Source organism: Rhizobium sp. BK602 (genome assembly GCF_014195095.1).
Classification (GTDB): domain Bacteria; phylum Pseudomonadota; class Alphaproteobacteria; order Rhizobiales; family Rhizobiaceae; genus Rhizobium.
The window spans coordinates 445,730-497,709 of the sequence record NZ_JACIBC010000002.1; the positions used below are offsets into that span (position 1 = coordinate 445,730).

Genomic DNA, 51,980 nt, shown 5'->3' on the forward strand with positions numbered 1-51,980 from the left:
CGGCGTCACCATGGCCGAGCAGGGCGTTTCACAACTGGTTTCCGTCGATTTGCAGACGGCGGAGCGGTTGCGCGAGATTGCGTAAGGAACCCTTTTCGAGTGGCCTCCTTTCCGGGTGGAAAGAGAGAAAACCGTTCCCATATGCCAAGAAATTGCAGCTTCGGCTGCCGTGCGCTTATAAAGCGTGATAGTCTTGTTTTCGATCGACAATACGTGGCGCTGAACCGCCCGGAAGGGAAGCATGTCTGGATCTGATGGCAGTATTTTCGATATTCTCGGGATACTTGCCGTATTGTTTCTTGTCGCGGCCAATGGCTTTTTCGTTGCCGCGGAGTTTTCTCTCGTCTCCGTACGGCGCAGCCGCGTGACCGAGCTCGTCGCCGAAGGGCGGATGAACTCCAAGGCGCTGCAAAAGGCCGTCGACAATCTCGACGCCAATCTCGCCGCCACGCAGCTCGGCATCACCATCTCCTCGCTCGCGCTTGGCTGGGTCGGCGAACCGGCGCTCGCCCATCTGCTGGAGCCGCTTCTCGATTTCCTCCCCGGTGCCTGGGCGGCGGCCGGATCGCATGCCGTCGCCGTGGTGATCTCCTTCATCATCATCACCGCCCTGCATATCGTGCTCGGTGAGCTCGCGCCGAAGAGCCTGGCCTTGCAGCGCAGCGAAGGCACGGCCTTGGGCGTCGTGCGGCCGCTCGGCCTTTTCCTCTTCCTGCTTCGTCCGGCGATCACCGTGCTGAACGGACTTGGAAACCTGGTGTTGCGGCTTTTCGGCCTGCGGCCGGGCACGGGCGAGGGTTCGCTGCATTCTCCGGCGGAGATCAAGCTTCTGGTCGCCGAAAGTCAGGAAGCCGGCCTTCTGGAGCAGGCGCAGCAGGAGCTTGTCGAGCGTGTCTTCAACATCGGCGATCGCGATGTCTCCGACATCATGACGCCGCGGCTGGAGGTCGACTGGATCGATGCCGACGACACGCCGGAGGAAATGCAGAAAACCATCCGCGAAAGTCGCTTCGAGCAGCTCCTGGTCGGCCGCGGCTCGATCGACGAGCCGATCGGCATGATCCTGAAAAAGGATCTGCTCGACCAGCTTTTGAACGGCAAGCCGCTCGATCCGATGGCGGTCATCCGCCAGCCTTTGGTCGTTCACGAAGCGACGGCCGTCTTCAAGGTGCTGGAAAGCTTCAAGCGCGCGCCGGTTCGCCTCGCCATGGTCATCGACGAATATGGCAGCCTGGAAGGCATCGTCACCCAGACGGACCTGTTGGAAGCCATCGCCGGTGACCTGCCCGACATGGACAATGAGGGGCCGGATGTGGTCGAGCGCGCCGACGGCTCGCTGTTGATGGAAGGCATGATGCCGGCCTACGACGCCTTCCAGCGGCTGGGCCTGCGCGAGACCTCCGACGACAGCAGCTTCCACACCCTTGCCGGTTTCGCGCTCTATCAGCTCGGTCATCTTCCGGAAGTCGGCGAAAGCTTCACCTATGGCGGCTGGCACTTCGAAATCATCGATCTCGACGGCATGCGCATCGACAAGATCTTGGCGAAGCGGGAGGCGGGGGCGTAAGATTCTGTTCCTTATTCGTTCGTGAGCCGAACCTCTCTGCCGCCGTGGAATATGCGCATAATGGTCACGGTATTCCCTTTGATGCGGAAAGCGATGGTCGCCCTGTGGCGATATCCTACCGTGCGCAAGCCTGGGCTGATGTCATCGTGACGCATGCCACGCTCCGGAAACGTCTCGAACGCCGCGCAATGATCAATCAAGCGCTCGACATAGTCCCGCGCCGTTCGATCGCCGGCTTCCTGAAGCAGATAATCATAGAGTTCGGCCAAATCGGCCCGCGCATCGGCATCGAATATGATCTCATATTTCATGAAAGCTAGATTTTCTGCCCGCTTCGCAAGTTCATATGGGCTTGTAGCTGCTTGCGGGTCTCTTCGGCGGACAGGCCGCGACTAGGATTGGCGTCATGCGCCTCGATCGTCGGGACGACCTCTTGGCGCAACCATCTTTCCATTGCCGCATCACGAGCGGCCAGAGCGCGCAGGCCATCGCGAATAACTTCGCTTTCGCTCGCGTACTCGCCAGACGAAACCTTATTTTTCACCATCTGAGCCATTTCCAGCGGAAGCGTGATGCTGAGGGCTTGGGTCGTTCTCATGGACGTCTCCTTTGTCACCTTTGATAACACGAAATAGGATTTAATCCTATCGCATCCTTGTGAGCGTATGGTTTATTCAACCTACGTCTCATATTTATTGTGCAACGCAACATTTTGCCGTATTTGTCGATTTTCATTTCCGTCTCAATGAATTAAGTTCAACTTCAGGAGTTGGACGGGGGAAAATGACGAAGTGGGTCTATACATTCGGCGATGGGAAGGCCGAAGGACGCGCCAGGGACTTTGAGCGTCTCGGGGGCAAGGGTGCCAATCTCGCGGAGATGTGCAGCCTTGGCCTGCCTGTTCCGCCCGGCCTGACGGTTGTCAGCGAAGCCTGCACTTTCTATTACAAGAACGGCAGGACTATTCCCGAAGAGCTGAAGCCGCAGATCATGCAGGGGCTGGCGCAGATGGAGGTGATCACCGGACGCAAATTCGGCGATACCGTGCGGCCGCTGCTCGTCTCCGTGCGCTCCGGCGGGCGCGCTTCCATGCCCGGCATGATGGATACCGTTCTGAACCTCGGGCTCAATGACGCCACGGTGCAGGCGCTCGGCCACGATGCCGGCGATGCCCGCTTTGCCTGGGACAGCTATCGCCGCTTCATCCAGATGTATGCCGATGTCGTCATGGGTCTCGACAACGAGGTCTTCGAGGAAATCCTGCAGGATGAGAAGGCCCGCTTCGGCCATGAGTTCGATACCGATCTCTCCGCTGTCGAATGGCAAGAGGTGGTCTCGCTCTACAAGACGGTCATCGAGGACGAGTTGGGCGAGGCTTTTCCGCAGGAGCCGGAAGTGCAGCTTTGGGGCGCGGTCGGCGCCGTCTTTTCGAGCTGGATGAACCCGCGCGCCGTCACCTACCGGCATCTGCACAATATTCCGGAAGCCTGGGGGACGGCGGTCAATATCCAGGCCATGGTCTTCGGCAATCTCGGCAATTCCTCGGCCACCGGCGTCGCCTTCACCCGCAATCCCTCGACCGGCGAGAAGGAGCTTTACGGCGAATTCCTCGTCAATGCGCAGGGCGAGGATGTCGTCGCCGGCATCCGCACGCCGCAGAGCATCACCGAGGCCGCCCGCATCGCCTCCGGCTATGACCGTCCGTCGATGGAAAAGCTGATGCCGGAAGCCTTCGCCGAATTCCGCCGCATCTGTTCCGAGCTCGAAACGCACTACCGCGACATGCAGGATCTGGAATTCACCATCGAGCGCGGCAAGCTCTGGATGCTGCAGACCCGCGCCGGCAAGCGCACCACCAAGGCGGCGATGAAGATCGCCGTCGACATGGTCGACGAAGGTGTCATCACCGAAGACGAGGCGGTGTCGCGTATCGAGCCGACGACGCTCGATCAACTCCTGCACCCGACCATCGATCCGCGCGTGCATCGCGAGGTCATCGGCTCCGGCCTGCCGGCGTCACCGGGGGCGGCGACCGGCGAGATCGTCTTCACCGCGGAGGAGGCGATCATGGCCGAGGAGGAGGGCCGCAAGGTCATCCTCGTGCGCATCGAGACGAGCCCGGAAGACATTCACGGCATGCATGCCGCCGAGGGCATACTCACCACGCGCGGCGGCATGACCAGCCATGCGGCGGTCGTCGCCCGCGGCATGGGCATCCCCTGCGTCGTCGGCGCCGGCACCATGCGCATCGACATGCGCAACGAAAAGCTGATCGGTATCGGCGTCACCCTGAAGAAGGGCGACGTCATCACCATCGACGGCTCGACTGGCCAGGTGCTGAAGGGCGAGGTGCAGATGATCCAGCCGGAACTCTCCGGCGATTTCGGCCGCATCATGGCCTGGGCCGACCGCTCGCGGCGCATGACGGTGCGCACCAATGCCGATACGCCGGCGGACGCCCGCGCCGCCCGCGCCTTTGGTGCGGAAGGGATCGGCCTTTGCCGCACCGAGCATATGTTTTTCGAGGGCGACCGCATCCATGTGATGCGCGAGATGATCCTGGCGGAAGGCGAGGAGGGGCGCCGCGCCGCGCTCGCCAAGCTGCTGCCGATGCAACGCCTCGATTTCACCGGCCTGTTCACCATCATGCATGGCCTGCCGGTCACCATCCGTCTGCTTGACCCGCCGCTGCACGAATTCCTGCCGAAGACGGACGAGGAGATCGCCGAGGTCGCCGGCATCATGGATATGGAGCCGGCGAGCCTGCGCCAGCGCGTCGACGCGCTGCACGAGTTCAACCCCATGCTCGGCCATCGCGGCTGTCGCTTGGCGATTTCCTATCCGGAAATCGTCGAGATGCAGGCCCGCGCCATCTTCGAGGCGGCGGTCGCCGCTGCCAAGGAGACGGGCGCGGCCGTCGTGCCGGAGATCATGGTGCCGCTGGTCGGCCTGCGCTCCGAGCTGGATTACGTCAAGGCGTGCATCGAAGACGTGGCCCGCGCGGTGATGACCGAAGCCGGAATGAAGATCGACTATCTCGTCGGCACCATGATCGAGCTGCCGCGCGCCGCCCTGCGTGCCCATATCATCGCCGAGGCGGCCGAATTCTTCTCTTTCGGCACCAACGACCTGACGCAAACCACCTTCGGCATGTCGCGCGACGATGCCGCCGCCTTCATCCCGACCTATCAGCGCAAGGGCATCATCGAGCACGATCCCTTCATTTCGCTGGATTTCGATGGCGTGGGAGAGCTGATCCGCATCGCCACCGAGCGTGGCCGCCGCACCCGCAACGACATGAAGCTCGGCATCTGCGGCGAGCATGGCGGCGATCCCGCCTCGATCCATTTCTGCGAGGAAATCGGGCTGGATTATGTGTCCTGTTCGCCGTTCCGCGTGCCGATCGCAAGGCTTGCGGCGGCACAGGCGGCGATCAGGGGCAAGACCTGAGATTGGGCGCTGTCGGCGGCGATTTCGGTGTCACCAATAGCCGCGACGATGATAATAGCGCGGCCCGATGACATAGGGCGGTCCCCAGAAGAAGTCGTCATTGCTTTCCATGAAGGCGCGCTGGTCGGCGCGCCGGCTCAAGTCCTGATTCATCAGGCAATTGCCGAAATTCTGCGTGCCGCGCTTGAAGCCGTAGGAGCTGCATTTCGCCTCGTCCGCCGCCCGGATCTGCTCCGCCGTCTGGCAGGCGGAGAGCGTGATCGCGATGGCGAGGAGCGAAGCAACGGGAACGATACGCATGGCTCGATATCCGGATTAGAGCAATTCCAGGAAAAACGCGTCGCGACTTTCCGCCCGGAATTGCGTCAAAACAATAGGATGGAGAGCTTCAATGATTCCGTGAAGCGCTGATGCTCTCCAGATGTGCAGTCGAAATCATAGCGCCGCTCGGCAAGGCGCGAAAGCTCCGCCGCGCGACAGGACGGGGGATAATCAGGCGGCGTCGGGCAGCTTTTCCGGCAGGCGCCGCAGCAGATCGACGAAGGCATCGGTGAAGCTCAGCAGATGCTCGGTTTCCTCATCCGGCTGCAACAGGCGAATTTCCGCGCCGTCGCCGTCAAGTGCCGCGAAGATGATGCGGATATCCTCACCGCCTCGCGGAACCCACAGAACGGCTAGCCGCCGGCAATCGGGGATCAACCCGGCAGCCGGAAGATCGAACAGGAATTCACCGCCGACCGCCTTGGCTGCGGTTCGCACGGCCTCGCAAAATCCCACTTCGCCACCGGAAAAGCCGTCGAGCGACAGCTCCAGCTCAAGCAGTTCGAGCGGCAGGACAGGCTCTATGGCATCGCCGGCCGCATTGGCCGCTACAGGCGACGGCTTGGCGGCGATGTCTGGCGATTGCGTCGTTCCCATCTCCTCAAGTCCTTTCATGGCCACGGTAAAACACGAAAATCATGGCCTTTTTTCGGAATTTAAGCAAGTACTCACACTTTTCTGCTAGGCGCCGCCGGATCGGCAGGCAGTGGAACCTTGTTCAGTCGTGCCGCGACATCCGATTTATTTTCGCCGTTTCTTGCTCTAAACATGAAATCGATCTTCGGGATTCGGTTGGTCCGGCTTCCGATCCGACGCGCCGACGAGCCCTTGATGACCATCCGCTTCGACCGTCCCGTTTCGCATGCCGCACGCGCCGCGCGCCTGATCGCTTCCTTTGCGCTGGTGCTGTGCGGAGTGATCTTGATCGGCCATCGGTTCGGGCCGCTGGAAACTCCCTATTTCATTCTGCTGCTGCTGATTTCGGCCGGTTTCGCCGCGCTGGCGGTGCTGCTGGCGGTCGTTGGCCTGACGCAGCTCTGGCGCTTTGCCGCCCTTGGCGGCGTTTCGGCCGTGAAGGCGCTGATCTATGCTGCCCTGCCGCTCGCCATCGTCGGCATCGGCGTGGAGCGTTACTGGACGCGGCCGGCGATCTACGACGTCTCTACCGACCTCGTCGATGCGCCGGAATGGCTGGCGCAATCCGAGGCGAGACAACTCTGGCTGCCGGCACGGCGGCTGGTCACGCCCGGCGACCGCGAGGCGCAATATGTCGCTTATCCCGCGCTGACCAGCCGGCGCTATGAAGGCGCTTCCGACCGGGTGCTGGAGGCGGTGCGCAAGGTTGCAAGAGACAGTCACATCACCATCGTCAAGGCGGAAGGCACCGACGTGATCGATCCGAACGGCGATCCGAAGCCGCGGCGGCGCACCGTGCGCCAGAAGCCGAGCCCGACGGCGGATGACAGCGCCGTCACCGACATGCCCGACGTCATTCCGGTGCCGACGCCGCGCCCGCGGCCCTATCGCGACGGCGTGGCCGATCTCATCCGCCAGAATACCGATGTCATTCTGCAGGGCGAAACGCGCACGCGCATCTTCGGCCTGCCCTTCGACATATTGATCCGCCTGCGTGAGGAGGCGGAGACCACGCTGGTCGATGTCCGCGTCGCCTCGCGCTATGGCCAGGACGATCTCGGCATCAGCGCCAATATCACTGAGAACTATTTGAAGGCGCTGGATGCCGAACTGCTGGGCATTGCGGGCAGCTGAGATTATTCAGGCGGGCCGGTAGGCGCCGAGCAGGGCGGGCGGCCCGTCCGTCCGCACCGCGCCCTTTTCCACCAGATCCTCCAGATGCGCCAGCACCGACAGGGCAGCCGCACCATGCAGGCGCGGATCGGTGTCGCGGTAGATGACCTTCACCATGTCGGGGATCAGCCGGTCGCCGGCCTTGACGCGCTCCAGTATGGCGCGCTCGCGCATGCGCCGATGCATCCGGATCCCGCGCATGAAGGAGGCCGGCTCCGTCACCGGCCCGCCATGGCCGGGCAGGAACAGCCGGTCATCGCGGGCAAGCAGTCGGTCGATCGAGGCCATGTAGTCGGCCATGGAGCCATCGGGCGGCGCGACGATGGTCGTCGCCCAGGCCATGACATGATCGGCCGAAAAGACGATGCCGCTGCCCTCGAGCGCGAAACAGGCGTGATTGGCCGTGTGGCCGGGCGTCAGAAGCGCGGTCAGCTGCCAACCGTCTCCCGAGACGCTTTCGCCGTCGCCGAGCACGATGTCCGGCCGAAAATCCGTATCCGAGCTTTCGGAAAAGGGATTGATTTCGCCGGCATGCAGCGGCCGCGAGGCCCGATGCGGCCCTTCGCCGACCGTCAGTGCCCCCGTTGCCTCCTTCAGCCGCCTGGCGAGCGGCGAGTGGTCGCGATGGGTATGGCTGACGAAGATATGCGTCAGCTCGCGCCCCTTGAGCGCCGCCATCAGCGCCGCGAAATGCGCCTCGTTCTCCGGGCCGGGATCGATGACCGCCACCGAGGAGGTGCCGACGATATAGCTGTTGGTGCCATGAAAGGTGAAGGGGCTGGGATTGTTGACCGTCATCCGCTGAATACCCGGCGCCACCGCTACGGCGCTGCCATAGGCCGGCACGAAGGCAAGGTCGAATTCGGGAACGCTCATGATCGCCTGAACTATCGTTTGTATTCGATTTCTATGAAGGACATCGGCTCGGCCCCGGCATTGACGACATTATGCTCGACGCCGGCATCGCGCCGGTAGGCCGCGCCGGCCGCGAGATCGACCCGCCGGCTTCCATCCGCCTCCTCGATCAGGAACTGGCAATCGGTCATCGGCACAACGACATAGCCGAGGCCGTGAACATGATGGCCGGTATCGGCGCCCGGCTCGAAATCCCATCGAGTGATGCGCACGACGGCATCGTCGGCAAGCACGGTGGGGTGAGCGGGCGGGCGGGCACGATATTGGCTCATCGGAGCTCCCTGACTGGATTTGGGCTGGACAAGACCTATCATAGCGCCCGTCGAAGCGCACAGAAATATGCATCCGGCAGCAACTTAATGATTGTGGGCCGATGCGACCTTTGCTAATCAGACGCCGATTTGGCCGGCATAGCCGCCATATCCTCTGTTGGGGCGTCGCCAAGCGGTAAGGCACCGGTTTTTGGTACCGGCATTCCCAGGTTCGAATCCTGGCGCCCCAGCCATGCATGTCAGCTTCGATCTCAAGGGCAATCCGGGCTATTGTATTGGCCGCGAAGTTCGTCGGCTTGCGTTGGGCTTGGTGCTCAACCCGACATATAGGGCTAATTTATTAGTTTTTACTTATAATTCCAATTGCTATACCGCTTTGATCGCGCCAGTGTTTCGGCTTATCTAAGCAGTATACTGTTATCTCCCCCACCCTTAAAGCTTGCTTGACCTTTCTCCTGCAATCTCACCGCCAACAATTCAATACAGGCGGTCATGAACCACAAATCTCCACCACTCCTTTCCATCGTCGCCCCTTGTCATAATGAAGAAGAGGGGCTTCGCGAATTTTGCCGGCGTGCTGTTGCGACCGCACGCAGCATTGCCGGCGATGCCTTCGAAGTGGTGCTGGTAGATGACGGGTCGACGGACGGGACATGGGATGTGATCGCCTCGCTGGCACGCGAGGTGCCGCAGGTGCTCGGTGTCCGGCTGATGCGCAATCACGGTCATCAGTTGGCCGCCACAGCCGGGCTTGCCGCCTCGCGTGGCGAGCGCGTGCTGCTGATTGACGCTGATCTTCAGGATCCGCCGGAGCTGCTTCTGATGATGATGCCGATCATGGATCGCGGCGCCGATGTGGTCTATGGGCAGCGCGTGCGGCGGGAAGGCGAGAGCTGGTTCAAGCTCGCCTCGGCCTCACTCTTCTACCGGCTCCTCTCGCGGCTCGCCTCGGTGGCGATCCCCCGTGATGTCGGGGATTTCCGCCTGATGCGCCGCCGCGTCGTCGATATCCTGCTGTCGATGCCGGAGCGCGATCGTTTCATTCGCGGCATGGTGAGCTGGATCGGCGGGCGGCAGGTGGCGCTGCCCTATGAGCGCGACGCCCGTTTTGCCGGCACGACCAAATATCCGCTGCGCAAGATGGTCAATTTCGCCATCGACGCCATCACCAGCTTTTCCACCGTGCCGCTGCGTGTCAGCACCTGGCTCGGCATGGTGACGGCGGCCTGCGCCATCCTGCTGCTTGCCTATACGCTGCTGCGCTGGCTGGAGGGCGAGACCATCGTCGGTTGGTCGAGCATCATGGCGGCGATCACCGCTTTCAGCGCCATCCAGCTCATCTGCATCGGCATCATCGGCGAATACATCGGCCGGCTGGTCCAGGAAAACAAAAAGCGGCCGATGTTCATGATCGAGAGCCTGGTCACCGGTGCTCGCTCCGTGGAAGTGGCCGGCGATTTCGCCGACATGAATGCGGCTGGAAAGCGCCGTGAAATCGACCGGCTGCTGATGAGCGAAGGCGAGGTCGAGCAGGATGGCGCGCGGGCGAGGGCCGCCCGCTGATGCCGCATCCCTCTGCAAGCCTGCCCATGGCCGAGCCCGCGCATTTGCCGGAGGCCGAAGTCGACCCCGTTCGGGACGGGGGCGCCGTCCGCCAGCGGCCGGGCATCGTCATCGCCGCCTTCGTTGCGCTGGTGGCCGTCTTCGTTGCGGTCTTCCAGTTTCCGCCGATCCTGGATTATCCGAATCACTATGCCCGCATGTGGCTGCTCGCCGGCGGTATAACGCAGCCGCCCTTCGACCGGATCTATGCGCTCGACTGGAACCGGACCTTCACCAATGTCGGCATCGATCTCGCCGCCTATTGGCTGGGGCCGGTGATCGGCGTGCCGTTCCTGGCCTGGAGCCTACTCTTCCTGGCGATCGTGCTGCCGCCGCTCGGCGCCATCGCGCTGCATCGCCGCCTGTTCGGCGGCGGTTATTATTGGCAGCTCGCCATTCTCTATTTCGCCTGGTGTGCCACGCTGATCGGCGGCTTTCTCAATTTCCAGATCGGCCTGGGCATGGCGCTGTTTTTCGCCACGGCCGACCATGCGCTGCAGCCGACGAACCGGGCGGCCTTGTTTCTCTGGCGCCTGCTGGCCGGTCTGCTGTTGACGGTCATGCATATCTTCTCGCTCGGCTTCTATATGGCGCTCGTCTGCGGCCTCGAATTTTCGCCGACGATGGCGGCCCTGAAATCCCCCCGCGATTTTGCCCGCCTCTGCGGCCGGTTGATCGTTGCAATGCTGGCCTGCGCGCTGCCGGCGGTCTGCCTCTACCTCTATGCGCCGATCCTGCCTGCCGGCAATTCAGCCGATCTGCTAGGCGCGGTTTGGAACAACAGCCCGAGCTTGATACTGGCAAATCTCATGTCGGCGATCTGGACCTACAAGGCCGTCGTGGACATGCTGCTGCTGATTCCGTTGGTGCTCGTCTGTACCAATGCGATCCGCACGCGCCGGCTGAAACTGCATGCCGGCCTTGCGGTTGCAGCCATCGGCCTGCTGATTCTGGCCTGCGTCTCCCCGTTACATCTGCTCGGCACTGGCTGGATCAGCTGGCGCTTCCCGATCATGGCGGCGCTGGCGGCGATGGCGATGATCTGCCCCTTGGGACGTCTGCCGCGCAGGCAGGCTCTCCTATTGGTGATCGTGCTGGCTGGCGCGGTGCTGGGCAGGACGGCCTGGATCGGCGTCAACTGGTGGCACGGGCAGGCGGATGTCGCCGATATCCGCACCGTGCTTGCTGCCGTTCCAGAGGGCTCGGCCATCCTGCCGATGACCCATAAGCCCAAGGATATGCCCATCGGCATCGACCAGCGGCATTATGCCTGGAACCAGGACACATTCCGGCATCTGCCGACGCTCGCCGTTCCCTATGCCCATGCCTTCGTGCCGACGATCTTTACCGCCGCCGGCAAGCAGCCTCTGACGGTGCTGCCGCCGTGGCGGGAGATTGCTGTGCCCGAGGGCAATCTTCTCTCCGTCGGCCTGCTGGACTGCCCGGCCGAACTGCGGGCATTCAGCACGCTTGCGCCCTATCTCGCCGATTGGCGTCAGCGCTTCGATTTCGTGCTGGTCGTCAATGCCGACCTGCCGGATCAATATAGCGGCGATGTCGCTCCTGCCGGCCTGCGGCTCGCCGTCGACACGCCATTCGCCAAGCTCTATGCCATCGACAAGGCTTTCGCGCCGCCGGCCGATGCGCCGGCGCCGAAAGACTGCGCGCATCTGCGGGCGTCTGAAGACTGATCAAGCCTAACAAAAAGACGGGCGGCCCTCGGAGCCGCCCGTCGAATGCTTGTCCCCGATTATGCGGGAGACTTAGCTCGCCTTTTCCGGCGGCGCCAGAAGCTCGGCGCAATAGGAAGAGCCGGTGAGGCCCGGCTGGTCGCCGAGGATGCGGACCGAGCGGATGACGTAGCTCTGGTTGGCGACGATATCGGCCTTGCAGCTCAGATAGCGCTTGCCGCCTTTCTTGCCGTCCTTGGTGGTGACGGTGATCGTCTTGTAGCCGCCGCGCCAGGTGTAGATACGGTTGCCGCCTTCGTCGCGATCGGCGATCGGCGGGCCGTAGGCTGCGAAGAAGCGGCCGGCCGACTGGCCTTCCCAACGATCCTGCGCCGGGTTGCTCACGATTTTCGGAAGGATTGGGGTGCTGGTCGTTGTGGTGCTGCAGCCGGCCAATGCCAGCAACAGTCCCGCCGCGGTGATCATGCGGAAATTCATCGTTTCGTCCTTGAGCTTCTGTCTCGCATTCGGTTGCGGAAACGCCGCTGTCCCACGGCATTTCCACCTGTCCCGCTAAGGGCTTTAGCGCCAAAGCCGGCAAAAGAAAATTCCCATCTGCGTGTAGAAACGGGATTTTGCCGGATGTGTTGCGTCTTATGCACTTCGGCCGGTCCGGTGCCTGTTTTTCCTGCCGATTTTCTGTGCAAATGCCTCTGTAATCTTTTCGTCAAAAAACCAGCGGTTTTTTTGAATTTGGTGCTTGTGCATCAAAAATGGCTGGTCTATAGAAGCGCCGCTGGTCACGGAGTGTAGCGCAGTCTGGTAGCGCACCACGTTCGGGACGTGGGGGTCGAGTGTTCGAATCACTCCACTCCGACCAGCGAAAGCCCTTATTTCTTAGGGCCTTGATCCCGAACAGGACTTTCTTCGCGAAAACCATTTTCTAGTGATCGGACCTTTTGCGGACCGATTGATGTTCCGGACCGCTTAGAAAGCGTTCGCGGCCTGCTTCTGAAAGTCCGGATGTGCATGAGCGTAGGTGCGCTCAAACTCTTCTGCCGTCATGCCCAATGATGCCGCTGCCTGTTCGATCTCGACACCGGCTTGAGCCAGCCAGGTTGCTCTCGTGTGGCGCAGAACATGCGGAGTAATGTCCTCGCCAAAGCCCGCGAGCGAGCGGATCGATCGGAAAGCCTTGTGAGGCTTTACTATCTTTTCGCCACCGTAGTGGACGGCATAGCGCAGGGTGATTTCTCGGCCCTGCTCATCGATCGTGGTGTCTGCCTTTTTCCAGTAATGCAGAAACCGTAGAAGGCGTGGCGGGATCTTGACCGGTGTCTTGCGTTTATTGTGCATCGTGCGCTCGCCCTGAGACTTGCGATAGATGACGCCTCGTTCGAGATTGACGTGGCCGCCGGTCGTGTTTGGTATCCATTGTAGATTGAGGATCGCGCTGAGACGCGTGCCGGTGTAGAGGCCGATCATGATAATGCGGACCAGGTGAGGATAGCGCCAGCCTGTCCGTATCCATTTATTTGGTTCGCGCGTCTCAATGTCGAACGTGACTGGAACCCATCCTAGGGCAACCAGCAACAGCTTTGCCACTTCCCATCGGCTCAGCCAGCTTTGGCGCGGTTCCCCCTTGTCTGGCAAGGTCACCTTCGGCACTATGTCGAGCGTCTCTTCGGCATGGTAATGGTTTATGGCTGCGCGAAATACCTCTAGATCGCGCCGGGCCCCCCCTTTGTTGCCGCGATCATCTACGTAATCCCGATAGGTTTGCCCCCTGAGCTCGACAAGCGTCAACTCTCCGCAAAAGTCGTTCACGCGATCGAGGGCCGAGATCGTCTCCTTTGGTCGCGCGGTCGTGGGGGCTATGTCCGTCGCATAAACGATGATGACGTCGCCTACCGTGACTTCAGCGGAGCGACTACTGCGCTGCGGCCGGTATTGATTGGTGATGTAGTCGGCAAGCTTTCCCTGAGCTGCTTCAACTTCAGTTTCGCAGCATTCCGTGGGGATACGCTTGCCTCCGTCCTTGATGAACCATGTGCCGGTGTCTGGTCTGAGCCAGAGGCGGGCTGGTCGCTTTTTTTGAGGCATTTTTCAAGCATCCTTTTGATTCCGTTCTTGGTGACGAAATCCTTGTTGGCGATCTGGATGATTTCCAGATTGCCCTTCCCGTGCTCCGTGCGCAGGCTCGATTTCGTCAGCTCACCACGAAACAGCAGCCTCGCGGCTTTCGCAAGCGGGATCGGATCGTCCGGACCATAGTCGTCGGTATCCATCATAGGCGCTTCCATTGGTTGAAATCTTTCCTGAGATTGTCCCATCGCGCCGCCGCGGCCGGATCGTCGTTCAATTCCCCCATGGAATGGATTGCCAGAAGCGAGCGGACCTTGACCTTCACGCGCTCCGTGTCGGCGGCGTCGGGCATATCGTGGCATTCGATCAGAAAGCGGCGGAATGCCTGATCGTTCTGGCATTTCATGGCGCACTCGGCCGCGTAATCTTTCGGCTTGTTCTGCCGTTGCCGGCTCGCGATCTCGCGGTAGGCGCGGGCGCAGCGGTCGAGCATATCCAGCAGGAAGGCGAGATTGTCGCCAGCGCCGACCAGGAAGGTTTGCACTGCATAGGGCAGATCCGGCGCCAGCGTCGCAGCAAGCCGGAATTCGCCGTCAGCGGGATCTGCGAAGACGAGGCGTATTTCGGCGCCATCGGCTTCTATCGACCAATCCCGGCCGATATAGGCCATGTCCTGCCTGATCCGCTCAAGTTTCTGGATTTCAGCCGGCGTCGCCATGTTCAGGCCTCGCGCGCGGTCAGGCTCTTGCGCCAGTCGAAGAAGCCGAGGGCGCCCTTGACGGGGATGAAGTCGATGGGCTTGGGATTGCGGAGCACGAAGCCGTAGCGACCGAAGAACCACGGGCTTCCCATCGTGGTCACGACATCGACGATCTCGGCCGTGCCGACGATACCGCCGCGCGGGAGGTCGTTCATGCCTGGGAAGGTGCGCAGGTCATCGAAGCCCGCGCCGGCGTAGCGGGCGGTCTCAAGGCAATAGCGCCATTCGTCTCGCGTCATGCCCTTGGCGGCATGCAGGCAGATCGGGCCACGGATCTTGGTCGACCAGTCGCGATTTTCGACCGGCTTGCCGAGATGGAGAATGCAATGCACCCATGGCTGGCGAATCGACAGGGCTAGTTGCGGCAGGTCATCATAGCTCATTGCACCATACCCCCCCCCGTGCCGGACCATTTCCTTCAGCGGCATGCTTTCGATCCATTCGCGCATGGCGAAGGCGTGGTCGAGGGTCTTGTTTTCGTCGAAGACCTGCTTGACGGCGGCGAGCATGTCGGCGGTTTTGAGGCCCGACCGCTCGCCAGTCTTCCGGTCTCGGGCGAAGGCAAGCGACTTGGCGCGCTGGACGATGCCAACGACCATGGCGCCGGAGACGATATGCTCGAGGCAGAAATTTACGGCGATATCCCGCGCGACCTGCGGTCCATCAGCCGTTATCTGGCCGGCGATGATGTGGGCATCGCGGATGACATAATGCGGATTGAAGAAGCTCTCGACACCGGCCATGACGAGATCGTTGATGCTGTCCCCGCTGGGAGCCCCGTCAAGCGCTTTCAGCAATATATGCTCGACGGCGGCGCGGTTCGGCCGCTCGACCTTGATCTTGCGGTCGCAGCGCCCATCGCGCAGCAGGGCTTCGTCGATCGCTTCCGGCCGGTTGGTAGCGAGGATGACGAAGGCGCCCATGGTGTTGAGACCATCCATCTCGGCAAGGAACTGCGCGACCTGGCTTTCCTCCCAGGGCATGACGCGGCGCGCGCGGCCGGTGCGATCGGGAAAGAGCACTTCGGCCTCGTCGAAGAAGACGGTCAGCGGATGCTTGTGATGGGCGGCATACTCCCTGGCGAATTTGAAGATCGCGCGGATCGTCTCCTCTGTCTTGCCGACATACGGAGACTGGATCTGTGGCCCGTTGACGACGAGCACTTCAGCCTTTGCCCCATAGACGCGCCCGACGGCGGCCGCCGCGGCCTTGGCGAACATGGTCTTGCCGCAGCCGGGCGGACCGTAGAGCAGCACGCCTTTCGGTGTGCGCATGCCGTAATAGTCATAGAGTTCCGGATGAAGCTTCGGCTCCTCGATCGCCTCGACCAGCGCGGCGCGGGCCGTATCATTGCCGACGATGTCATCCCATGCGGTCGCATGGTTGACTTCGAGTAGGTAGTCTTTCACCGCTTCGCGCGCTTCCGTATATGAGCGCGGCAAGCTCTGCCGGCGATCGTCTCGATCATCCGAGAAGGGACGATATGCATCGCCGAACGACTGACGTACAATATCGGCATAGATGCCGGAGAGAATGTCGCCCGATGAAGGAAATATTCTGAGGTCACCTGTGATTGAGCGATTGGACGTTTGCCCACCAAGGAGGCCGCGTCCGCAATTCGGGTCGCCACACCAGCAGATGCCGCGCTTGTCGCGCTGGTGCTGGCGTTCGGGTTCGCGCTGCATCTTGCCAAAATCTTCCATTGCTCGGCTCCTTGGATCGTAAGGGGAAAGGGGAATGTTGGGTGGCCGGCGCCTAGCCATCGGCGGCTCCTACTTCAAATCCACATCGGGAATGATGGCGGAGGGCTTGAAGATCACCTTGTAGTGATAGGTGTTCACGGCCGCGCTATCGATCTGTTCGGCGAAATAGGTCACGTTATCGGACAGGCCGAGGAAATGCTTTTTGTAGGCGTCCGGCCCTGTCTTGCAGGTGATCGTGACTTCTCGGTCCTTGTCGTTGTTCCCGATTGAGCAAAGCCCTTCGACCGACAGGATATAGTCGCCGGTGATGCCGTTGTAGAAAACGATCCGGCGGTTGATCTGGAACATGTCGGCGGATTTCGACAGGTTCCGGGAGGCGATATCGGCATCCGTGCAGGCGGACAGCAGTCCGGCGCAAGCGATGAACAGTGTGGCCGTGGTGGGTCGGGTAATTTTCATCTCAATATCCTCGTCCTGGATTGTCGCAATAGCCGTCGCGGTCGTAGTGCTCGTGAAAGCGCCACCAGCCTCTACGCGAAGCGTCGACGACGGGCGTGAGCTTGCCCTCGAAGAATTCGAGCTTGCCCGGAATTTCCTTTTCCTCGGCCGCATCCGCACCAAGGTTGCGTTTCCTGTCGTTCACAGCAGCTTTCCTCTTGTTCGGGATTTGGCACAGGCCGGGCAGAAGTGCTGCCATGCGCCGGCATGACGTTCGATGCTCCAGCGGACCGCCTTGGCGCTCTGGATGGTGGCCGCAATATCGAAAGGCTCGTCGTCACGCGCGAAGGTGGTCTGGCAGCTGTCGCAGCGGAGCGTCGTGCGGTTGCTGGGTTTGTCGACCTTCAGCATCGGCCGGCGTCCTGCAGTGCGGCGATATGGGATGATATGCGCGGCACGGAGATCCGCTGGAACATCATGCCGCCATAGGTGCCGGCGGTGACTTCGCGGGTGAAGACGATCCGGTCAGGCAGCAGCTCGACTTCGTTGCGCTCCTGGCGTGGCCTGTAGGCTGGGCGCGCGCCATTGACCGGCGGCGCCTTCGGCTTGCGGATGACGAGGCCTGCCTTGCGCAGGACTTCGCGCACCGAATCCGGATGGCATCCGTAGATGGCGGCGATCTCGCGGCCGTCGAGGCCGCGTTCGATATGTTTTTGCAGGACGTAGGCATCGGGAAGCTTACGCATCGGCATGCTCCTTGAAGTGTGCAGGAAGGGGTGGAAAACCATTGTGCTCGACGCCATCGAGCGTGCGGCCGGCGACGGCCTTCGAGACGCGGTGCATCGCGTAGGGCCTCTTCAGGCCGAGAGCGCTGGGCTTGTGGCGCGTACTGTCGACATCGATCCAGAAGGCATCGTTGCGCAGCATGTCGTGGTCGATATGGCCGTTGGCCTCGCAGGCGACCTGCCAGTTGCCCCATTGCTTGAACAGGAAGGGCACGCCGACTTCGGCGCACTGATCACGAAGTAATCTCGCCCAATCCGGATGCATCGGTCTGGCGTTCCAGCCGCTCTCGCCACCGGCGACGACCCAGTTGATCCTGGGAGGGCGACTTTGATAGATCCCGGCGGAGACGCAATGAACTTCGCCAGCATCGGTGATTACGCGACCGATGTTGTTCCAGGCGGGCACGAACCGGCCTTCGATCAACGGCTCGCCACATCGAAAAGTCTCATATTGGCCGGTGGTGCCCAATAGTGGTTGTCCGTTCTCTATGGCACCGCGCATCCACGCGTTCGGTCCACGGCCCCACTCCGGGTTCCAGAAGGATTCGATATCCTTTCGGACGCCCTCTGGCACCCAGCTGGGCCAGACAAAATCAGCCCAGTCGCGCACCGGCTGTTTGCATTTCCAGGTGTCAGGCAGGAAGGCCCGCAGGTCGATAGTGCCGAGAAGGGGTTCTGCGCTGATCCAACGGATGGCGGCCGGAGTATCGAGCAGGAACGGGATACGTTCATCTGATCGTCGTTGGTCCTCGACGGACACGCCAAGCCAGGCATTGGGAAGTGGGAATTCGATATCCTCGATTGCGCCGGAGGCACATGGCGACTCCGTCACCTCGGCAGCAGCCGTTCCCCAGCGTCGTGAAAATTCCAGATAATCGGATTCGAAGCTTCGCTGCATCTCCAGCAGATAATCCCGCATCCGCTCCGGTCGTTTCGTCAGCACTTGGAAGATGTGCTGCGGGCTGAGCGCCATGACGGCGAAGATCTGGTCGAGCTGCTCGTCGGTGACACCATCGGCGAAGAGATCGCCGTGGGCGGCAACAAAAATCATACGCGGGGTTTTCCAGCGCAGCGGCTGGTCGAGCCATTGAGCGTTGAAGCGCGTTTCGCCGGTCCAGACCGGGCCGGCCTTGGTGTCCTTCGTCAGTCCGGCACGGCTCGGATGGTTGCGCAGGCGGGTGCCGGCAAGGCGCATGGCGTAGCAATTGGTGCAGCCGGGCGAAACGACCGAGCAGCCGGTAACGATCTGCCATGTGGCGTCGGTCCATTCGATCTTGGTATGATCAGCCATTGGCATGTCCTTCAGCTTTTGAATTAAGGCCGGTCACGGTCGATGTCCTTTGAAACCCAATGGAAAAACCAGGCGACCAGGATGAGCGGCAGGAAGATCTTGATGGCGGCGACGACGATGTCCGGCGTGATCATGGGTGGCCTCGGCAAAGCTGGTGGCCGCTTTCCATGGTGCAACAAATCCCAAGGCTCTTCATGAGATTGCGGCTGTCGGCCCAATTGGCGTGGCCGGTCCATGCAGCGATAAAGCGTTCCAGCCGTTCGTGCTCGCCGGCGGCGCGATAGGCGGCGATCTTGCGCCGGGCGCGCACGACGCTGTCGCGACGCAGCAGCTTGTGGTCGGGCCAGATGCGATAGCCGACGAAGTTGACGCCACGGCCGATCGGCTGGATGCTCCATTTGGAAAAGCGCAGGCCTAGCCGATCGCGTGACAGGTCCTCGATCGAGGATCGGACCCGACGAAGATGTCCCATCGATCCTCCGAGGACGACGATATCGTCCATGTAGCGATACCAATGGCGCTCGCCGAGATCCTGCTGCAGATGGCGATCGACGACGCCGGCATAGATATTGGCGAAGATCTGCGAGATGAGATTGCCGATCGGCAGGCCTATGCCCGTTCGCGGCAGCATGGTTTCCAGCAGGCGCAGCGTGCCCCGGCATGAGATCTTCGCCTCGATCAGCCGCCAGAGTGTATTGTGCTCGATGCTGGCGAAGTATCGCGAGAAGTCGGTCTTCAGCGCATAGAGCGCGTCGCCGCCGCGGGTGAGGCGGCGCATGTCGGCCTGGACCGACAGGGCGGCGGCGTGCGTTCCCTTGCCGGGACGGCAGGCGAAAGCCCTCGGCAGCAGCGTCGCCTCGAAGATCGGGCTGATCACGGCGCAGAGCGCATGCTGGGCGACGCGATCGCGGAAGGGAAGCGCCGATATCAACCGTTCTTTCGGATCGAAGATGCGGAATTCGTGCGGTGTGCCCGGCTGATAGGAACCGTCGAGCATGGCGGCGGCCAGGTCTTGCAGGTTGATGATGGAGAATTCCTTGAACTCAAGGAAGCCGGGGGTGAGGCGCTTGCCGAGGGAGGTCAGGCGAAAGGCCTCGCGCATATTGGCATCGGCGGTGATCGCGCCGATCAGATTGCGGTGCTTTTTTCCCATGATGTCCGTGCTTGATTGCCGGTCGCGGGTTTCGACGGCCAAATCGCCGCTACTCCCCGCTGTACCGGACCTTGCAATGTGTTCGCCGAAGCCGGAAGGTTGGGCCGACCACCCTGATGCCGCCGACTTGGCTGCACCCGTGGAAGATGACCGGCGAGGCCGTGACCGTCGCCGAGCCGAAATCGGGTCGTCGCTACCGCCGCGCGCGGAGATGTTGTCATTCGAGTTCTCCGGCCAGTAGTCCAAGTTCGCATAGCGGGAACCGGCGTTCGAGCCGTTGATCCACGAGCCGCCGAAGATGGACGGGCGCCGCAACGTCATTGCCCCGACCTCCCGCTGCCCTTCGCGGTCTTGATCCATTGGCCGAGCATCGCGCCGGCTTCAGCGAGGTAGCGCAGCGCCACCGCATGCTGCCGGTATGAGATGAGCTTCAGCTTGGGATCGGCCGCAAAGCGCAACCAGAAACGCAGCGTCGCTAGGTTGGCGTCCGCCGCATAAAGACGCGAAGCCTGTTTCGACTTCGCGGCCTCGTAGAGAAGGCCAACCTGATCGAAGATCAGTCCGATCAGCCGGTCGCGCAGCGTCGCGTGGCGACGCGGGCAATTCTGGATGATCGGATAGAGGTAGGTCACAACGGCCTCGTATTTTTCAATAATCGCCAGATCGCGGGCGTTTACATGTTCATCGCGTGTCATGATCGGCGACCGTTCTGGGATGGAGAGTGTCCGCGCTTCCGCGCGGACTAGGCAGGCGCCATGTGGTCGCTACCGCCGCGCGCGGAGATGCTGCCAGCCGAGTCCTCCGGCCAGTAGGCCAAGTACGCACAGCGGGAACCGGCGCTCGAGCCGTTGATCCACGAGCCGCCGAAGACGGACGGGCGGGGATCATCCGGATGGCCGTCGGTGCCCCATTGCCACATCGTGCCGGTCGCATCGAAAAGACCGTATCGGCTGATGAAGCGTTCGCCACCGCCATTGAAAGATCCGGTTGTCCTGGGCTCGCCATCGCGCGAGCATCGCTCCCTGACGCCGTAGGCGGCCGTGAAGAACTCCTCGGCGCTGAGTAGGTGCTTGTCGTGATGGGCGTAGATTTCTTTGGCCGTGGTAAAGTCGAGCTTTCCGTAGGTGCTGCCATCCGGTCGCAGCGGCAGGTCTTCGCCATCCGCGATGGTCGCGCCGAAGCGGCTCGTGCCATGCTCATGGTGATTGATGCCAAGCAGGTAGATGTCGGCCCAGAAACGGCGGCCGTTGCCCATATCGATCAGCGCCATGCCGCGCGGATCGGGGCATGCGGGACCGAAGCCGATATTCCAGAGTGAATAGGGATTGATCTCCGGAATGGCGTCGCCGCCGGCGGTGCCTGTTGCGTGGCCGCCAGGTGCGAAATGAAAGCCCGCGAAATATCCGGCGGTCAGGGGATTTTTCCGGCTGACATCTTCGACGATCAGCTGGCCTGCCGCGTCGATGGTGACGGCATAATCCTTGCCAGCGTCCAGATTGCCGAGCGCGATCGGCGTGTCGTTGTCGAAGCGATGGATGGTGCCATCAATCTCGACAGCCGTACCGGCCGAGATGTAGAGGCTCGTGCGGTCCGGCGTGACCAGGATTGATTTTGTCCAGTCCTGGCTTTCAATGCGAATAATGCGATTGACTTCGGCTGCTGCCGTCATGGTCTTGATCCTTTGTTGTGATCAGGGATTGTCCGCGCTTCCGCGCGGACTAGGCAGGCGCCATGTGGTCGCTACCGCCGCGCGCGGAGAGGTTGCCATGCGAGGACCCCGGCCAGTAGCCCAAGTCCGCATAGCGGGAACCGGCGACCGAGCCGCCGAGCCACGAGCCGCCGAAGAGGGACGGGCGGGGGTCGTCGATATCCCCGTCAGTGCCCCAGACCCAGAGATTGCCGGTCGCCTGCATGAGGCCGAACTTGCTGGTGCGTGCGGCATCGAGGCCAGTCGTTTTCGGGTCGCGGTCGGCGGATGACCGTTCCGTGACGCCGAAGGCGGCGGTGCGGAATTCGTCATAGGTCAGCAGCCGCTTGCCATGGCTGGCATAGATGCCGGCGGCCGTCTTGAAGTCGAGACGGTCGAGCGAACGGCCATCGGCGATCTCGATGCCGTGGCGGCTTGTGCCGTGCTCCTTGTAGTCGACCCCAAGCAGATAGATGTCGACCCAGAAACGATGTCCGTCCTTGGCCTCGACGAGCGTCATGCCGCGCGGATCGGGGCAGGCAGGACGAAAGTCCATGTCCCAGAGGGAATAGGGGTTGATCGCAGGGATAGCATCGCTGCCATTGCGCTCCAGGGCGCAACCGCCGGGAGCGGCATGAAATCCCGCCACGAAGCCGGAGTCGCGCGGATTGCCCGATAGGGCCTGCGCAACCGGCTTGCCGTTCGCGTCGATGCTGACACCGTAGTCCGTGCCTACGGCGATGTGGTCGAGGGCGATCGGTGTTTCCTGCCCGAAGGCATGCGGCTGTCCGTCGATCTCGATTACGGTCCCGGCGCGGATCGCGACGGTGGTCGCCGCGCTCGTGGCGAGGATGGGCGTTGTCAGGTCGGAGCGATGGATGCGTATGCTTGTCATGTCCTGTTCCTTCTGTCCTGGAGGAGTGGCGTTACTGGGCGGCTTCGAGCAGGCCCTGCCATTCATGGAAGCCGGAGAGCTTGCGGTTCGTGCGGGCATCGGTGCCGGGCGGCAGGGTGATGACCTCGCGCAACCAGGCAACGGCGGCCATCATGTCGGCGATCTCGTCGGCAAGGGCGTCGATGTTCGGCTTGCCGCTCTTCGGATCGGCCTTGTCGATGCCCTGGGCGAGGCAGCGGCCGACGATCTGCAGCAGTTCGCCGCTTTCCTCGGTCAGCTTGTTCAGCACCTGGCGGCGAATGAGGTCGTTCTCGGGGAGCCAGAGGGTGATATCGGCCATCACTTTTCCCTTACGATCTTGGTTTTCCGGATGATGCCGTCGTGCCTGGCGAGGGCGGCCTTGTTGGCGGTTGCGGCGTCCTTCGCCGCGACGTCGATCTTCGCGCCATCCTCGAAATGGATGCGAAAAAGCTGGGTGGTGTCAGTCGACATCGCCGCCTCCATCCCGTTCGGTCAGCCAAGCGCGCGCAGCGGTGATCAGCGCATGGTCGCGGTTCGAGGCGCCGTGAACCTCGATGGCGGCGACCAGGCCGCGCACGATGCTTTCGACGGTCTCGGCCGTGACGATGGTTGATGGCTCCGTGCGCTGCTGCAGGAACATCTTCTGCGCCTCGGCGATCTCCTGTCCTGCGGTCGCGATCGACGACATGGCGTCGGCGAGATGCGTCATGGTCCAGAGAGCGCTTTCATCTCGCGCGATATCCGTGGTCGCCGGCACGAGGCGCGGCGTTGCGGGCGGCAGATTGAGGGTGACGATCTCGCCCATCATGCGGCTCCCCAGCGATAATCACCGCGAAGGGTAGCGTCGCGGAACTCCGGCCATGCCGGCCAGCGGCGGCCCAGCTCGACCTGGTCGCCGGTCTGGGCGACCTCCAGAAAGGCGCGGCATTCGTAGATGCCGAGGCCATGGGCGAATTCGAGCGTGGCGTTGTGCAGCCGCCGCAGGCGCAGGTCGCGCTGCTGGTAGAAGACGGTCGTCACGTAGATGACGGCGATGCCGGCGAGGCCGACGAAGGGGAGGCAGAGCATGGTCGACTGCATGGCTAGATCATCCTTGCGATGGACATGCCGAGCGAGACTGCGATGACGGCGAGCAGCCAGAATTCGAGGTGGCGTTGGGTGCGGACCGGCATGCGAGGCATGCCAAGATCGCGAAGCGCGGGCAGTGCGCCGGCAGGCAGGAAGGGTGTGAAGTGGTTCATGGCTCAAGCCGCCTCCGCTTCGCTCGATGCAGCCGGTTTCTCGGCGCGGGCGGTATGGACCTCGCCCACGACGATGAAATCGAAGCCGGGATAGGCAATTGCGAGCCGCTCGGCTTCGGCGATCGCCTCCGGCAGGGTGGCGTATTCGAAGGGCCATTGTGACGGACGGATGCGGCCCGTCTCCTCGCCGCGGCGGAAGACGAAGAAGCCGCCGCCGATGGTTTCGCCCTTGCGCGGAAGGCGAGGGTTCTTCAGGAAGCCGCGCTGATGCTGTCCATTGTCTTGCATGGCAAAATCCTCTGATCTGTTGCGAAAGCCTGCAGGCGCCCGAAAGTGGGCCGCTATTGATGCTGTATCGTGGAGGCGGTGATGCCCTCCGATGTTCCGTAAGGCACGATATCGGCGAAGGGGTCGTCGTCGCCGAGCAGGCGGCGGATCTTCGCCAGTTTGGCTTCCGCGTCGACGAGGCGCTGCTTGAGGCCGGTCATTGCGTCCATGGCGTCGGCCGGCCCGCCAAAGAGCGGCCCGAGGATATCCATCGGGCTGACGTGCAGGACGGTGCAGATGCGCAAAAGGGTCGACGCGGCCACGCGGTTCATGCCCTTTTCGTATTTCTGCACCTGCTGGAAGGTGACGCCGATGCCGTCGGCAAGGCGCTCCTGGCTCATGCCGGCAAGCTGGCGAAAGCCGCGAATGGTTGCTCCGATGGCGCGATCCACCTGCGCCGTCGTCTCGGTGAGACGCTTCGTCATGGTATTCCCCTGTGCTTACGTTGAACATCTGCTTTGGAAGCCGCCCGCAGGTCGGGCGGAGATCAAAGCGGATGGTTACGCGGCGAAATGCATGCCGCTGGCGCGGATGGCGGCGGCGATGGCGTTGCGGTTGCGGGCGAGGCTTTCCGGCGAAATGCCGAGCGCGAGCACCTGCTCGTCGCTCATCGAGCCGAGTTCAAGGGTCTTGCTGACGGCGAGTTCGATATCGCGCTTGTCTTCCGCAGTTGCGGTCTTGGATTTCATGGCGGATTTCCTGTCGGCCGATGACGAAGCCCTTGCCTCGGCGGCCGATCGTGCCAAGATGCAAGGATGAGTTGAGTGAAGGGATTCGAGATGAAAAGGCTTCTGGTCGCGGTGCTGCTCGGCGCCTGCTGTGCGTCGCCGGCCCCGGCCGGCCAGCGTGAGAATGCGCTGAAGAATATCGCGCAGGCCTTCGCTGCGGAGCGCATCTGCTCGCGCGTCGAGATCACGAAGGGCTCGGTCGTTCTGGCGGCCGCCTATTTCGGCATCGACTTCGACAGGGACCGGGCGGAGCTGATGACGGAGATTACTCGCCAGATCGATGCCTGGAAGGGCAAGCCGGAGGATGCGGCCTGCGTTGCCGCGCTTCTGCTCTACGGCCCGAACGGCACCAATGTGCGCAATCTGATTCACGAGAAGTGACATCTGCTGATCTCCGCTCCCATCGCGACGCCGCTGCCCTGGAGGAGAAGGGGCAGCGGCGCTCCGCGATATCCGGAGATGGGAGGAGGAGTTCACCGGATGGGTGAAAGTTGGCACATGAGGCCAAATATTGTCAAGCCATAAAATGGCACAATGGGCCAAATATTGTTGTCGCGCGTATTGATGCGCGTTGGGAAGGGTCGCGAAGCGCCCCGAAGATCCGGTTATTCAGGATGGGGGGTCTCAGGCGAGCCCTAGCAACTCGCCATAATCGAGGACCTTATGGATGGTCTTCACGAATTTGGCGTTGATCTCGACAAAGCTACCGGCGGGGTTGAGCTTCTGCAGGACTACCTTCTCGCCTGTTCGGGCGTAAAGAATGCCGATCGATGCCATCATCGGCTCGGATTCCATTCGTTGCTCCTGTATTACGACGGCGTCGCCAATGCGCGCGGGCTTGTATTCACTGACGAGCACCAGCGAGCCGTGGCGATGCAGCGGCTCCATTGAGGTGCCGTCGATATAGAGGCCGTAAATGCCTCTGGCGTTCTCCAAAGCCTTGGGGCGATCGATCCAGTCGATAGGGCCTTCCGTAATCTGCATGGTGCCGCTTGCCAGCGAGCCCGCCGCGGCGCCCATGACTTGTATCTGCGATCCTTCACCGGACGGCGGAGATGTGGGCGCAGGGGGTGGCGGCACATAGTGGGATGCGAAGAGATCGTCGACCGACACTTCAAGTGCGGCGGCGATTTTCAGCAGGCGCTCCGTCGCGGGCCGGATCTTGCTCTTCTCGATCTTGCTGACGGTCGAAGCATCTGTGCCGATCTCCTCGCCAAGCTTCTCCATAGACCACTTTTTTGCGCGGCGGATGGCTTCGATATTATTCGGAGGAATGGTGTCTTTGGCGGCCATGGTTTATCGAATCCTAATGGTGCCGAAATGTGGCCGCTAATGCCAAAAAAGTGAATGGCGCATAACGCCAAACTTTGGATTGACAAAAAATGGCCTGTTGTGCCAACTTGCGGGCATGAAGCTCAGGGATTGGCGAAATCAACGGAAACTCACACTTCGGGCCTGCGCCGCAGCGCTCGGGATTTCGCATGCGCGGAACTATCAGCGCTACGAGATCGGCATGGTACTTCCTGATTCGCCCATAATCGAACGGATCAAGACGATGACCGACGGTCTCGTTACCGCCGAAGATCATCATCTGCAGCGTATAGAGTGGATCGAGCAATTCAAGCCCGGCCTCCTTGATGGTGTTCGCGACGCCTCCCTCGCACATATCGCGGAGGCTGCTGAATGATCCCGAGCCTTTCCATTGGCGACTGCCGCCGCATCCGGCGTCGCCGATCAGTCGCGTCGGCCCTTGCCCGTGGCCGGCGCGCATTGTTTTCCCCGCGCAGTTCGTCAACTGGCTGCGCCACTTCGCGCCGGCGCGATCTAGCAAGACGCTGGAATGGCGGACCTTCGATGTCCGGCGCGCTTTTCTTTTCGCAGGGTAGGGAAGCCTGGTCATCCCATGTGGTTCATACCCACAAGATCGCTGGTTCGAATCCAGCCCCTGCAACCAGTTTGTCGGTCCTGAAATCTCTGCCGCGCGCATGCGGGCCTCCGTGATGTTGCGTTGCGTCGGCCTTCGCTGACGCACAGCTTTTCGCATCTGCGCACAATTCCCGCCACGGGAAAACCCGGCCGGATTTCCCGGCTCGGGAAGGGCTTTTTTATTCGGAGAATGGGCATGGACGCATTCCTTTATCGCATCAAGGCGGCCCAGCGCGATCTGATCGCGCGATGCGGCGGCATCATCCGCGTGGCCGAGCTGGTCAGTGCTTCGAAGAGCGAGGTCGGCCGTTGGAACAACGGCGCCGATCCGGACGTGATGCCGGTCGGCGCCATCGTCGTTCTCGAAAGGGACTGCGGCTATGCGCTGGTGACCAACGTGCTCGCCGAGGCCAATGGCCGGCGGCTCACCGATCCGGAAGAGGAACGGCAGGCGGGTCAGGGCATCCTGACGGCGCTGAGCGAGATCCACCGGCAGACCGGCGAACTGACCAATGCCGTGGGGTCGGCGATTTCCGATGGCATCGTCACCTCGACCGAGGGCACGACGATCGACCGCATCGCCGCATCGCTGGAGATCGCGACCTCCAACCTGCGGGCCGCCGCCGCCGTCATTAAGGCGCAGGGCGGCGCGAAGGCCGGCTTGCGCGTGGTCGGGGAGGGCTGAGCCTTGCGCGCCATCGAAGCCCTCGATTTTCCGGATTTGCCGCGCGCGGCATTGACCGATTGGCTGCCGGAGGTTCGTCTCGTCGATCCGCGCGCCCTTGTGGTCGACGAAGGCTATCAGCGTGGTCTGTCCGATCGGTCGATCCGTCTTATCCGTAAGATCGTCTCGGAATGGAGCTGGCTGGCATTCAAGCCACCAATCGTCGTCGAGTCGGACGGCTCGCTGCATGTCATCGACGGGCAGCATACGGCGATCGGCGCGGTCACCCATGGCGATATACCGACGATCCCTGTTGTCGTGGTTCGCGCCGAGGCGGTGGCGGAGCGCGCTTCGGCATTCGTCCGCCATAACCGCGACCGCATTCAGGTGACGGCGACGCAGCTGCATGTGGCGCTGGTCGCGGCCGGCGACGAGGATGCGCTGACAATGGCGCAGGTCTGTGAGCGGTCCGGCGTGACGATCCTGAAAAATCCGCCGCCCTTCGCGCGCTTCAAGCCAGGCGAATGCATGGCGGTGACGACGATTGCGGCGCTGATTTCGCGCCGGCACGCCAAGGGTGCCCGTGAGGTTCTGGAGATCTGCGTCAAGGGTGGGTCCGCACCCGTCAGCGCCAATCTGATCCGCGCCGTCGAATGCCTGCTTTTTACCAGTGAGTACAAGGGGCAGATAGAGGCGGATCGCATTTCCGCCGTCATCCAGGCCATGCCGGAACAGATCGAGCTCGAAGCCAAGCGCTTTGCGACGGAACGCAAGGTTCCTCTTTGGCGCGCCACGGCCTCGGTCATCTTCATGAACCGGAGGAAGGCGCGTGGATGACCTGGTCCGGATACAGCAGGACGAGATCGAGAAGCTGCGCGAACAGGTGCGTCAGCTCCAGGGCCTGCTTTGCGGAGCAGACGTCCTGATCCGGCCGGAATGGGGGTTGGTGCGAGCTGAGCAGCGCGTCTTCGGCGCGCTCTGCCGTCGCGACCTGGTGACGAAAGACATGCTCTGGGCAGCACTCTACGGTGATCGCCACGATCTCGATTGCGATCCGTCGGAAAACGTCATCGAGAGCCATGTCAGCAAGATGCGCCGGAAACTCAAGCCGTTTGGGATTGTCGTGCGGTCGCAGCGCTTTGTCGGTTATTCGCTCGTAGATCGGGAAAAATTCGTCAATACCCCCCCCCCCCCCCCGCGCCCCGAACGGAATGATGGGAGGGCATGTCCGTGCCTGACATCGTCGACGCGCAGCGGGACAGAATTTCCATGCTCGAAGAGCGCATCCGCCAATTGGAGGATGCGCTGATGCCGCCGACGATCGTCATCCCGCTCGAATATCGCCTGACGTCTTCGGAGGCGCGCGTCTATGCCCATCTCGCCAGCCGCGATGTGGCGACGAAGCAATCCATCATGCTGGCGCTCTACAGCGACCGCATCGATCTCGAACCGGAGATCAAGATCGTCGATGTCTTCGTCTGCAAGATGCGCCAGAAACTCAAAAGATTCGATGTCGTCATAGAAACGGTTTGGGGGCACGGCTACCGGCTGGTTCGCAAGCGTGAGGTGGCGGCATGACAGCGCCTCTATGCGCCTCGCCCTCGGACATCATGCGTCAGTTCGACGAGCTTCCGGCGATCATCCGCACGGCAATGTGCCTGGCTGATTTCCCCTATGATCCATACTGGGTCGCCAGACGTATCGAGCGCGGCCACAAGCCGGAGCGGATTGCCGCGCTGATCAACCTTTCGACGGAAAGGAAAATCCATGTCGGCTGAGCTTTTCCGCCTTCCGCATCATCCGCTCGCCGCGCTCTTCCCGATGCTGCCGGACAGCGAGATCGACGAGCTCGCCAGGGATATCGAAACGCACGGGCAGGAACAGGCGGTCTGGCTGTTCGACGGCAAGATCCTCGACGGGCGCAATCGCGACGAGGCTTGCCACCGGCTGGGTATCGACGCCTGGACCGAAGATTACAAGGGCAATGATCCGCTCGGCTTCGTCCTGTCGCTAAACCTGCGACGCCGCCATCTGACGGATGCGCAGCGGGCCATGGTCGCAGCCCGTATCGTCGATTGGGAAAACGGGATGAACCAGACGACCGGGGGCGCACATGTGCACGCCCGCGAAGCCGGGCGTCGGCTCTCGATTTCGGAGAGGGCGGTCAAGGCTGCGAAGCGTATCCGGGAGCATGGTGTCGATACGCTGATCCAGGCAATGGAAAGCGGATCGCTGTCGATCAAGGTTGGCGAGACCATCAGTCACCTGGAGCGCGAGGCGCAGGAAGAGGTGCTGCGGGCCGAGAAGAAGCGCATCACCGCGCTGGCCAAGGCGTTTCGCGCTGAAGACCAGAAGAAGAAACATGATGTTCGGCTGGCGCATATGGCGCATGTCGTTACGACGGGCGCGGCGACGGCCGGGATCGTCACGCAGAAATTCCCGGTCATCTATGCCGATCCGCCGTGGAAGTTCGGCGTGCATTCCGAGGTGACAGGCCGTGAGAAGAGTGCCGAAAATCATTATCCGACCATGCCGACGGACGACATTTGTGCACTCTGGGAGAAGATCGGGGCGCCGGCGAAGAGGGACGCCGTTCTTTTTCTGTGGGCCACGAACCCGATGCTGCCGGACGGCCTGAAGGTCATGGAAGCATGGGGCTTCCAATATGTTCATCACTGGATCTGGGACAAGCAGGTTGCCGGAACCGGCTATTGGGGTCGCGATCGGCATGAGTTACTGCTGATCGGCCGCAGAGGTGAACCCGCGACGCCGCTGATGGGGTCGCAGCCGGAGACCGTCTATTGCGAGGCCAAGGGCCGCCACTCCGCCAAGCCGGACTTTTACGCAGAGACGATCGAACGGCTCTATCCCGCAATGCCGCGCCTGGAAATGTTCTGCCGCGCGCCTCGTCCAGGCTGGTCGGCATGGGGCTTTGAGGCCGGCCTCGATGGAGGGGCGGTATGACGCCCCGTCTCGATCAGCTGACCGGACCTGCCGAGGTAGGGAGCCTCTATCTCGTACCCACCGTCGCCGGCAAATGGCATGGCGTAAAGCGGCATTGGCCGGTCATCGGCCCGAAGCACAGCGATGCGCATTGCCTGAATTTTGAGTGGTCTCACTATCATATCGATCCGCGGTTCATCTGGGCCGGAAGCCGGGAAGAGTTGGACGATCAATTCTGGCGGCTGGTTGCGGCTTCGCCGCTGATGACCAGCGAGCGTATCAATCCGGACGGTCTCCCTGCGCCTGTCTGGCGCTTGCGCAAATGCCGGCGTGTCGGAAACCCCTTCGCAAGGGATCTTCTGAATCTGGTGGTCTCCAACGGCAACCAGAACTGGAAATGCCATTTCGATGAATGGACCAGCAAGCAGGCGCGCCATGACGGGCGCGGCTGGGTCTGCCCGCATCGCGCCGTGCCGCTCGCCGATCACTCACCCGTCTATGGCGTCATCACATGCCCATTGCACATGTTGCGCATCGATGTCCGGACCGGCGTCGTGCTGCCGCCACTCAAGGAGGCGGTTCATGACGCCTGATTTCTCGCCCGACATGCTCAAGCGCTTCCTTCGGCTGCGCGTCGACATGATGGTGCGCATCTCCTTTCCGTCGCAGGGCCGCTCAGCCGAAAAGGCGGCGCGGGCCGAGCTGCGGCAGCGCTGTGATGTCAGCCGGCAGGAATTTTGGGATGCCTGGCAGGGCCGGCTTGGCAATGGGCGCCTGCGGGCCAAAATCTGGGCGGCGCTCTGGGTCGATCCGGCGGAGTTCGGGCTGCTGCTGACGGATGACGGCGGTCAGGAGGCGGTCGATGCAGGCTGATTTCGACCGTGGGCGCTTTGCAGACGATATCGGGCGTTGGCTGGAGCGCGAGGGGATTTCCTATCGCGCCGCGTCGGCGCTGCATCCCTGCCTCAATCCCGCGATGCTGTCGCGGGCGGTCCATCAGCGCGATCTGAGCGTGACGAGCGTGCTGCTGCTTTCCCGCGTCGCAGGTCTCGACCCGATGCTTTATCTCGTCCTTCCGGTTCAGAAAAATCAAGCCGTTACAGCGATTGAGTCCCGTGAAACATCAGAGATGGAAGGCGGTTGGTGATGAGCATCGAAACCGGATGGTGGTGGCTGCCGTTGCTGCTGACGGCCCTCGTCTTCCTGCTGGCGCTCGCCAATTTGGGGCCTGGGCGGGGCGCTATTTCGGCTCTGCGCAACGGCGCGCTGTTCGCCGCCGCTGTCGTCGCCTCGGCCGCTGTCTGGCTCATGTGGGCGATGGTGCTGTGATGAGCGATTTTCTACCGATCCTGGAAGAGCTGGAACAGTGCCAGAGCCATGCCGAGCGCAGGGCGTGGCTGATGTCCGTGCCGAATTACGTCTTCCATCGCGAGCATTTGAATCTGCGCCGCATCCTCGACGCTGCCGGTCATCACGCCGCCATCGCCTATGCCCAGGCCAAGCTTGCCGAACAGACGGCGACGCGCCTCGCCGACGGCTCCATCCCGATCACCATTCTGTCGGCGGTCTACATCGCCGAAACCGATCTCAAGATTTCCGCGCGAGAGGGAGGCTAGTTGATGCTGGATGCACTATCGCTCGCCGACCGAGCGAGCAACATTGATGTCATCGGTGATGTCGGCGGCTTCCGTAATCTTGCCGCGCCACTTCGCATTGAATGCCTTCGCATCCTCGATCAGCAGGTTGAGGTAGCCAATGCAATCGATGTTCCATTGGATGATCTTTGCGGCAATCTCCGGCCCATCCCTTTCAAGGGTTTCCTTGCTCATGATCGGATAGAGATTGTAGCTGGTTCGATATCTCCCGATTTCCTCGATCAGGCGATCGGCCCGTCCGACCAGGGGCTTGGCCAGCAGGGCGTAGTCAAAGCCGATCCTTTCTGCATACTCGTCGATGACCGGGCTTTTCATCGCCTCTTCGATTGCTTTCACGGAGTCCGGAAAGCGGGCGAATTCCCTAGGATAATTGACGGCTTCGCTGCGAAGGCGTGCGATCGTCTCTGTGCATGCGCCCAGGCTGACCAGAAGCCCGGCCAGCAGCTTCCGTGTGAGCGCAAGCCGGCCCATGATCTCCAGCTCGACATTCTCTCGCTGATGTCTGTTTGCTTCCGCGCGCTGGCCGTTCATCGTGCGGATCGTCACGTATGCGGCAAGGGCGGCGACCCAGCCGCTCAAGGCGGAGATCCATTCCCGAACGCAGGCTTCGTCAGCTTTGCAGAAAAGCTCGCGATGATCCCATGGGCTCAGCCAGATCAGGAAGACCGCTGCCGGCAGGATGAGAACTGCGCATCCGCCGAAATGTCGCTTGCACCATTCCATCGTGGCTTCCCTCCGTCGATTGCATCGACCGTAGCGCTTTCGCGCGTCGGTATGCAAGCGGCCTACACGGGCGCCAATTTCGAATTTTTCACCATCAATGACGGGGCGGATTGACATGTATATGGAGACGCTTTTCGGCGGCGCCACCACGGCAGACCTTCACGGGAGATTCGGCCATCTGCCGCCGATGATCATTGACAGTTTCGCCGGCGGCGGCGGGGCATCGACCGGGATTGAGATGGCGCTTGGCCGCTCGCCCGATATCGCCATCAACCACAATGCCGATGCGCTGGCGCTGCATGCCGCTAACCATCCGGATACGCTGCACCTGTCGGAAAACGTCTACAAGGTCGACCCGCTCGACTATCTCAGGGGACGGCATATCGGGCTGGCGTGGTTTTCGCCCGATTGCAAGCATTTTTCCAAGGCCAAGGGCGGCAAGCCCGTCGAGCGCAATATCCGCGATCTCTGCTGGATCATACCCGGATGGGTCGACCGCATCCAGAAGAGCGGCGGCAAGGTCGACGTGATCATCATGGAGAATGTCGAGGAATTCAAGGATTACGGCCCGCTCGTGCAGACCGATCGCGGGCTGATGCCGGACCCGGAGCGCAAGGGCGAGACCTTCCGCAAGTGGTGCAAGACTATCCGGCGCCTTGGCGGCAGGATCGAACATCGCGAGTTGCGGGCCTGCGACTACGGCGCACCGACCATCCGCAAGCGCCTGTTCGTCATCATCCGCTTCGACGGGCAGAAGATCGTCTGGCCGAAGCCGACACATGGGGCGCCCGCCGACCCGGATGTGATCGCCGGGCGCAAGCTGCCCTGGCGCACCGCGGCGGAGATCATCGACTGGTCGCTTCCGTGCCCGTCGATCTTCGATAGCGGCGACGAGATTATGGCCAAGCATGGCCTGAGGGCCGTCCGCCCGCTCGCCGACAACACCATGGCCCGCGTGGCGCGCGGGATGAAACGCTATGTGCTCGATGCGGAGCGGCCGTTCATCGTCAGCATCGCACATGGCGATAGCGGCGGTCGGCGGGAATATTCGATCGACGATCCCTATGGTGTCGTGACTGCTGGCGGCATCGGCCACGCTGTCGTGTCCCCGCATCTTGCTTCCTATTACAGCCACTCAGGAAATCGCAGCGAGCGCACCAGCGAGATCGATGACCCGTTGGCGACGGTGACCTGCGAGAACCGCCACGCGGTGATCGCGCCATCCGTTATCCGATTCAATACCGGCGCGACGGGGCAGGATGCGCGCGAGCCATTGTCGACCGTCACGGCAAACGGCTACATCAAGCGTCCTGGCGGCGCAGCGCCCCTTGGTGTCATCGCTCCCCACCTGATGACGATGCGCAATTCCGGCAAGCCGTTCAACGAGGCCGACGAGCCGGCGCATACGATTACGGCTGGCGGCGCTGGCTTGACGCTTGTGGCGCCGGTCCTGACGGCGGCGCAGCAGGGAGGATCGGTGCGTAGCGTGGAGGCACCACACCATACAATCATCGCCAGCGCGAAGGATCAGAATTCGATCATCGTTCCAACGCTGGTCGGCTGTGGCGGCAGGGCCGGGCAAAGCAGGCCGCGCGGCGGAGACGAACCGACCGCGACAGTGACAGCCAAGGCTGACGTATGCGTCGCTACCGCCTTCATTGCTCAGCACAACAATGACAGCCGCCGCGTCGGCGGCGTCAATCCGGGCCGCGGCGCGGACGAGCCGGTCTCGACAGTGACGGCGACGGGCGCGCAGCAGGGCGTGGTTTCCGCTTTCATTTCCCGCCAGTTTAGCACGTCCACCGGCCATGAGGCAGACAAGCCGCTTGCGACCACGATGGCGGACGGTGGCGGCAAGTCGATGCTCGTTGCGCCTTACCTTCAGGCTTATTACGGAACGGGCGACGGTGGCGAGGAAGACCAGCCTTGCCGCACGATCACCACCAAGGACCGCCACGGCCATGTCGAGGCCTGGATCGACGCACCGCCCTTCACCGAGGCGCAGGCGGCTCGGGCGCGGCAGGTCGCCGATTTCCTGCGGGCGCACGGGTTCTGGGACGAGCGCGAGTTCGTGACCATCGAGATCGGCGGAGAGACCTTCGTCATCGTCGATATCGGCATGCGGATGCTGACGCCGCGCGAGCTGTACAATGCCCAGGGCTTCCCGCCGCACTATGTCATAGATGGCGTCTGGATCTCGCCGGAGAGCGGCGGAGAGCCGACCTGGCGGCCATTCGCCAAGTCGGTGCAGGTGAGTTGCGTCGGGAATTCGGTCTCGCCCGTCATGGCGGAGGCGCTGGTTGCCGCCAATGCCGATCATTGCCGCGTCGAAAGGATGGCGGCATGAAGCCCATGACTGCGCAGGATATTCTCGATGGCCTGATCGGCTGGTCCGAGAACAAGATATGGGCGGCGGAGCTGGCCTTTTTTGCCGGTATGCGGCGGATCGACTTCTGGACGCTGGAGCCGACGGCTTCGCAGGGGTTCCGCACCTGCTCCTATGAGATCAAGATTTCGCGGGCGGATTTCCGGCGTGACAGCGACGAGAAACAGAGCGGCGCGCTGATGTATTCCGACCGCTTCTGGTATGTCACACCGCCCGATCTCCTGCGCCGGGACGATCTGCCGGACTGGGCAGGCCTGCAGGAATGGACCGGCAAGGAGTTCCGTGTCATCCGCCGCGCGCCGAAGCTGGAGCGGCGGGAGCCGAGCTGGGAACTGCTAGTCTCGATCCTGCGCAATTCCGGCGATTGCCGGCGCGATATCGGGCTGATCAAGGCGCAGCTGACCTATTATCAGGCTCGCGAGGCACGGGAGAAACGCTGGAAGCAGGTTGCCGACGACCGCAAGATGGAGCGCTTTCTGCGCCGCCATCGGCAGGGAGGCGCGCTATGAAGCCCCTCCAGCCGACGCTCTTCGAGGGCAGCAAACGGCTCGTCTATGACGAGGCGATCGAACTGACGCTGCAATCCATGCAGGCCTACGGCCCGACGCATGAGCATTGGGGTATTGCCTGGTCTGGCGGCAAGGACAGCAGCGCGACGTTGACGCTGATTCTGCACCTTCTGGAAACTGGCCGCCTCGCTCCACCGAAGAGCCTGACGATCTTCTATGCCGACACCCGGCAGGAGCTGCCGCCGCTCGCTATGGCCGCGGCCGAGATCATGCGGCAACTGGCCGAGCGCGGTATCCGCTGCGAGGTGGTCAGGGCGCCGCTCGACAAGCGATTCCTTGTCTACATCCTCGGCCGGGGCGTGCCGCCGCCGAACAACAATACGCTGCGCTGGTGCACGCGCCAGATCAAGGTCGATCCGATGACGCAGGCGCTCGCTGAGCGGCTCGACGCGCTGGACGGCAATATCCTGATGATCACCGGCGTCCGGCAGGGTGAGAGCGCGGTGCGCGACGGGCGCATCGCCATGTCCTGCGGCAAGGACGGCGCGGAGTGCGGGCAAGGCTGGTATCAGCAGGTGCTGCCGCAATCGAAGGGCATCCGCGGGCGGATCGCCACGCTGGCGCCGATCCTGCATTGGCGGGTCTGCAACGTCTGGGACTGGCTGCGCATCTATGCGCCCATGCGCGAATATGGCGGCTGGGCGACGGCGGCGATCGCCGACGCCTATGGTGGCGACGAGGCGACCGAGATCAATGCTCGGACCGGCTGCATCGGCTGCCCGCTGGCCAGCAAGGAAAAGGCGCTGGAAACGGTGCTGGCCTCGCCCGATTGGGCTTACCTTGCGCCTTTGCGCGGGCTGAAGCCGCTCTATCGCGAGCTGCGGGAGCCGCGTCATCGGCTGCGCAAGGCTGGGCTAGAACGCCTGAAGGACGGCTCTATCGCAGCCAATCCGCAGCGCATGGGGCCGCTGACCTTTGAGGCCCGGCTGATGGCGCTCGACCGCGTTCTCTCGATTCAAGCCGAATGCAATGCTGCGGCGGCACGCCTCGGCCGGCCGGTCATCGATCTGCTCAATGCGGAAGAGGAGGCGCGTATCCGCGCGCTGATCACGGCCGGAACCTGGCCGGACGGCTGGGATGGCGACGAGCCGGTCGCCGACACGCCGATGGACACGATTTTTGCCGACGGCTCCGTGCAGCCGTTGTTTATTTGAGGTGGGACGTGAGTGCATTTCTGCTCGGGGCCGGCTTTAAGGCCGATATGGGAACGCAGAGCCGCAAGCTCGTTCTGCTGAAGCTGATCGATGCCTGCGACGACGATGGGACGCGTATTTTCCCGGCCATGGCGACGGTCGCGCGCGCGGCGCAATGCTCGACGCGGCAAGTGCAGCGGGAAATCAAATCCTTCCTGGCTATTGGTTTGCTGCGACTTGTGCGGGCGGGTGGCAATGGGCCGAAATCGACCAATGAGTACTCTCTCGATCTCGATGTTCTGTTTGCGATCACGCGCGACGGCTGGGACGCCTATGCGGCCTCGATCGGCGCTTCTGTCGAGGCGGATGCCCCGGAAAATAAGGGTGACACCATGTCACCCTTGGAAAATAAGGGTGACATTGACGACGCGCTAAGGGTGACACCAGAGACGCTTAAGGGTGACAATGGGAGTCATACAACCCCTCCTTACCCCTCCAATAACCCCTCAGAAGAGAGAGCGCGCGAGCGCGATCATTCCGGATCGGTTGTAAACGCGGATCTGACCAAGCGGGTTCAGAAGTTCTGCACAGGCGACGGCTACCGGGAGGGCGAATGGGCGAAGTGGGCGACCTCGACGATCGGTCACATCGCCAAGGAGTTCGCCAAGCTTGCGCCGGAGGAACAGCGATTGGCCTGCGAATGGCGCGATGCCTTCCTGGCGAAATGCAAGCGAGATCGCGTGACGAAGCCCATGCCGGTGGCGAACTATTTCCGCGACAAGGTCTGGGAGATGCTGACGGAAGCCGACAAGGCGGTCGTCAGGCCGGTTGCAGGCGGTGCGCCGGCGGTCTCCGGCGGCAAGGTCGCGGTGCCCGTCTTCGGGCCGGCATTCGCGGCGGCCAGGGCCTGGGCGCTTGTGAAGGGGCCGGTGTATTTCGAACTTCCGGACGATCTGCGCGGGAAGGTCACGGCCTCGTACGAGGCCTATGCGAGGGCATCGTCCACATCGGCGCTGAACTATCGCCAGAAGCTCGGCCTTTTCCTCGACGATGCCGGAGAGCTGGTTTTCCCGGACGATTTCGAGGCGCGGGAATGGGAGCGCCGCAAGATCGACGAGGGCTATCCGGAAGTCATTCGACTGCACGCGGCGGCCAAGGACCGCAATCACGTCACGGTGGAGCCGATCTTCGAGCGGCTGAAGGATCTCTGCGAGGCGGTGCCCGTCGGCTCACAGATGTGGGAACGCTGGCGCTCCTATCACGAGGATCAGGGCTGGCCATTCGTGCCGACGCCGGCCGTGATGAAGGTCGTGTTCTTTCCGAAGGGCGGACCTCATGGACTTCAGGAATTCGAATTTGCCGTCCGAGAGGCGGCCAACAAGGAGCGGAGCGATGACCATGCAGCGTAAGATCACCGGAAACAAGATCAGCTATAAGCCGATGATCGAGGCTGAACTGTCGATCCATGAACGGGATCGGGCCTATCGCCGCCAGGAACGCGTGGAGCGGGCGAAGCGAATCGCTGAGAATCAGTTGCGCGCCGCATCGGTGCGGATCGTCAAACGGAGGCCGAAGGACGCGCATTGGTACTGCCTGCGCGTCGAAACGGGTCGCGAATTCGCTGTGGAAAAACTTTTGCAGGATGCGAATGTGGAGGTTTGTTCTCCGCGCGAGAAGTGGGTGAAGGTCCGTCGCGGGGAGAAAATCGAAGGCGAAATTCCGTTCTTTCCATCCTATTTGCTGGTGCATTGTGTACCGTCGGCGGATGCATTCGCGGGCCTGAAACGACAGAAATACGTGATCGATATCGTCGGCGGAGAGAATGGATATCATGTGATTCAGGACGAAGATGTTGAGGTATTCAAGGCACTTACGCAGAGCACTGAAGCGCCGCGCATCGCGACCGACAAGACCATGACGGACGGCGATCGGGCTGCGATCATCCTCGGCCCATTCGTCGGATTTGAGTGTGTGGTTCTGGCGGTCAAGTGGTCGCGGCAGGCGAGGGCGCGGGTGCTGATCAATGTCGGTGGTAGGCAGTTCGAGATCGATAGCATGCCGCTTGCATTTCTCAAAAAGCTGTGAGAGTCATTTGTCCATTGGACGAGCCGATCAATGCAACCCTCCGATCCCCGACGCACCGACGACGGGCAGAGCAGGCGAAGGCGCCTCAGGGAACATGCACCCGGCCCCAGCCCTGAATGCCTCCTGATGAGGCGACCGAGTCAGGGTCAGTGCGACAGCTATGAGTACCAGATAACAGGCGGCCCTCGGGTCGCCTTTTCCTTTGCCAGTAGCTCGGCCTGGCCACGAGGCGAGGGCGCAAGCCCCGTGAAACATGATGTTTCACGGACCGACCGACCCCACCCCACCCCCTGGGTCAAGGGACCGTACCCCCCCGTTTCGCCCGCCTGCGGGCCCGGAGGACCCCGCGGGGTGCCCAGTCTGACGCTAAAATCGAAGCCTAAACTTCTAAAGAACAGCTAAAGAGCTAAAGAACCCGGTAAAGAGCGAGATGGAAGGCGCGGTTTCGAAGGGTGAGTTCGCCGCCATCATCGGTGTTACTCCGGGGCGCATCAGCCAGTACATTGCGGCGGGCAAAATCACGCCTGCCGCTTTGATCGGTATAGGGCGCAACGCGAAGATCGATGTCGAGCGCGCCAAGGCCGACCTGCGCGGCACCCTCGATATCTCGCAGCGCCTCGGCAATGGGATCGACACTCGACTCGACCCGGATCTACCGTTCGATCGACCCTCACAGCCGACTGGACGGACGATACCGCCGGCCCCGAGCGTCGACAACGACATCAAGGCGCAGAAGCTTGAGCAGCTCCGGCGTATCAATCGCAACGGGGCAATCGCGGAAGCGCAGCAACGTGGCCAGCTTGTGGATGCCGAGGCATCGCGGGCAGAGCGCGCAAAGATCGCCGGGACGATGCTGCAGGTGTTTGAAGGCGGTCTGGCCGAGATCGCATCAGCCATCTCCGCCGAATATAAGGTGCCGCAGCGCGACATCCTGCATTTGATGCGCAAGAAATTCCGCGACGTACGCGCAAAGGCAGCCGAGCAGATGCGCAAGCAGGCGGTCGAGCTTTCGGAGACTGTGGAAACCGAACTGGCGGCCGACGATATCGAAAGCCTGAACTGACATGACGTCTGTCATTGTTGAGACAGCCAATTCCCGGCGCATCAGCTACGATGTCCTGGCGGAGATCCTGCAGCCGCCGCCCGAGGTCGACTACCTGGCCTGGGCCGAAGACAACATCGTCTTCTCGGAGCGTGAAAGCCCCTTTCCGGGTCATTACAATCGGAATCTCTTCCCATATTTCGACGAGGTTCTGAGGGCGCTGTCGCCTGACGATCCGTGCCGCACGGCCTCGGTGCGCGCCTCGGCGCAGATCGGCAAGACGGTCGTCGCCAACATCTTCACCTGCGGGTCCATCGAAATGGACCCAGGCGATTTTCTCTACGTCCATCCGACAGAGAATAACGCCCAGCGCTGGTCGAAGATGAAGCTTGCGCCGATGCTGCGCAACACGACGGCCTTGTCGAAGCTCTTCCCGATGAAAAACCGGGATGGCCTCGACAGCGTACTTTACAAGGAGCGCGTCGACGGCCGCGGCGCCATCCAGATCTCCGGCGCGAATTCGCCGGCGTCGCTTTCCCAGGTGACGATGAAGCGACAGGTCCAGGACGACTTGTCAAAATGGGAAGTCAATGCCGGTGGCGATCCGGAAACGCAGGCCGACAGCCGGTCGCGTGCTCATGAGTTTGCCAAGATCCTGAAGATATCGACCCCGCTCGTCATGCCGGGGTGCAGGATCACCCGGAATTTCGAGGACGGCAGTCAGGAATATCCCTATGTGCCGTGCCCGCATTGCGACCATTTCCAGGTGCTGGAATGGGAAAACATGCTGGCGAACCTCGATGAGGACAGGCCGGAGAATGCGTGCTTTTCCTGTGTCGAATGCGGCGGCCTGATCGAGGAGCATCAACGCTCCGAGATGATGCAGCGCCTGGAGTTTCGGGCGCATAATCCCAAGGCCAAGCGCCAGCATCGGTCATTCTACATCTGGTCGGCCTATTCGGTGCTGCAGTCGTGGGAGCGAATTGCTCGCGAATGGCTGAATGCGAAAGGTGATCCGGCATCCGAGCAGACATTCCTGAACGACACGGTCGGCAAGGCCTATGTCACGTCAGGCGAGGCTCCGCCATGGGAGACACTGCGCGATCGCGGCGCGAACTCGGATTATCAGAAGGGCCATATCCCTGCCGGATTCTTCATCGTCACGATCGGTATCGACTGCCAGGATGACCGTGTTGAATGGCAGGCTATCGCCTGGGGCAGGGATCTTCGCAGAGCTGTCGTCGATTGTGGCCGCATTCCGGGCCATATTTCCGACAAGGCATGTCAGGATCGGCTCGACGCCATGCTGCTGCAGACCTGGCCGAATAGCTACAGGCGGAAGCTCTGCGCCGACAAGATTGCGATCGACGGTAACGCTTGGACCGAAGATGTCTGGGAATGGGCTCGGCGTCATCCAGCGGCAAAAGTCATCATGGTCCGCGGCAGCAATACGGACAGCGCTCCCCTGACGCAGCGCGTCAAGAAAGAGCGAAACCATAAGACCGGCAAGCTGCTGAAGTACGCCAAGCGCTTCTATAACTTCAATGCCAGCGTCCTCAAAATGGCGCTCTATCGCAATGTCGCAAAACTGGACCCGTTGGAGCGGGGCTACGTCGCTTTCCCGACCGGGCTGGACGACGATTATTACCAGCAGCTCACGGCCGAGCGTCGTGTTCCGAAGAAGCGAAAGGATGGCTTCACGGAATACAAGTGGGAAAAAGAAAAGACGCAAGCCAACGAAATGCTGGACACGATGAATCAGGCGGAGGCCGCCGCGATCCTCTACGGGATTCGCGATCTTCCTGAAGCGATCTGGGACAGGCTCGAAGCCGAGCGCGAGGCAGCGCCTCAGGAGGCGCAGCTCGATTTCGAAGAGGGGCTGTTCGCCGTCGCGGCGCCGGCCCCCCCGAAAAAACAGCCGACCAAGCCGGCAGAGAAAACAAACCGATGGCTCAATCGCAATTGATCGGCTCGATCCTGGGTAGGATGCGATCGGCATTCGCTCCGGCGCAGCCGGTTCAGCCGCCGAAAACGCAGGCCTATCTGCGCGATACCCGCTCCGGCGTCATCGCCACGCGTCAGACCGTGCTTCGCGAGCATCGTGACGAAATCCGACGGGTGTGGGATCGGACCGCCGCGCTGGCGATGGACATGATCCAGAATTCCGGCCGGCTGAAGGGGGCTTGCGATCAGATCATCGCCGATACCGTCGGCGTGGAACTGACGTTGAACCCGCAGCCTGACCTGTCGGCGCTGGGATATAATGATGCCGAGCGCCGCGACTGGATCGCTCTCGTCAAGCGGCGCTGGAAGCAATGGGCCTGGAACAGGGCCGAATGCGATTTTCGCGGCAAGCTGACGATCCCGCAGATGGCGGATATCGGGCTGCGCTACTGGATCGCCTTCGGCGAAAGCCTGCCGATGATCGCGCATATGAGCGATGCCGACCAGCGGCGCTACGGAATCGGCACCAGCACGAAGATGCTGATGGTGCCGCCGACGCGGCTGGTGCGCGACACACAGGAGGCGCTCGGGCTCTATCAGGGCGTGTTCCATGATGCCAACGGCCGCGCCGACGCTTACCGTTTCCGCTGGCGGCGCGACGGCATGACGGTCACCGAGGATATGCCGGTGCGGGATGCCCTTGGGCAATCGCTGATCGAGCATATCTTCGATCCGATGGACGCGACCGACGTGCGTGGCATATCGCTGCTGGCCCCGACCTTCCGTCGCTACATCCAGCATGAGATGCTGGATGACGCGACGCTGCAGACCTTCATCCTGCAGACGCTCTATGCCGTCACGTTGACCAGCGATGCGCCGAGCGCCGATGCGTTCGAGGCGTTGGAGGTGCTGAAGGAGGCGGCTCCGGATGCTGGCGCGGCCTTTGTCGGCGATTTCGCGGATTATCTGAAGGCGCGGATGGACCGGGCGATGGAAAGCCGCATCAGCATCGGCGCCGATCCCACCGTGTCGCATCTGGCGCCGGGCGAGGAGCTGAACTTTCGCTCGGCCAGCGTGCCGGGTGGCGAATACATGCCGTTCTCGACCAGCCTGTCGCGCGACACGGCGCGGGCGATGGGTATCACCCTCGGCGGCCTGACGATGGACCACAGCGACGCGACCTATTCTGCGGTTCGCATGGAGACGTCGTCGATCTGGCCAGTGGTGCAGCGCCGGCGCGACCGCATCGCCGCGCCGCATTACCAGCTTGCCTACGAGAACCTGCTCGACGAGGATATCTACACCGGCCGCATTCCTTTCAAGGGCGGCTATGAGGCTTTTGCAGCCAATCGTGACCGCGTCTGCTGGGCGCTGTGGCAGGGTCCGGCGAAGCCGACCGCCGACGATCAGAAATCCGCGAAGGCATCGAGCGAACGGATCGTCAACGGCACGACTACGCTGGCGCACGAATGTGCCGAGCTGGGGCTCGATCCGGAAGAGGTCTTCGAGCAGCGGATGCTGGAGCACCAGCGTTACGTCGACGCCGGCATGCCGTCGCCCTTCGAGCGCGGCATGCCGAGTGATCCGGTCATCGCGGACGAAGGGTCGAAAACCGGAGGGGCATCGCAATGAACATGGTCACCATCAACGGCGTTGCCGTCGATACGGCCGATCCCTGCGCACTTTATCAGGCGCTCTATGCCGTCAAAGTGCGTCGTCTTGCCGGCGAGCAGGTGACCGAGACGGAAATCCGCTCGCCCGTCGGGCAGCGCCGCATCCAGATCGCCAGCGTCAGCATGGCCGATCTCGATGACGAGCTGAACCGGCTGGCTGACGCCTGCTCGAAGAAGAACGGCGGCAAGCGCCGGCGCTACGCAAAGGGCATCCGCTGGGACTGCTGAAAGGATCGATTCATGTCACTTCTCGTGAATGGCGAACTCGTGCTGTACGGGTTCGTCGGCGACAGCTTCTGGGATGTCGGCTTCACCTCGCGCGAGGTTATCGATGCGCTCGCGGAGATCGGCCGCGATGCGGATCTGACCGTGCGCATCAATTCCGGCGGCGGCTACATCGACGACGGCATCGCCATCTTCAATGCGCTCTCCGCCCATAAGGGCAAGGTGACCGTCATCGTCGACGCGCTCGCCGCTTCCAGCGCGTCCATCATCGCGATGGCCGGCGAGGAGCGCATCATGCGCAAGGGCGCGATGCTGATGATCCATGATCCGGCCAATGTCGTCTGGGGTACTGCCTCCGACATGGAGAAGATGGCCGCGACGCTGGAGAAATACGCCGTCAACATGGTCGGCATCTATGCCGACGTCAGCGGCGAAGATCCCGACGATATCCGCGCCGACATGAAGGAAGAGCTCTGGCTCGACGCCGACGAGGCTGTCGAGCGTGGCTATGCCACGGCGGTCAACGACAACAAGTCGAAGACTGCCGCCGCGCATGATTATCGCGTCTATGCGCATGCGCCGGATCGCCTGGTTGCGCTTTCCAGCAAGAAAAACTGGTCTCATTCCGAGGCTCGTCAGAAGGCTCCGGCGTCCGCCGCGGCCGAACCCCGTCAATCGAAGGAGAAATCCATGCCGACGGATAACACTGCGGCGGACGCAAATGCCGCCGAACATGAAAAGGCCGTGGCGGAAGCCGCCACCAAGGCCGGCGCGGACGCAAAAGCCCGCATCAAGGCCATCACCGGCAGCGAGGAAGCGAAAGGCCGAGAAGCCCTGGCGGAACATTTCGCCTTCGATACCGACATGACGCCGGAAGCGGCGCTCGCCGCTCTTTCCAAATCTCCGAAGGCCAGCACGCAGGAGCAGAAGCCGGCGGCCGATGGCCAGTGGGGCAGCTACGCCGCCCGTCGTCTTGCCGCGGCGGGCCTCGCCACGCCGGAAGCCGGACAGGATGCCGACAAGAAGGCCGCCAGCCGGGCGATCCTGGCCGAGGCGGTCGATCGCACCAACAAGCGCCGCAAGTAAGGAGGCAGCGTCATGACCATCATTCTTTCCGACGATCGCCATACCGCGGCGAGCTATATCGTCTCCGAGGCCAACGGCTTTCGCTCCCGCGAGGTCGGCATCATCGCCAGCGGTGCCGGTGTGCTGAAGGCCGGCACGGTGCTCGGCAAGGCGGTACTTGGAACCGCAACCGCAGCCGCCAAGGCCGGCGGCAATACCGGCAACGGCACCATCTCCGCTGTGACGCTGCTCGATGGCGCGAAAGTCGGCGTCTATAAGCTGCGATTCACCGCCGCAACCACATGGTCGCTGGTCGATCCGGATGGTTTCGAGATCGGTGAAGGCGCCAATGGTGTCGCGAATGCCAACGATCTCGCCTTCACGACGACTGCCGGCGGCACGGCCTTCATCGCCGGCGACGGCTTCGATATCACCGTTGCGGCCGGGACTGAAAAGCTGAAGCCGTTCGCTCCGTCCGCGGTCGACGGTTCCCAGCACGCGGTCGCCATCCTCTTCGAAGGATGCGACGCAACCTCCGCCGACGTTCGCCGTACCTATACGGCCCGCGACAGCGAGGTGCAGGTCGACATGCTGACCTGGCCGGAAGGCATCACCGATCCCCAGAAAACCGCCGCGCTCGCCTCCCTGGCCGCGCTGGGCATCATCGCCCGATAGGAGGGGCGCGATCCATGGCACTTGTCGTAGATATCTTCAACCAGAACGCCTTCGGCGTCGTCGAGTTTCAGGAGGAAGTCGTCGAGCGTGTCGACTTCCGTCCGCAGCTGCTCGGCTCCCTCAACCTGTTCGAGCCGATCTATTCCCGCTCGCGCATGATCGCGATCGCCGACCGCAACGGCGTGCTGAACCTGATCCCGACCTCTGAGAACGGCGCTGCGCCGGCAGAGCTGATCCCGACCGGCGCCAATGTCCGTGCCTTCCAGGCCGTTCGTCTCGCAAAGGGTTCGACCATCTACATGATCTCCATCGCCGAGGTGCTGGCGCTTCCCTTCGATCAGCAGACGCGCGACATTACGCGGGAGGTGGCCGAACGGCAGGCGAAGATCATGGAGGATATGGAGCTGACCTGGGAGCATATGCGTTTCGGCGCCATCCAGGGCCGCGTCCTCGATGCCGATGGCACGACGGTGCTGCGCGACTGGTATTCGGAATGGGGCATCGCAGAGCCGGCCGAGATCGATTTCGAGCTCGACAATGCCGATACCGACGTCCGCAAGAAGTGCCGCGATGTAGGTCGCGTCATGCAGAGGGCGGGGAAGGGCGCATGGAGCCCGTCAGCGCGCATCGGCGCCCTGGTCGGCGACACCTTTTTCGACTTGCTGGTGAACCATCCGCAGATCAAGGAGACCAAGATCAGCACCAACCGCGCGGCGATGCTGGAAGACATCGAGGGCTACTCCGCCATCGAGATCGAGAATATCACCTTCATCAACTATCGCGGCACGGATGACGGTTCGACCATCGCCATCGGCACCGACAAGGCCCGCTTTTTCCCGATCGGCGTTCGCGGCGCCTTCCAGGTGGGTTGGGCACCGGCCAGCGAGTTCAAGTCTGGCCTCAACAGGCCGGGCCAGCCGGTGGTCGGCCTGCTTCTGTCCGATCCGTCCGGTCGCGACGAATGGGACCGTGTCGAGAACTACAGCTATCCGCTGTTCATCTGCACCCGGCCCGAGATGCTTCAGCGCGCCAAGGCGGCCTGATCATTCCTGGGGCGGCGCATGCCGCCGCCTCATTCCCTCTCCCTGCTGATCTGAGGCCATTATAATCATGGACTGGACTTCCGCTCTGGCAGGCATGGAGGAGACCTGCGCCGACGTCTTCGACGTCACGCCCTGCCGGCTTCAGCCTCGCACCAATGGTCGCTCCAATGGTCGTTCGGTCAATCATTCCGAGCAGAACGATCCGGAGCGTGCGGCCTTTGACTTCATGGGCACGCTGGAACTGGGGCCGCCGTCGACGAAGGTCTGGCGGCATCTGTCTCCCGATCCCGGCGACGCGGGCAATCGCAGCGATACGGTTTCCTACGATGCCGTCCTGACGGCGCATACGGGCGGCTGGCCCTACAAGCCTGTGCGCGGCGATTTCTTCATCGTTGGAAACGACACCTGGCGCATCGCCTCCATTCTTCCCGACGGCACGGTGCGTCCTGCCTTTTTGCTGGTGAGAGCCTGATGCTTGCGGCCGAAGCCCTTCGCCTGTCCGCGATCGAGATATTGTCGCCGACGGCGGTGCAGGAAAGTGGACCCTATCCGACGCTTGCCGGGTATCGCGTCTATGACAGCCGCGCCGTCGCGCTGGAAGACCTCGATCAGGACGGACCCTATACGCCCGTCCTGTCGCTCTACACGCCGGAAAGCGGCGTCAAGCTGCGCGGCCCTCATGCCGCCGCAGATGATACCGAGGCGGAAGCGGTCCTGGAGATCGTCGCCGAACTGGCGGTCTCAGCCACGGACAATGGCGTGACCTATGCCGACGCCCTGGCAAGCGCCGATCCCGAAGCCCGCCTCGTGCTGGCGGCGCTCTGCGCGCAGGTGCGGAGGCTGCTGGAACGCAGCCAGGCCGGCGGCTTGTGGCGGCGGCTGGTCCGGCAGATCACGGACACGGATTACAAGACCTTCGCCGTGCCGGAACTGGGCCTGCGCTGGCATCGCGTCACGATCCGCATGCATTGCGAGATCCGCGACGACGATTTCGACATGACGGCCGGCGGGCTGCCGGAGCCGATCAAGTCGCTCTACGAGGCCCTGCCGGACGATTCCTACGCGAAGGAAAAGCTCGGCGTTCTTGCCGCCCATTTCGATCCCGAACTTCTGCCGCAGTTGCAGCAGGTTCGTATCACCACCGGTCCGGTGACATCGGGATCGGACGATCTTTCGCCCTGACATTGGAGCCTGTCATGCCCGACGACATTTACGTGCCGCGCGACGGTGCGCGCATTCCCATGCCCGGCAATGCCGGCGACTGGCCTGCCGACGGACGGCCGATCAATCCGCTCAGCCCCTACGAGCGCCGCCTGAAGCAGGATGGCGATCTCGTCCTCAAACCCGCAGCAACCGCCGCATCCTCGAAGAAGGGGCAGGGCGGCGATACCGGAGGTGACCAATCATGACGTCCAACATCCCGTCGAACCTGACGGCTCCGATCTTCACCTTCGACGTGACGAGCGGCGGCGCCTTCGAGAACGAAAACCGCCTGATCATCCTGGCTCACGGACTTGCTGCCGGCTCGCTTGCCGAGGGCGCTATCGCCATCTGCAACACCAAGACGGATGCGCGCAATCTGGCTGGCGCCGGCTCCATGCTGGAGGCGATGTTCCTGGTTTCTCGGGCCAACGCCCCGTCGCAGGAAATCTGGCTCGGCCGCGTCGCCGATACCGGTACGGCGGAACAGCGGACCATTACCGTGGGTGCGGTTCCCGCCGCCGGCGGTCAGGGCGTTGTGCAGATCGCCGGCAAGACCGTATCGCTGCAGATCAACGCCGGCGACACGGCCAATGCCGTCGCGGCCGCGCTCGCCGCCGCCATCAACAGCTATTACGACAGCCTGACCGGCATGTCGCTGCCCTTCACCGCCACGGTGGCGACCAATGTCGTGACGATCACGGCCCGGCACAAGGGCGCCTATGCATCCGGCCTCGACATCTATATCCCGACCCTCGACACCGTGAACGCCTTCGATGGCGTGCTGACCTTCGCCACCAGCGTCGCCGGCGCCGGCGTGCCGGATCTGAGCGACGTCCTTGCGGCGATGAACGACGATCCCTTCGAGATGATCGTCTCGGCCTTCGGCGATACCGCCAATCTGACGCTGCTGGATACGTTCCTGAATACCGTATCCGGCCGCTGGTCCTATGCCCAGCAGCTTTACGGACACGCCTTCTATCCCGCGACGGATACATCCTCCAACCTGGTGACGAAGGCGCTCGCCAAGGATAGTTGGCACCTGACGATGATCCCGCGCTTCTCCGCCGGCGGCTTCGCCGAGCCGGATTATCTCTGGGTGGCCGGTTTTGTCGCGCGGATCGCTCCCTGGGCGGGCGGCGGTTCCAACGGCGACGTCTCGCGCAACCAGAGCGGTCTTGTGGTGCAGAACCTTTCGGCGCCGCGCGACCGCAACTACTGGATGGATTACGCCACGCGCGACGCGCTCCTGAAAAATAGCGTCTCGACCTGGAAGATCGACCGCAGCGGCAATGTGCTGATCGACAAGATCATCACCCAGCAGCAGACGACGAACGGCGCGCCGGATACGACCTTCCGGGATGTCCAGAAGATCTATCAGCTCACCTATGCGCTGAAGAAGTTCCGCGCCGATCTCGCCGCCGAGCATTCGAACAAGGCGATCGCCGACAGCAATCCGTCGAACCTCGCGTCGATCTCGACCGTCGCGGATATCAAGGCGACGCTGTTCCACAGCTACCAGCAGATGGCCGGCGTCCTGGAGAATTCCGAGACCGCGCTCGCCAACCTGGTGGTCACGCGCGACAGCGACAACGCCAACCGCGTCAACGTCTCGCTGCCGCTCGATTTCGTCAACCCGCTCGACATCCTCGCGGGTCTCGCCACCGCCTACAGCCAGTTCGCGAACGCGGCATAAGGCTCGCCTCAACAGGAGATTTCCAACATGGCAGGCAAGGATTTCGGCGGCATCATCAATGTCCGCCTTTCGACCGGCGCGACGTTTTCGTTGCGCGGCACGCTCAATATGAACCCGTCGCGGATCTCGATCGAGGCGCAGGCCAATCAGGATGGCTCCGTCGACAGGATAGGCACGGTTCAGCCGGCGCGCGCCGAGCTGAACTTCGCCGATCGCGGTCTCGATCTCGATGCGCTGATGCGATCCGGCCGCTTCAACGTCACCTTCATCGAGGATTTTTCCGGCGTCACCCATTATTTCACCGACGCCTTCATGGTCGGCGATCCCCAGATCAACCGCCAGAATGGCGAGATCGCCGGTCTCAGCATCTCCGCCGAGAAATATAGCAGGACGGACGGCTGATGACCCAGACCGTCGTTCCGCTCTCGAAGAGCTATACCGCGCATGACAAGACGTTCGGCAAGATCACGCTGCGTGAGCCGACATATAAGGAAATTTATATGGATGGGCTCGGCAAGCCGCAGGACTGGCAGCCCACAGGAAATGGCAGGGCGGTTTTGCTCACCTTTCCGGAGGTGGTCGATGCATATCTGCAAAAGATCATCGTCGAGCCCGGATATGAATGTATCTCCCAGTTGAACCCGGTGGATAGCTTGGCGCTGGAGCGCGAAGTCTGCGGTTTTTTTCTGGTTACGACGGAATCGAAGAAACCGTCGACACGCTCGTCTTCCGGCTCGGGTGGCCGGTCGCGCAAATCCACGGCATGACGCTTCCCGAGATCGCCTATTGGGCGCGTCGCGGCGTCGATCATTTTGAGCGAAATGGTAGATAATGTTTTCTGATCTGAAGATCGACGACCGCGATCTCGTACAGCTTCATCGCGCCATTGCGAAGGTGCCGGGCGAGATCAAGGCCAAGGCCATGCGCCGCGCCATGTCGCGTATGTCGCAAATGGCCCGGACGCGGATCGTTGATCGCAATGCCAGCCATGTGAAGCTGCCGAAGCAGGTGGTGGCGTCGCTGACCACGGCAGCATTCAATGCCGGCGGCAGCACGTCGAAGGTCACCGTCGAGTCTGGGTGGATGCCGCTGCAGCGTCTTGGTGCCGTGCAGACCGCCAGCGGCGCCTATGTAAACCTTCGCGGGTCGTACCGGCATGCATTTATCGCGGCCATGAAGAGCGGGCATGTCGGTGTCTTTCGTCGTGTGCCAGGCACACGAATGTCGAGCAATCCCTACAAGGAACAGATCCGGGAACTCTTCGGCCCGAACCCCGCGCACGCGATTGGCAACCATCCGGACATCTATCTCGACATTCTCGCCAAGCTGATCGAGCAGAGCCTTCTCCCTCGCTTTGCCCACGAACTCGATTTCATCCTTTCCAAACTGGGACGCTGACCTGTGGCAAATCGCAAGATCAAGGCCGAGCTGGATATCAACGGCAAGGACAATACCGGTCCGGCGTTCCGCTCGCTTGCTACTCGGATGGGTGGTGTCGAGAAGCAGATTTCGCAGTTCAACAAGCAGGTCGCGACCTTCAATAGGACTGGTGCGCAGTTTCAAAAGCGCGTCAACGAGGTGGAGCGTTCGGCAAGCTCCTTCAGTCGCCGCAATGGCGTCTTCGCCAGGACGTCCAGCCGTATGGCGCTCGTCGCCGGAAGCATGAGCGACGACATGATGGCGACGGCGGGCCGCTATGCGGCGCCTGCGGCCGTGGCGGGCGGGTTGATCTACGCGACCAAGGCTGCCGGAAATTTCGAGCAAAGCCTGGTTGATATCCAGAAGAAGAGCGGCGCGACGGAAAAGCAGATGCGCAGCTTCCAGGATCAGATCTTCGAGCTTGGCCGGGAAATCCCCGTGCCGATCGAGGAAATCGCGAAGGGCTTCGAGCGGGGCGCGGCGGCCGGCATCCCGATGAACGAGATCAAGGACTTTGCCGCCCTGTCGGTCAAGGTTGCCGATGCTTGGGATACTTCCGCCGAGAATGCGGCAAACTTCTTTGCCGGCTTCAACAAGGGCATGGGCATTCCTCTCAACCAGATGAAGGCTTATGCGTCGCTGATCAACGATCTTGCCGACAGCGGCATCTCGGATGAGAAGGATATCGCCGATTTCGTCGATCGTGCCGGCGCATCGCTCAAGAATTTCGGAATGACACCGCAGCAGATCGCCGCCTATGGCGCGGCGATGCTGAACCTGAAGATGCCATCCGATGTCGCCGCCCGCGCGATGGATACCGTAACGTCGAAGCTGATCGCGCCGGAAAACCTGTCGAAAAAGTCGAGGGCCGCCCTGGTTGGTATCGTCGGCGATCTGAAGAAATTTTCCAAACTATCTGGCGACCAAAAGCTTTCCTTCTTCCTCGGCCGTCTTGAAAAGATGAGCAATCAGAAACGGGCGAGCCTGCTCGGCGGGTTGCTCGGCGAGGGCTTCGACGATGAGATCATGCGGCTTGTGGCTGGAACCGATGAGGTGAAGCGCAATCTGGCGATTGCCAATCAGCAGACGAAGGTGGCGTCGAACAGCATCGACAAGGTGTTCGAAGCCAGAATGAAGACCTTCAACTCGCAGATGGCGGTTCTCCAGAACAACTGGAACGAGATGTCGGTCAAG

68 protein-coding genes and 3 tRNA genes (2 of these 71 running past the window's edge) are annotated in these 51,980 nt (G+C 62.2%); 40 read left to right on the top strand and 31 right to left on the bottom strand.

Annotated elements, in window-relative coordinates; genetic code table 11:
• Nucleotides 1-85 carry the end of a chromosome segregation SMC family protein gene (locus tag FHX11_RS07570; protein WP_184356630.1) on the top strand. Its footprint begins 3,377 nt before the window's first position, so the window shows 85 of its 3,462 coding nt (coding positions 3,378-3,462); the start codon falls outside the window, past its left edge; its stop codon occupies nt 83-85.
• 156 nt (nt 86-241) lie between these two features.
• Nucleotides 242-1,567, top strand: a complete 1,326-nt coding sequence (locus FHX11_RS07575; RefSeq protein WP_184356632.1) for a hemolysin family protein — start codon at nt 242-244, stop codon at nt 1,565-1,567.
• 11 nt (nt 1,568-1,578) lie between these two features.
• Here FHX11_RS07575 and FHX11_RS07580 read toward each other — a convergent pair whose 3' ends face one another.
• The gene (locus tag FHX11_RS07580; protein WP_184356634.1) at nt 1,579-1,878 is read right to left on the bottom strand and encodes a type II toxin-antitoxin system RelE/ParE family toxin; all 300 of its coding nucleotides are present in this window, start codon (nt 1,876-1,878) and stop codon (nt 1,579-1,581) included.
• Between the two features lie 5 nt (nt 1,879-1,883).
• Nucleotides 1,884-2,165 carry a type II toxin-antitoxin system ParD family antitoxin gene (locus FHX11_RS07585; RefSeq protein WP_184356636.1) on the bottom strand — a complete coding sequence of 94 codons (282 nt, stop codon included), beginning with the start codon at nt 2,163-2,165 and terminating at the stop codon, nt 1,884-1,886.
• Between the two features lie 185 nt (nt 2,166-2,350).
• On the opposite strand from FHX11_RS07585, the gene ppdK reads away from it, so the two are divergent.
• Entirely contained in the window at nt 2,351-5,017 is a 2,667-nt protein-coding gene (gene ppdK, locus FHX11_RS07590; protein WP_184356637.1) for a pyruvate, phosphate dikinase, read from the top strand.
• A 30-nt stretch (nt 5,018-5,047) separates the two neighbouring features.
• On the opposite strand, the gene FHX11_RS07595 is transcribed toward ppdK, so the two are convergent.
• Together FHX11_RS07595 and FHX11_RS07600 are read right to left on the bottom strand one after the other, a co-directional pair.
• Nucleotides 5,048-5,317: a hypothetical protein gene (locus FHX11_RS07595; protein ID WP_184356639.1), complete on the bottom strand. Its 270-nt coding sequence runs from the start codon at nt 5,315-5,317 to the stop codon at nt 5,048-5,050.
• A 192-nt stretch (nt 5,318-5,509) separates the two neighbouring features.
• Nucleotides 5,510-5,935: a hypothetical protein gene (locus tag FHX11_RS07600; RefSeq protein WP_184356641.1), complete on the bottom strand. Its 426-nt coding sequence runs from the start codon at nt 5,933-5,935 to the stop codon at nt 5,510-5,512.
• Nucleotides 5,936-6,169: 234 nt separating this feature from the next.
• Between FHX11_RS07600 and FHX11_RS07605 the strand changes: the two genes are divergently transcribed.
• On the top strand, nt 6,170-7,108 hold the full coding sequence (locus FHX11_RS07605) for a DUF1499 domain-containing protein (protein ID WP_184356643.1): 939 nt from the start codon (nt 6,170-6,172) through the stop codon (nt 7,106-7,108).
• 6 nt (nt 7,109-7,114) lie between these two features.
• Here the strand turns inward: FHX11_RS07605 and FHX11_RS07610 are convergent, their stop codons facing one another.
• Together FHX11_RS07610 and FHX11_RS07615 are read right to left on the bottom strand one after the other, a co-directional pair.
• Complete coding sequence (locus tag FHX11_RS07610; protein WP_184356646.1) at nt 7,115-8,023, bottom strand: MBL fold metallo-hydrolase; 909 nt, start codon at nt 8,021-8,023, stop codon at nt 7,115-7,117.
• Nucleotides 8,024-8,034: 11 nt separating this feature from the next.
• A complete protein-coding gene (locus FHX11_RS07615) occupies nt 8,035-8,334 on the bottom strand; it encodes a cupin domain-containing protein (RefSeq protein WP_184356648.1) in 300 nt (99 codons plus the stop codon).
• Nucleotides 8,335-8,492: 158 nt separating this feature from the next.
• Between FHX11_RS07615 and FHX11_RS07620 the strand changes: the two genes are divergently transcribed.
• The 3 genes from FHX11_RS07620 to FHX11_RS07630 all read left to right on the top strand — a co-directional run bounded on the left by FHX11_RS07620 (nt 8,493) and on the right by FHX11_RS07630 (nt 11,627).
• Nucleotides 8,493-8,567 (top strand) — tRNA-Gln (locus tag FHX11_RS07620).
• Between the two features lie 259 nt (nt 8,568-8,826).
• Nucleotides 8,827-9,897 carry a glycosyltransferase family 2 protein gene (locus FHX11_RS07625; protein WP_184356651.1) on the top strand — a complete coding sequence of 357 codons (1,071 nt, stop codon included), beginning with the start codon at nt 8,827-8,829 and terminating at the stop codon, nt 9,895-9,897.
• Complete coding sequence (locus FHX11_RS07630; protein ID WP_184356653.1) at nt 9,897-11,627, top strand: hypothetical protein; 1,731 nt, start codon at nt 9,897-9,899, stop codon at nt 11,625-11,627. The genes FHX11_RS07625 and FHX11_RS07630 overlap by 1 nt, the downstream gene beginning before the upstream one ends.
• A gap of 72 nt (nt 11,628-11,699) precedes the next feature.
• Here the strand turns inward: FHX11_RS07630 and FHX11_RS07635 are convergent, their stop codons facing one another.
• On the bottom strand, nt 11,700-12,104 hold the full coding sequence (locus FHX11_RS07635; RefSeq protein WP_184356655.1) for a hypothetical protein: 405 nt from the start codon (nt 12,102-12,104) through the stop codon (nt 11,700-11,702).
• Nucleotides 12,105-12,409: 305 nt separating this feature from the next.
• Between FHX11_RS07635 and FHX11_RS07640 the strand changes: the two genes are divergently transcribed.
• Nucleotides 12,410-12,486: transfer RNA gene (locus tag FHX11_RS07640), tRNA-Pro, on the top strand.
• A 107-nt stretch (nt 12,487-12,593) separates the two neighbouring features.
• Here FHX11_RS07640 and FHX11_RS07645 read toward each other — a convergent pair.
• From FHX11_RS07645 to FHX11_RS07740, 20 genes are all read right to left on the bottom strand, one after another.
• The gene (locus FHX11_RS07645) at nt 12,594-13,709 is read right to left on the bottom strand and encodes a tyrosine-type recombinase/integrase (protein WP_246780919.1); all 1,116 of its coding nucleotides are present in this window, start codon (nt 13,707-13,709) and stop codon (nt 12,594-12,596) included.
• A gap of 184 nt (nt 13,710-13,893) precedes the next feature.
• Nucleotides 13,894-14,409: a hypothetical protein gene (locus FHX11_RS07650; protein WP_184356657.1), complete on the bottom strand. Its 516-nt coding sequence runs from the start codon at nt 14,407-14,409 to the stop codon at nt 13,894-13,896.
• A 2-nt stretch (nt 14,410-14,411) separates the two neighbouring features.
• Nucleotides 14,412-16,154, bottom strand: coding sequence for an AAA family ATPase (locus FHX11_RS07655; protein ID WP_184356659.1), 1,743 nt, complete (start codon nt 16,152-16,154; stop codon nt 14,412-14,414).
• A 69-nt stretch (nt 16,155-16,223) separates the two neighbouring features.
• Nucleotides 16,224-16,613 (bottom strand): hypothetical protein, encoded by a 390-nt coding sequence (locus FHX11_RS07660; protein ID WP_184356661.1) that lies wholly within the window; start codon nt 16,611-16,613, stop codon nt 16,224-16,226.
• A 1-nt stretch (nt 16,614) separates the two neighbouring features.
• A complete protein-coding gene (locus tag FHX11_RS07665) occupies nt 16,615-16,797 on the bottom strand; it encodes a hypothetical protein (protein WP_184356663.1) in 183 nt (60 codons plus the stop codon).
• Complete coding sequence (locus FHX11_RS07670; protein WP_184356665.1) at nt 16,794-17,003, bottom strand: hypothetical protein; 210 nt, start codon at nt 17,001-17,003, stop codon at nt 16,794-16,796. Before FHX11_RS07670 ends, FHX11_RS07665 begins: the two co-directional genes overlap by 4 nt.
• Nucleotides 16,997-17,338 carry a hypothetical protein gene (locus FHX11_RS07675; protein WP_184356667.1) on the bottom strand — a complete coding sequence of 114 codons (342 nt, stop codon included), beginning with the start codon at nt 17,336-17,338 and terminating at the stop codon, nt 16,997-16,999. Before FHX11_RS07675 ends, FHX11_RS07670 begins: the two co-directional genes overlap by 7 nt.
• The gene (locus tag FHX11_RS07680; RefSeq protein WP_184356669.1) at nt 17,331-18,668 is read right to left on the bottom strand and encodes a phage Gp37/Gp68 family protein; all 1,338 of its coding nucleotides are present in this window, start codon (nt 18,666-18,668) and stop codon (nt 17,331-17,333) included. Before FHX11_RS07680 ends, FHX11_RS07675 begins: the two co-directional genes overlap by 8 nt.
• Nucleotides 18,669-18,798: 130 nt before the next feature.
• On the bottom strand, nt 18,799-19,821 hold the full coding sequence (locus tag FHX11_RS07685) for a reverse transcriptase/maturase family protein (RefSeq protein WP_246780920.1): 1,023 nt from the start codon (nt 19,819-19,821) through the stop codon (nt 18,799-18,801).
• A 317-nt stretch (nt 19,822-20,138) separates the two neighbouring features.
• Nucleotides 20,139-20,516: a diversity-generating retroelement protein Avd gene (gene avd / locus FHX11_RS07690; RefSeq protein ID WP_184356672.1), complete on the bottom strand. Its 378-nt coding sequence runs from the start codon at nt 20,514-20,516 to the stop codon at nt 20,139-20,141.
• Between the two features lie 47 nt (nt 20,517-20,563).
• On the bottom strand, nt 20,564-21,490 hold the full coding sequence (locus FHX11_RS07695) for a hypothetical protein (protein WP_184356674.1): 927 nt from the start codon (nt 21,488-21,490) through the stop codon (nt 20,564-20,566).
• Nucleotides 21,491-21,539: 49 nt separating this feature from the next.
• Nucleotides 21,540-22,403 carry a hypothetical protein gene (locus FHX11_RS07700; RefSeq protein ID WP_184356676.1) on the bottom strand — a complete coding sequence of 288 codons (864 nt, stop codon included), beginning with the start codon at nt 22,401-22,403 and terminating at the stop codon, nt 21,540-21,542.
• Nucleotides 22,404-22,434: 31 nt separating this feature from the next.
• A complete protein-coding gene (locus FHX11_RS07705) occupies nt 22,435-22,743 on the bottom strand; it encodes a hypothetical protein (protein ID WP_184356678.1) in 309 nt (102 codons plus the stop codon).
• Nucleotides 22,743-22,895 carry a hypothetical protein gene (locus FHX11_RS07710; protein ID WP_184356680.1) on the bottom strand — a complete coding sequence of 51 codons (153 nt, stop codon included), beginning with the start codon at nt 22,893-22,895 and terminating at the stop codon, nt 22,743-22,745. The genes FHX11_RS07705 and FHX11_RS07710 overlap by 1 nt, the downstream gene beginning before the upstream one ends.
• Nucleotides 22,885-23,232 (bottom strand): hypothetical protein, encoded by a 348-nt coding sequence (locus tag FHX11_RS07715; protein ID WP_184356682.1) that lies wholly within the window; start codon nt 23,230-23,232, stop codon nt 22,885-22,887. Before FHX11_RS07715 ends, FHX11_RS07710 begins: the two co-directional genes overlap by 11 nt.
• The gene (locus FHX11_RS07720) at nt 23,229-23,504 is read right to left on the bottom strand and encodes a hypothetical protein (RefSeq protein ID WP_184356684.1); all 276 of its coding nucleotides are present in this window, start codon (nt 23,502-23,504) and stop codon (nt 23,229-23,231) included. Before FHX11_RS07720 ends, FHX11_RS07715 begins: the two co-directional genes overlap by 4 nt.
• Before the next feature lie 2 nt (nt 23,505-23,506).
• Nucleotides 23,507-23,665: a hypothetical protein gene (locus FHX11_RS07725; protein WP_184356686.1), complete on the bottom strand. Its 159-nt coding sequence runs from the start codon at nt 23,663-23,665 to the stop codon at nt 23,507-23,509.
• A gap of 3 nt (nt 23,666-23,668) precedes the next feature.
• A complete protein-coding gene (locus tag FHX11_RS07730) occupies nt 23,669-23,953 on the bottom strand; it encodes a hypothetical protein (RefSeq protein ID WP_184356688.1) in 285 nt (94 codons plus the stop codon).
• 53 nt (nt 23,954-24,006) lie between these two features.
• Nucleotides 24,007-24,417, bottom strand: a complete 411-nt coding sequence (locus FHX11_RS07735; RefSeq protein WP_184356689.1) for a helix-turn-helix transcriptional regulator — start codon at nt 24,415-24,417, stop codon at nt 24,007-24,009.
• 75 nt (nt 24,418-24,492) lie between these two features.
• Nucleotides 24,493-24,681 carry a hypothetical protein gene (locus FHX11_RS07740; RefSeq protein WP_184356691.1) on the bottom strand — a complete coding sequence of 63 codons (189 nt, stop codon included), beginning with the start codon at nt 24,679-24,681 and terminating at the stop codon, nt 24,493-24,495.
• Between the two features lie 90 nt (nt 24,682-24,771).
• Between FHX11_RS07740 and FHX11_RS07745 the strand changes: the two genes are divergently transcribed.
• On the top strand, nt 24,772-25,101 hold the full coding sequence (locus FHX11_RS07745; protein WP_184356693.1) for a hypothetical protein: 330 nt from the start codon (nt 24,772-24,774) through the stop codon (nt 25,099-25,101).
• Between the two features lie 243 nt (nt 25,102-25,344).
• On the opposite strand, the gene FHX11_RS07750 is transcribed toward FHX11_RS07745, so the two are convergent.
• Together FHX11_RS07750 and FHX11_RS07755 are read right to left on the bottom strand one after the other, a co-directional pair.
• The gene (locus FHX11_RS07750; protein ID WP_184356695.1) at nt 25,345-26,013 is read right to left on the bottom strand and encodes an XRE family transcriptional regulator; all 669 of its coding nucleotides are present in this window, start codon (nt 26,011-26,013) and stop codon (nt 25,345-25,347) included.
• Nucleotides 26,014-26,026: 13 nt separating this feature from the next.
• A complete protein-coding gene (locus tag FHX11_RS07755) occupies nt 26,027-26,620 on the bottom strand; it encodes a hypothetical protein (RefSeq protein ID WP_184356697.1) in 594 nt (197 codons plus the stop codon).
• On the opposite strand from FHX11_RS07755, the gene FHX11_RS07760 reads away from it, so the two are divergent.
• The 3 genes from FHX11_RS07760 to FHX11_RS07770 all read left to right on the top strand — a co-directional run bounded on the left by FHX11_RS07760 (nt 26,597) and on the right by FHX11_RS07770 (nt 28,147).
• Nucleotides 26,597-26,674: transfer RNA gene (locus FHX11_RS07760), tRNA-Met, on the top strand. The two genes, FHX11_RS07755 and FHX11_RS07760, sit on opposite strands and share 24 nt — an antisense overlap.
• Before the next feature lie 168 nt (nt 26,675-26,842).
• Nucleotides 26,843-27,331 carry a hypothetical protein gene (locus FHX11_RS07765; RefSeq protein ID WP_246780921.1) on the top strand — a complete coding sequence of 163 codons (489 nt, stop codon included), beginning with the start codon at nt 26,843-26,845 and terminating at the stop codon, nt 27,329-27,331.
• Between the two features lie 3 nt (nt 27,332-27,334).
• A complete protein-coding gene (locus tag FHX11_RS07770) occupies nt 27,335-28,147 on the top strand; it encodes a DUF6551 family protein (protein WP_246780922.1) in 813 nt (270 codons plus the stop codon).
• Here FHX11_RS07770 and FHX11_RS29895 read toward each other — a convergent pair.
• Nucleotides 28,119-28,391 carry a hypothetical protein gene (locus FHX11_RS29895; RefSeq protein WP_246780923.1) on the bottom strand — a complete coding sequence of 91 codons (273 nt, stop codon included), beginning with the start codon at nt 28,389-28,391 and terminating at the stop codon, nt 28,119-28,121. The two genes, FHX11_RS07770 and FHX11_RS29895, sit on opposite strands and share 29 nt — an antisense overlap.
• Before the next feature lie 143 nt (nt 28,392-28,534).
• On the opposite strand from FHX11_RS29895, the gene FHX11_RS07780 reads away from it, so the two are divergent.
• Genes FHX11_RS07780 through FHX11_RS07815 form a run of 8 tightly spaced genes read left to right on the top strand, consistent with a single transcriptional unit; the run spans nt 28,535 to nt 31,869 of the window.
• Nucleotides 28,535-28,888, top strand: coding sequence for a winged helix-turn-helix domain-containing protein (locus tag FHX11_RS07780; RefSeq protein WP_184356703.1), 354 nt, complete (start codon nt 28,535-28,537; stop codon nt 28,886-28,888).
• Nucleotides 28,885-29,088, top strand: a complete 204-nt coding sequence (locus tag FHX11_RS07785; protein WP_184356705.1) for a hypothetical protein — start codon at nt 28,885-28,887, stop codon at nt 29,086-29,088. Before FHX11_RS07780 ends, FHX11_RS07785 begins: the two co-directional genes overlap by 4 nt.
• The gene (locus FHX11_RS07790) at nt 29,078-30,274 is read left to right on the top strand and encodes an MT-A70 family methyltransferase (RefSeq protein WP_184356707.1); all 1,197 of its coding nucleotides are present in this window, start codon (nt 29,078-29,080) and stop codon (nt 30,272-30,274) included. The genes FHX11_RS07785 and FHX11_RS07790 overlap by 11 nt, the downstream gene beginning before the upstream one ends.
• The gene (locus FHX11_RS07795) at nt 30,271-30,846 is read left to right on the top strand and encodes a Rieske 2Fe-2S domain-containing protein (protein WP_184356709.1); all 576 of its coding nucleotides are present in this window, start codon (nt 30,271-30,273) and stop codon (nt 30,844-30,846) included. Before FHX11_RS07790 ends, FHX11_RS07795 begins: the two co-directional genes overlap by 4 nt.
• Nucleotides 30,836-31,126 (top strand): hypothetical protein, encoded by a 291-nt coding sequence (locus FHX11_RS07800; protein WP_184356711.1) that lies wholly within the window; start codon nt 30,836-30,838, stop codon nt 31,124-31,126. Before FHX11_RS07795 ends, FHX11_RS07800 begins: the two co-directional genes overlap by 11 nt.
• Complete coding sequence (locus tag FHX11_RS07805; RefSeq protein WP_184356713.1) at nt 31,116-31,400, top strand: hypothetical protein; 285 nt, start codon at nt 31,116-31,118, stop codon at nt 31,398-31,400. The genes FHX11_RS07800 and FHX11_RS07805 overlap by 11 nt, the downstream gene beginning before the upstream one ends.
• The gene (locus FHX11_RS07810) at nt 31,400-31,582 is read left to right on the top strand and encodes a hypothetical protein (protein WP_184356716.1); all 183 of its coding nucleotides are present in this window, start codon (nt 31,400-31,402) and stop codon (nt 31,580-31,582) included. Before FHX11_RS07805 ends, FHX11_RS07810 begins: the two co-directional genes overlap by 1 nt.
• Complete coding sequence (locus tag FHX11_RS07815) at nt 31,582-31,869, top strand: hypothetical protein (RefSeq protein ID WP_184356718.1); 288 nt, start codon at nt 31,582-31,584, stop codon at nt 31,867-31,869. Before FHX11_RS07810 ends, FHX11_RS07815 begins: the two co-directional genes overlap by 1 nt.
• Before the next feature lie 15 nt (nt 31,870-31,884).
• Here the strand turns inward: FHX11_RS07815 and FHX11_RS07820 are convergent, their stop codons facing one another.
• A complete protein-coding gene (locus FHX11_RS07820; RefSeq protein ID WP_184356720.1) occupies nt 31,885-32,781 on the bottom strand; it encodes a hypothetical protein in 897 nt (298 codons plus the stop codon).
• A gap of 37 nt (nt 32,782-32,818) precedes the next feature.
• Here FHX11_RS07820 and FHX11_RS07825 point away from each other — a divergent pair, with 37 nt between their 5' ends.
• The 20 genes from FHX11_RS07825 to FHX11_RS07920 all read left to right on the top strand — a co-directional run.
• On the top strand, nt 32,819-34,978 hold the full coding sequence (locus FHX11_RS07825; protein ID WP_246780943.1) for a DNA cytosine methyltransferase: 2,160 nt from the start codon (nt 32,819-32,821) through the stop codon (nt 34,976-34,978).
• Nucleotides 34,975-35,526 carry a hypothetical protein gene (locus tag FHX11_RS07830; protein WP_184356724.1) on the top strand — a complete coding sequence of 184 codons (552 nt, stop codon included), beginning with the start codon at nt 34,975-34,977 and terminating at the stop codon, nt 35,524-35,526. Before FHX11_RS07825 ends, FHX11_RS07830 begins: the two co-directional genes overlap by 4 nt.
• Nucleotides 35,523-36,740, top strand: coding sequence for a phosphoadenosine phosphosulfate reductase family protein (locus tag FHX11_RS07835; RefSeq protein ID WP_184356726.1), 1,218 nt, complete (start codon nt 35,523-35,525; stop codon nt 36,738-36,740). Before FHX11_RS07830 ends, FHX11_RS07835 begins: the two co-directional genes overlap by 4 nt.
• Nucleotides 36,741-36,748: 8 nt before the next feature.
• Nucleotides 36,749-38,128: a hypothetical protein gene (locus FHX11_RS07840; protein WP_184356728.1), complete on the top strand. Its 1,380-nt coding sequence runs from the start codon at nt 36,749-36,751 to the stop codon at nt 38,126-38,128.
• Complete coding sequence (locus tag FHX11_RS07845) at nt 38,112-38,804, top strand: transcription termination/antitermination NusG family protein (protein ID WP_184356730.1); 693 nt, start codon at nt 38,112-38,114, stop codon at nt 38,802-38,804. The genes FHX11_RS07840 and FHX11_RS07845 overlap by 17 nt, the downstream gene beginning before the upstream one ends.
• A gap of 430 nt (nt 38,805-39,234) precedes the next feature.
• The gene (locus tag FHX11_RS07850) at nt 39,235-39,867 is read left to right on the top strand and encodes a hypothetical protein (RefSeq protein WP_184356732.1); all 633 of its coding nucleotides are present in this window, start codon (nt 39,235-39,237) and stop codon (nt 39,865-39,867) included.
• A gap of 1 nt (nt 39,868) precedes the next feature.
• Nucleotides 39,869-41,812, top strand: coding sequence for a terminase gpA endonuclease subunit (locus FHX11_RS07855; RefSeq protein WP_184356734.1), 1,944 nt, complete (start codon nt 39,869-39,871; stop codon nt 41,810-41,812).
• Nucleotides 41,794-43,422, top strand: coding sequence for a phage portal protein (locus FHX11_RS07860; RefSeq protein WP_210292364.1), 1,629 nt, complete (start codon nt 41,794-41,796; stop codon nt 43,420-43,422). Before FHX11_RS07855 ends, FHX11_RS07860 begins: the two co-directional genes overlap by 19 nt.
• Nucleotides 43,419-43,691: a hypothetical protein gene (locus tag FHX11_RS07865; protein WP_184356736.1), complete on the top strand. Its 273-nt coding sequence runs from the start codon at nt 43,419-43,421 to the stop codon at nt 43,689-43,691. Before FHX11_RS07860 ends, FHX11_RS07865 begins: the two co-directional genes overlap by 4 nt.
• A 12-nt stretch (nt 43,692-43,703) precedes the next feature.
• Nucleotides 43,704-44,774, top strand: a complete 1,071-nt coding sequence (locus FHX11_RS07870; protein WP_184356738.1) for a head maturation protease, ClpP-related — start codon at nt 43,704-43,706, stop codon at nt 44,772-44,774.
• A gap of 12 nt (nt 44,775-44,786) precedes the next feature.
• Complete coding sequence (locus FHX11_RS07875) at nt 44,787-45,428, top strand: head decoration protein (RefSeq protein ID WP_184356740.1); 642 nt, start codon at nt 44,787-44,789, stop codon at nt 45,426-45,428.
• 14 nt (nt 45,429-45,442) lie between these two features.
• Nucleotides 45,443-46,471 carry a major capsid protein gene (locus FHX11_RS07880; protein ID WP_184356742.1) on the top strand — a complete coding sequence of 343 codons (1,029 nt, stop codon included), beginning with the start codon at nt 45,443-45,445 and terminating at the stop codon, nt 46,469-46,471.
• A gap of 67 nt (nt 46,472-46,538) precedes the next feature.
• The gene (locus tag FHX11_RS07885) at nt 46,539-46,943 is read left to right on the top strand and encodes a hypothetical protein (RefSeq protein ID WP_184356744.1); all 405 of its coding nucleotides are present in this window, start codon (nt 46,539-46,541) and stop codon (nt 46,941-46,943) included.
• The gene (locus FHX11_RS07890; RefSeq protein ID WP_184356746.1) at nt 46,943-47,653 is read left to right on the top strand and encodes a hypothetical protein; all 711 of its coding nucleotides are present in this window, start codon (nt 46,943-46,945) and stop codon (nt 47,651-47,653) included. The genes FHX11_RS07885 and FHX11_RS07890 overlap by 1 nt, the downstream gene beginning before the upstream one ends.
• Nucleotides 47,654-47,667: 14 nt before the next feature.
• Nucleotides 47,668-47,880 carry a hypothetical protein gene (locus FHX11_RS07895; RefSeq protein WP_184356748.1) on the top strand — a complete coding sequence of 71 codons (213 nt, stop codon included), beginning with the start codon at nt 47,668-47,670 and terminating at the stop codon, nt 47,878-47,880.
• Nucleotides 47,877-49,367 carry a phage tail sheath subtilisin-like domain-containing protein gene (locus tag FHX11_RS07900; RefSeq protein WP_184356749.1) on the top strand — a complete coding sequence of 497 codons (1,491 nt, stop codon included), beginning with the start codon at nt 47,877-47,879 and terminating at the stop codon, nt 49,365-49,367. The genes FHX11_RS07895 and FHX11_RS07900 overlap by 4 nt, the downstream gene beginning before the upstream one ends.
• A gap of 27 nt (nt 49,368-49,394) precedes the next feature.
• Complete coding sequence (locus FHX11_RS07905; protein ID WP_184356751.1) at nt 49,395-49,769, top strand: phage tail tube protein; 375 nt, start codon at nt 49,395-49,397, stop codon at nt 49,767-49,769.
• Nucleotides 49,769-50,134: a hypothetical protein gene (locus FHX11_RS07910; RefSeq protein ID WP_184356753.1), complete on the top strand. Its 366-nt coding sequence runs from the start codon at nt 49,769-49,771 to the stop codon at nt 50,132-50,134. Before FHX11_RS07905 ends, FHX11_RS07910 begins: the two co-directional genes overlap by 1 nt.
• Before the next feature lie 64 nt (nt 50,135-50,198).
• The gene (locus tag FHX11_RS07915; protein WP_184356755.1) at nt 50,199-50,765 is read left to right on the top strand and encodes a hypothetical protein; all 567 of its coding nucleotides are present in this window, start codon (nt 50,199-50,201) and stop codon (nt 50,763-50,765) included.
• 3 nt (nt 50,766-50,768) lie between these two features.
• Nucleotides 50,769-51,980 carry the 5' portion of a phage tail tape measure protein gene (locus FHX11_RS07920; RefSeq protein ID WP_184356757.1) on the top strand. Its footprint extends 870 nt past the window's final position, so only the first 1,212 of its 2,082 coding nucleotides appear in the window; it begins with the start codon at nt 50,769-50,771; its stop codon lies beyond the right edge, outside the window.

Excerpts from the sequence above, each read along its gene's own strand:
- FHX11_RS07575 (WP_184356632.1), top strand. The coding sequence starts at position 242 with ATGTCTGGATCTGATGGCAGTATTTTCGATATTCTCGGGATACTTGCC.
- FHX11_RS07580 (WP_184356634.1), bottom strand. The coding sequence starts at position 1,878 with ATGAAATATGAGATCATATTCGATGCCGATGCGCGGGCCGATTTGGCC.
- FHX11_RS07585 (WP_184356636.1), bottom strand. The coding sequence starts at position 2,165 with ATGAGAACGACCCAAGCCCTCAGCATCACGCTTCCGCTGGAAATGGCT.
- ppdK (WP_184356637.1), top strand. The coding sequence starts at position 2,351 with ATGACGAAGTGGGTCTATACATTCGGCGATGGGAAGGCCGAAGGACGC.
- FHX11_RS07595 (WP_184356639.1), bottom strand. The coding sequence starts at position 5,317 with ATGCGTATCGTTCCCGTTGCTTCGCTCCTCGCCATCGCGATCACGCTC.
- FHX11_RS07600 (WP_184356641.1), bottom strand. The coding sequence starts at position 5,935 with ATGGGAACGACGCAATCGCCAGACATCGCCGCCAAGCCGTCGCCTGTA.
- FHX11_RS07605 (WP_184356643.1), top strand. The coding sequence starts at position 6,170 with ATGACCATCCGCTTCGACCGTCCCGTTTCGCATGCCGCACGCGCCGCG.
- FHX11_RS07610 (WP_184356646.1), bottom strand. The coding sequence starts at position 8,023 with ATGAGCGTTCCCGAATTCGACCTTGCCTTCGTGCCGGCCTATGGCAGC.
- FHX11_RS07615 (WP_184356648.1), bottom strand. The coding sequence starts at position 8,334 with ATGAGCCAATATCGTGCCCGCCCGCCCGCTCACCCCACCGTGCTTGCC.
- FHX11_RS07625 (WP_184356651.1), top strand. The coding sequence starts at position 8,827 with ATGAACCACAAATCTCCACCACTCCTTTCCATCGTCGCCCCTTGTCAT.
- FHX11_RS07630 (WP_184356653.1), top strand. The coding sequence starts at position 9,897 with ATGCCGCATCCCTCTGCAAGCCTGCCCATGGCCGAGCCCGCGCATTTG.
- FHX11_RS07635 (WP_184356655.1), bottom strand. The coding sequence starts at position 12,104 with ATGAATTTCCGCATGATCACCGCGGCGGGACTGTTGCTGGCATTGGCC.
- FHX11_RS07645 (WP_246780919.1), bottom strand. The coding sequence starts at position 13,709 with ATGCCTCAAAAAAAGCGACCAGCCCGCCTCTGGCTCAGACCAGACACC.
- FHX11_RS07650 (WP_184356657.1), bottom strand. The coding sequence starts at position 14,409 with ATGGCGACGCCGGCTGAAATCCAGAAACTTGAGCGGATCAGGCAGGAC.
- FHX11_RS07655 (WP_184356659.1), bottom strand. The coding sequence starts at position 16,154 with ATGGAAGATTTTGGCAAGATGCAGCGCGAACCCGAACGCCAGCACCAG.
- FHX11_RS07660 (WP_184356661.1), bottom strand. The coding sequence starts at position 16,613 with ATGAAAATTACCCGACCCACCACGGCCACACTGTTCATCGCTTGCGCC.
- FHX11_RS07670 (WP_184356665.1), bottom strand. The coding sequence starts at position 17,003 with ATGCTGAAGGTCGACAAACCCAGCAACCGCACGACGCTCCGCTGCGAC.
- FHX11_RS07675 (WP_184356667.1), bottom strand. The coding sequence starts at position 17,338 with ATGCGTAAGCTTCCCGATGCCTACGTCCTGCAAAAACATATCGAACGC.
- FHX11_RS07680 (WP_184356669.1), bottom strand. The coding sequence starts at position 18,668 with ATGGCTGATCATACCAAGATCGAATGGACCGACGCCACATGGCAGATC.
- FHX11_RS07685 (WP_246780920.1), bottom strand. The coding sequence starts at position 19,821 with ATGGGAAAAAAGCACCGCAATCTGATCGGCGCGATCACCGCCGATGCC.
- avd (WP_184356672.1), bottom strand. The coding sequence starts at position 20,516 with ATGACACGCGATGAACATGTAAACGCCCGCGATCTGGCGATTATTGAA.
- FHX11_RS07695 (WP_184356674.1), bottom strand. The coding sequence starts at position 21,490 with ATGACGGCAGCAGCCGAAGTCAATCGCATTATTCGCATTGAAAGCCAG.
- FHX11_RS07700 (WP_184356676.1), bottom strand. The coding sequence starts at position 22,403 with ATGACAAGCATACGCATCCATCGCTCCGACCTGACAACGCCCATCCTC.
- FHX11_RS07705 (WP_184356678.1), bottom strand. The coding sequence starts at position 22,743 with ATGGCCGATATCACCCTCTGGCTCCCCGAGAACGACCTCATTCGCCGC.
- FHX11_RS07710 (WP_184356680.1), bottom strand. The coding sequence starts at position 22,895 with ATGTCGACTGACACCACCCAGCTTTTTCGCATCCATTTCGAGGATGGC.
- FHX11_RS07715 (WP_184356682.1), bottom strand. The coding sequence starts at position 23,232 with ATGATGGGCGAGATCGTCACCCTCAATCTGCCGCCCGCAACGCCGCGC.
- FHX11_RS07720 (WP_184356684.1), bottom strand. The coding sequence starts at position 23,504 with ATGCAGTCGACCATGCTCTGCCTCCCCTTCGTCGGCCTCGCCGGCATC.
- FHX11_RS07725 (WP_184356686.1), bottom strand. The coding sequence starts at position 23,665 with ATGAACCACTTCACACCCTTCCTGCCTGCCGGCGCACTGCCCGCGCTT.
- FHX11_RS07730 (WP_184356688.1), bottom strand. The coding sequence starts at position 23,953 with ATGCAAGACAATGGACAGCATCAGCGCGGCTTCCTGAAGAACCCTCGC.
- FHX11_RS07735 (WP_184356689.1), bottom strand. The coding sequence starts at position 24,417 with ATGACGAAGCGTCTCACCGAGACGACGGCGCAGGTGGATCGCGCCATC.
- FHX11_RS07740 (WP_184356691.1), bottom strand. The coding sequence starts at position 24,681 with ATGAAATCCAAGACCGCAACTGCGGAAGACAAGCGCGATATCGAACTC.
- FHX11_RS07745 (WP_184356693.1), top strand. The coding sequence starts at position 24,772 with ATGAAAAGGCTTCTGGTCGCGGTGCTGCTCGGCGCCTGCTGTGCGTCG.
- FHX11_RS07750 (WP_184356695.1), bottom strand. The coding sequence starts at position 26,013 with ATGGCCGCCAAAGACACCATTCCTCCGAATAATATCGAAGCCATCCGC.
- FHX11_RS07755 (WP_184356697.1), bottom strand. The coding sequence starts at position 26,620 with ATGACCAGGCTTCCCTACCCTGCGAAAAGAAAAGCGCGCCGGACATCG.
- FHX11_RS07765 (WP_246780921.1), top strand. The coding sequence starts at position 26,843 with ATGGACGCATTCCTTTATCGCATCAAGGCGGCCCAGCGCGATCTGATC.
- FHX11_RS29895 (WP_246780923.1), bottom strand. The coding sequence starts at position 28,391 with ATGGCTCTCGATGACGTTTTCCGACGGATCGCAATCGAGATCGTGGCG.
- FHX11_RS07780 (WP_184356703.1), top strand. The coding sequence starts at position 28,535 with ATGTCCGTGCCTGACATCGTCGACGCGCAGCGGGACAGAATTTCCATG.
- FHX11_RS07785 (WP_184356705.1), top strand. The coding sequence starts at position 28,885 with ATGACAGCGCCTCTATGCGCCTCGCCCTCGGACATCATGCGTCAGTTC.
- FHX11_RS07790 (WP_184356707.1), top strand. The coding sequence starts at position 29,078 with ATGTCGGCTGAGCTTTTCCGCCTTCCGCATCATCCGCTCGCCGCGCTC.
- FHX11_RS07795 (WP_184356709.1), top strand. The coding sequence starts at position 30,271 with ATGACGCCCCGTCTCGATCAGCTGACCGGACCTGCCGAGGTAGGGAGC.
- FHX11_RS07800 (WP_184356711.1), top strand. The coding sequence starts at position 30,836 with ATGACGCCTGATTTCTCGCCCGACATGCTCAAGCGCTTCCTTCGGCTG.
- FHX11_RS07805 (WP_184356713.1), top strand. The coding sequence starts at position 31,116 with ATGCAGGCTGATTTCGACCGTGGGCGCTTTGCAGACGATATCGGGCGT.
- FHX11_RS07810 (WP_184356716.1), top strand. The coding sequence starts at position 31,400 with ATGAGCATCGAAACCGGATGGTGGTGGCTGCCGTTGCTGCTGACGGCC.
- FHX11_RS07815 (WP_184356718.1), top strand. The coding sequence starts at position 31,582 with ATGAGCGATTTTCTACCGATCCTGGAAGAGCTGGAACAGTGCCAGAGC.
- FHX11_RS07825 (WP_246780943.1), top strand. The coding sequence starts at position 32,819 with ATGATCATTGACAGTTTCGCCGGCGGCGGCGGGGCATCGACCGGGATT.
- FHX11_RS07830 (WP_184356724.1), top strand. The coding sequence starts at position 34,975 with ATGAAGCCCATGACTGCGCAGGATATTCTCGATGGCCTGATCGGCTGG.
- FHX11_RS07835 (WP_184356726.1), top strand. The coding sequence starts at position 35,523 with ATGAAGCCCCTCCAGCCGACGCTCTTCGAGGGCAGCAAACGGCTCGTC.
- FHX11_RS07845 (WP_184356730.1), top strand. The coding sequence starts at position 38,112 with ATGACCATGCAGCGTAAGATCACCGGAAACAAGATCAGCTATAAGCCG.
- FHX11_RS07850 (WP_184356732.1), top strand. The coding sequence starts at position 39,235 with ATGGAAGGCGCGGTTTCGAAGGGTGAGTTCGCCGCCATCATCGGTGTT.
- FHX11_RS07855 (WP_184356734.1), top strand. The coding sequence starts at position 39,869 with ATGACGTCTGTCATTGTTGAGACAGCCAATTCCCGGCGCATCAGCTAC.
- FHX11_RS07860 (WP_210292364.1), top strand. The coding sequence starts at position 41,794 with ATGGCTCAATCGCAATTGATCGGCTCGATCCTGGGTAGGATGCGATCG.
- FHX11_RS07865 (WP_184356736.1), top strand. The coding sequence starts at position 43,419 with ATGAACATGGTCACCATCAACGGCGTTGCCGTCGATACGGCCGATCCC.
- FHX11_RS07870 (WP_184356738.1), top strand. The coding sequence starts at position 43,704 with ATGTCACTTCTCGTGAATGGCGAACTCGTGCTGTACGGGTTCGTCGGC.
- FHX11_RS07875 (WP_184356740.1), top strand. The coding sequence starts at position 44,787 with ATGACCATCATTCTTTCCGACGATCGCCATACCGCGGCGAGCTATATC.
- FHX11_RS07880 (WP_184356742.1), top strand. The coding sequence starts at position 45,443 with ATGGCACTTGTCGTAGATATCTTCAACCAGAACGCCTTCGGCGTCGTC.
- FHX11_RS07885 (WP_184356744.1), top strand. The coding sequence starts at position 46,539 with ATGGACTGGACTTCCGCTCTGGCAGGCATGGAGGAGACCTGCGCCGAC.
- FHX11_RS07890 (WP_184356746.1), top strand. The coding sequence starts at position 46,943 with ATGCTTGCGGCCGAAGCCCTTCGCCTGTCCGCGATCGAGATATTGTCG.
- FHX11_RS07895 (WP_184356748.1), top strand. The coding sequence starts at position 47,668 with ATGCCCGACGACATTTACGTGCCGCGCGACGGTGCGCGCATTCCCATG.
- FHX11_RS07900 (WP_184356749.1), top strand. The coding sequence starts at position 47,877 with ATGACGTCCAACATCCCGTCGAACCTGACGGCTCCGATCTTCACCTTC.
- FHX11_RS07905 (WP_184356751.1), top strand. The coding sequence starts at position 49,395 with ATGGCAGGCAAGGATTTCGGCGGCATCATCAATGTCCGCCTTTCGACC.
- FHX11_RS07910 (WP_184356753.1), top strand. The coding sequence starts at position 49,769 with ATGACCCAGACCGTCGTTCCGCTCTCGAAGAGCTATACCGCGCATGAC.
- FHX11_RS07915 (WP_184356755.1), top strand. The coding sequence starts at position 50,199 with ATGTTTTCTGATCTGAAGATCGACGACCGCGATCTCGTACAGCTTCAT.